Source organism: Comamonas jiangduensis (assembly GCF_030162955.1).
GTDB lineage: Bacteria > Pseudomonadota > Gammaproteobacteria > Burkholderiales > Burkholderiaceae_C > Comamonas > Comamonas jiangduensis.
The window spans coordinates 170561-228231 of the sequence record NZ_JARXOV010000002.1; the positions used below are offsets into that span (position 1 = coordinate 170561).

General features: G+C 60.4%; 46 protein-coding genes and 1 tRNA gene (1 of these 47 cut by a window edge). 34 read left to right on the top strand and 13 right to left on the bottom strand.

The window, feature by feature from the left end; genetic code table 11:
• Window positions 1-321: 321 nt before the first annotated feature.
• Together QEP12_RS02270 and QEP12_RS02275 are read left to right on the top strand one after the other, a co-directional pair.
• Complete coding sequence (locus QEP12_RS02270) at window positions 322-1518, top strand: aminotransferase-like domain-containing protein (RefSeq protein ID WP_174863424.1); 1197 nt, start codon at window positions 322-324, stop codon at window positions 1516-1518.
• Complete coding sequence (locus tag QEP12_RS02275; protein ID WP_219164322.1) at window positions 1515-1742, top strand: SlyX family protein; 228 nt, start codon at window positions 1515-1517, stop codon at window positions 1740-1742. Before QEP12_RS02270 ends, QEP12_RS02275 begins: the two co-directional genes overlap by 4 nt.
• 174 nt (window positions 1743-1916) lie before the next feature.
• On the opposite strand, the gene QEP12_RS02280 is transcribed toward QEP12_RS02275, so the two are convergent.
• Together QEP12_RS02280 and map are read right to left on the bottom strand one after the other, a co-directional pair.
• Window positions 1917-4508, bottom strand: coding sequence for a [protein-PII] uridylyltransferase (locus QEP12_RS02280; RefSeq protein WP_284213233.1), 2592 nt, complete (start codon window positions 4506-4508; stop codon window positions 1917-1919).
• Between the two features lie 215 nt (window positions 4509-4723).
• Complete coding sequence (gene map, locus QEP12_RS02285) at window positions 4724-5539, bottom strand: type I methionyl aminopeptidase (RefSeq protein WP_284213234.1); 816 nt, start codon at window positions 5537-5539, stop codon at window positions 4724-4726.
• Between the two features lie 242 nt (window positions 5540-5781).
• Here map and purL point away from each other — a divergent pair, with 242 nt between their 5' ends.
• The 4 genes from purL (at window position 5782) to QEP12_RS02305 (ending at window position 12981) form a co-directional block, all read left to right on the top strand.
• The gene (gene purL, locus QEP12_RS02290) at window positions 5782-9816 is read left to right on the top strand and encodes a phosphoribosylformylglycinamidine synthase (protein ID WP_284213235.1); all 4035 of its coding nucleotides are present in this window, start codon (window positions 5782-5784) and stop codon (window positions 9814-9816) included.
• A gap of 443 nt (window positions 9817-10259) precedes the next feature.
• A complete protein-coding gene (locus QEP12_RS02295) occupies window positions 10260-11129 on the top strand; it encodes a rhodanese-like domain-containing protein (protein WP_284213236.1) in 870 nt (289 codons plus the stop codon).
• A gap of 92 nt (window positions 11130-11221) precedes the next feature.
• On the top strand, window positions 11222-12235 hold the full coding sequence (locus QEP12_RS02300; protein ID WP_284213237.1) for a DUF808 domain-containing protein: 1014 nt from the start codon (window positions 11222-11224) through the stop codon (window positions 12233-12235).
• A 149-nt stretch (window positions 12236-12384) separates the two neighbouring features.
• The gene (locus tag QEP12_RS02305) at window positions 12385-12981 is read left to right on the top strand and encodes an OmpW/AlkL family protein (RefSeq protein WP_284213238.1); all 597 of its coding nucleotides are present in this window, start codon (window positions 12385-12387) and stop codon (window positions 12979-12981) included.
• Between the two features lie 137 nt (window positions 12982-13118).
• On the opposite strand, the gene QEP12_RS02310 is transcribed toward QEP12_RS02305, so the two are convergent.
• The 3 genes from QEP12_RS02310 to QEP12_RS02320 all read right to left on the bottom strand — a co-directional run bounded on the left by QEP12_RS02310 (window position 13119) and on the right by QEP12_RS02320 (window position 17587).
• The gene (locus QEP12_RS02310; protein WP_284213239.1) at window positions 13119-14396 is read right to left on the bottom strand and encodes an O-acetylhomoserine aminocarboxypropyltransferase/cysteine synthase family protein; all 1278 of its coding nucleotides are present in this window, start codon (window positions 14394-14396) and stop codon (window positions 13119-13121) included.
• A gap of 157 nt (window positions 14397-14553) precedes the next feature.
• On the bottom strand, window positions 14554-15270 hold the full coding sequence (locus QEP12_RS02315) for a 3'-5' exonuclease (protein ID WP_284213240.1): 717 nt from the start codon (window positions 15268-15270) through the stop codon (window positions 14554-14556).
• 313 nt (window positions 15271-15583) lie between these two features.
• Window positions 15584-17587, bottom strand: a complete 2004-nt coding sequence (locus QEP12_RS02320; protein WP_284213241.1) for a peptidase U32 family protein — start codon at window positions 17585-17587, stop codon at window positions 15584-15586.
• Window positions 17588-17774: 187 nt separating this feature from the next.
• Here QEP12_RS02320 and gltS point away from each other — a divergent pair, with 187 nt between their 5' ends.
• From gltS to QEP12_RS02340, 4 genes are all read left to right on the top strand, one after another.
• Window positions 17775-18995 (top strand): sodium/glutamate symporter, encoded by a 1221-nt coding sequence (gltS, locus tag QEP12_RS02325; RefSeq protein ID WP_284213242.1) that lies wholly within the window; start codon window positions 17775-17777, stop codon window positions 18993-18995.
• Between the two features lie 34 nt (window positions 18996-19029).
• Window positions 19030-20439 (top strand): tRNA adenosine(34) deaminase TadA, encoded by a 1410-nt coding sequence (tadA, locus tag QEP12_RS02330; RefSeq protein WP_284213243.1) that lies wholly within the window; start codon window positions 19030-19032, stop codon window positions 20437-20439.
• A gap of 23 nt (window positions 20440-20462) precedes the next feature.
• Window positions 20463-21602 carry an LD-carboxypeptidase gene (locus QEP12_RS02335; RefSeq protein ID WP_284213244.1) on the top strand — a complete coding sequence of 380 codons (1140 nt, stop codon included), beginning with the start codon at window positions 20463-20465 and terminating at the stop codon, window positions 21600-21602.
• Between the two features lie 86 nt (window positions 21603-21688).
• A complete protein-coding gene (locus QEP12_RS02340; RefSeq protein WP_284213245.1) occupies window positions 21689-22141 on the top strand; it encodes a hypothetical protein in 453 nt (150 codons plus the stop codon).
• Between the two features lie 186 nt (window positions 22142-22327).
• Here QEP12_RS02340 and QEP12_RS02345 read toward each other — a convergent pair whose 3' ends face one another.
• Window positions 22328-23779 (bottom strand): aminotransferase-like domain-containing protein, encoded by a 1452-nt coding sequence (locus tag QEP12_RS02345; RefSeq protein WP_219164334.1) that lies wholly within the window; start codon window positions 23777-23779, stop codon window positions 22328-22330.
• 88 nt (window positions 23780-23867) lie between these two features.
• Between QEP12_RS02345 and QEP12_RS02350 the strand changes: the two genes are divergently transcribed.
• Entirely contained in the window at window positions 23868-24500 is a 633-nt protein-coding gene (locus tag QEP12_RS02350) for a LysE family translocator (RefSeq protein ID WP_284213246.1), read from the top strand.
• A gap of 107 nt (window positions 24501-24607) precedes the next feature.
• Here QEP12_RS02350 and QEP12_RS02355 read toward each other — a convergent pair whose 3' ends face one another.
• The 3 genes from QEP12_RS02355 to QEP12_RS02365 all read right to left on the bottom strand — a co-directional run bounded on the left by QEP12_RS02355 (window position 24608) and on the right by QEP12_RS02365 (window position 29844).
• On the bottom strand, window positions 24608-28354 hold the full coding sequence (locus QEP12_RS02355; protein ID WP_284213247.1) for a hybrid sensor histidine kinase/response regulator: 3747 nt from the start codon (window positions 28352-28354) through the stop codon (window positions 24608-24610).
• Window positions 28355-28419: 65 nt separating this feature from the next.
• Complete coding sequence (locus QEP12_RS02360; RefSeq protein ID WP_174864221.1) at window positions 28420-28800, bottom strand: hypothetical protein; 381 nt, start codon at window positions 28798-28800, stop codon at window positions 28420-28422.
• 120 nt (window positions 28801-28920) lie between these two features.
• Entirely contained in the window at window positions 28921-29844 is a 924-nt protein-coding gene (locus QEP12_RS02365; protein ID WP_174864222.1) for an alpha/beta fold hydrolase, read from the bottom strand.
• Window positions 29845-29931: 87 nt separating this feature from the next.
• Here QEP12_RS02365 and QEP12_RS02370 point away from each other — a divergent pair, with 87 nt between their 5' ends.
• From QEP12_RS02370 to QEP12_RS02410, 9 genes are all read left to right on the top strand, one after another.
• The gene (locus tag QEP12_RS02370) at window positions 29932-30990 is read left to right on the top strand and encodes an aldo/keto reductase (protein ID WP_174864224.1); all 1059 of its coding nucleotides are present in this window, start codon (window positions 29932-29934) and stop codon (window positions 30988-30990) included.
• A 7-nt stretch (window positions 30991-30997) separates the two neighbouring features.
• Complete coding sequence (gene ybaK / locus QEP12_RS02375; protein WP_174864223.1) at window positions 30998-31495, top strand: Cys-tRNA(Pro) deacylase; 498 nt, start codon at window positions 30998-31000, stop codon at window positions 31493-31495.
• 89 nt (window positions 31496-31584) lie between these two features.
• A complete protein-coding gene (gene plsY, locus QEP12_RS02380) occupies window positions 31585-32262 on the top strand; it encodes a glycerol-3-phosphate 1-O-acyltransferase PlsY (RefSeq protein WP_284213248.1) in 678 nt (225 codons plus the stop codon).
• A 299-nt stretch (window positions 32263-32561) separates the two neighbouring features.
• The gene (locus QEP12_RS02385; protein ID WP_284213249.1) at window positions 32562-34607 is read left to right on the top strand and encodes an NADPH-dependent 2,4-dienoyl-CoA reductase; all 2046 of its coding nucleotides are present in this window, start codon (window positions 32562-32564) and stop codon (window positions 34605-34607) included.
• 37 nt (window positions 34608-34644) lie between these two features.
• Window positions 34645-35175 carry a GNAT family N-acetyltransferase gene (locus QEP12_RS02390; protein WP_284213250.1) on the top strand — a complete coding sequence of 177 codons (531 nt, stop codon included), beginning with the start codon at window positions 34645-34647 and terminating at the stop codon, window positions 35173-35175.
• Between the two features lie 157 nt (window positions 35176-35332).
• The gene (locus QEP12_RS02395; protein ID WP_284213251.1) at window positions 35333-36619 is read left to right on the top strand and encodes a hydantoinase/carbamoylase family amidase; all 1287 of its coding nucleotides are present in this window, start codon (window positions 35333-35335) and stop codon (window positions 36617-36619) included.
• 9 nt (window positions 36620-36628) lie between these two features.
• Window positions 36629-37534, top strand: coding sequence for a helix-turn-helix domain-containing protein (locus QEP12_RS02400; RefSeq protein ID WP_174863232.1), 906 nt, complete (start codon window positions 36629-36631; stop codon window positions 37532-37534).
• Window positions 37535-37566: 32 nt separating this feature from the next.
• A complete protein-coding gene (locus QEP12_RS02405; RefSeq protein WP_174863236.1) occupies window positions 37567-38208 on the top strand; it encodes an orotate phosphoribosyltransferase in 642 nt (213 codons plus the stop codon).
• Window positions 38209-38334: 126 nt separating this feature from the next.
• Window positions 38335-39102, top strand: coding sequence for a YdcF family protein (locus tag QEP12_RS02410; protein ID WP_174863233.1), 768 nt, complete (start codon window positions 38335-38337; stop codon window positions 39100-39102).
• A gap of 121 nt (window positions 39103-39223) precedes the next feature.
• Here QEP12_RS02410 and QEP12_RS02415 read toward each other — a convergent pair whose 3' ends face one another.
• Complete coding sequence (locus tag QEP12_RS02415; protein WP_174863234.1) at window positions 39224-39838, bottom strand: FMN-dependent NADH-azoreductase; 615 nt, start codon at window positions 39836-39838, stop codon at window positions 39224-39226.
• A gap of 144 nt (window positions 39839-39982) precedes the next feature.
• Here QEP12_RS02415 and QEP12_RS02420 point away from each other — a divergent pair, with 144 nt between their 5' ends.
• From QEP12_RS02420 to bla, 12 genes are all read left to right on the top strand, one after another.
• Window positions 39983-40897 carry a LysR family transcriptional regulator gene (locus tag QEP12_RS02420; RefSeq protein ID WP_284213252.1) on the top strand — a complete coding sequence of 305 codons (915 nt, stop codon included), beginning with the start codon at window positions 39983-39985 and terminating at the stop codon, window positions 40895-40897.
• Between the two features lie 394 nt (window positions 40898-41291).
• Complete coding sequence (locus QEP12_RS02425) at window positions 41292-42308, top strand: extracellular solute-binding protein (protein WP_284213253.1); 1017 nt, start codon at window positions 41292-41294, stop codon at window positions 42306-42308.
• A gap of 89 nt (window positions 42309-42397) precedes the next feature.
• Window positions 42398-43975 (top strand): ABC transporter permease, encoded by a 1578-nt coding sequence (locus tag QEP12_RS02430; protein ID WP_284213254.1) that lies wholly within the window; start codon window positions 42398-42400, stop codon window positions 43973-43975.
• A gap of 18 nt (window positions 43976-43993) precedes the next feature.
• Window positions 43994-45004, top strand: coding sequence for an ABC transporter ATP-binding protein (locus tag QEP12_RS02435; RefSeq protein WP_284213255.1), 1011 nt, complete (start codon window positions 43994-43996; stop codon window positions 45002-45004).
• 296 nt (window positions 45005-45300) lie between these two features.
• Window positions 45301-45870 (top strand): RBBP9/YdeN family alpha/beta hydrolase, encoded by a 570-nt coding sequence (locus tag QEP12_RS02440; RefSeq protein WP_284213256.1) that lies wholly within the window; start codon window positions 45301-45303, stop codon window positions 45868-45870.
• Between the two features lie 173 nt (window positions 45871-46043).
• Window positions 46044-47045 carry a sulfate ABC transporter substrate-binding protein gene (locus QEP12_RS02445; RefSeq protein WP_284213258.1) on the top strand — a complete coding sequence of 334 codons (1002 nt, stop codon included), beginning with the start codon at window positions 46044-46046 and terminating at the stop codon, window positions 47043-47045.
• 57 nt (window positions 47046-47102) lie between these two features.
• Window positions 47103-47990, top strand: a complete 888-nt coding sequence (cysT, locus tag QEP12_RS02450; RefSeq protein ID WP_284213259.1) for a sulfate ABC transporter permease subunit CysT — start codon at window positions 47103-47105, stop codon at window positions 47988-47990.
• Window positions 47987-48949, top strand: a complete 963-nt coding sequence (cysW, locus tag QEP12_RS02455; RefSeq protein WP_257469240.1) for a sulfate ABC transporter permease subunit CysW — start codon at window positions 47987-47989, stop codon at window positions 48947-48949. Before cysT ends, cysW begins: the two co-directional genes overlap by 4 nt.
• 28 nt (window positions 48950-48977) lie before the next feature.
• Window positions 48978-50105, top strand: a complete 1128-nt coding sequence (locus QEP12_RS02460; protein WP_284213260.1) for a sulfate/molybdate ABC transporter ATP-binding protein — start codon at window positions 48978-48980, stop codon at window positions 50103-50105.
• A gap of 60 nt (window positions 50106-50165) precedes the next feature.
• Complete coding sequence (locus QEP12_RS02465; protein WP_284213261.1) at window positions 50166-50675, top strand: disulfide bond formation protein B; 510 nt, start codon at window positions 50166-50168, stop codon at window positions 50673-50675.
• A 102-nt stretch (window positions 50676-50777) separates the two neighbouring features.
• Window positions 50778-51503 carry a pseudouridine synthase gene (locus tag QEP12_RS02470; protein ID WP_174863760.1) on the top strand — a complete coding sequence of 242 codons (726 nt, stop codon included), beginning with the start codon at window positions 50778-50780 and terminating at the stop codon, window positions 51501-51503.
• Window positions 51504-51673: 170 nt separating this feature from the next.
• Window positions 51674-52594 (top strand): class A beta-lactamase, encoded by a 921-nt coding sequence (gene bla, locus QEP12_RS02475; RefSeq protein WP_174863758.1) that lies wholly within the window; start codon window positions 51674-51676, stop codon window positions 52592-52594.
• A gap of 96 nt (window positions 52595-52690) precedes the next feature.
• Here the strand turns inward: bla and QEP12_RS02480 are convergent, their stop codons facing one another.
• Window positions 52691-53365, bottom strand: coding sequence for a glutathione S-transferase (locus tag QEP12_RS02480; protein WP_284213262.1), 675 nt, complete (start codon window positions 53363-53365; stop codon window positions 52691-52693).
• Between the two features lie 252 nt (window positions 53366-53617).
• On the opposite strand from QEP12_RS02480, the gene QEP12_RS02485 reads away from it, so the two are divergent.
• Window positions 53618-53708 (top strand) — tRNA-Ser (locus QEP12_RS02485).
• 325 nt (window positions 53709-54033) lie between these two features.
• Here QEP12_RS02485 and QEP12_RS02490 read toward each other — a convergent pair.
• Both QEP12_RS02490 and QEP12_RS02495 read right to left on the bottom strand, forming a co-directional pair.
• Window positions 54034-54951 (bottom strand): SPFH domain-containing protein, encoded by a 918-nt coding sequence (locus QEP12_RS02490; protein ID WP_174863756.1) that lies wholly within the window; start codon window positions 54949-54951, stop codon window positions 54034-54036.
• 61 nt (window positions 54952-55012) lie between these two features.
• On the bottom strand, window positions 55013-55435 hold the full coding sequence (locus QEP12_RS02495; RefSeq protein WP_284213263.1) for an NfeD family protein: 423 nt from the start codon (window positions 55433-55435) through the stop codon (window positions 55013-55015).
• Window positions 55436-55586: 151 nt separating this feature from the next.
• Here QEP12_RS02495 and QEP12_RS02500 point away from each other — a divergent pair, with 151 nt between their 5' ends.
• Window positions 55587-57671: the 5' portion of an arginine/lysine/ornithine decarboxylase gene (locus QEP12_RS02500; protein ID WP_284213264.1), read on the top strand. The gene runs 315 nt beyond the window's last position; only the first 2085 of its 2400 coding nucleotides appear in the window; it begins with the start codon at window positions 55587-55589; its stop codon lies beyond the right edge, outside the window.

The following is a 57671-nucleotide window of genomic DNA, read 5'->3' on the forward strand; positions in this document are numbered from 1 at the left end:
GTGAGAAGAGGGTGAGAAGAGGAAGTACGCATCGCTGGCGCTAGGGGGGGTAACCCAGCAAGTGAATGCCGCGAAGCATTGCACAGTGAGCCGATTAATATTTTTGAGAAATTTTTGATATTTGAATAAGCTGGATTTGAATATTTCAAAAATAAATATATTAAAAGGCGCTTATTGATGTGTTTTTGTTGCAGTGCAGCAAATTCTTCTCACTGATTTCGATGAAAGATAAAGATACGGAAAACAGCGCGTTTGCAAGCAAAGCTGTTGAATGGAAGAAATAGATAAGGCATTGAATTTTTAAATGAAAGGAAATTCTTAATGCAATTTGCGAAACGTTTAGATAATGTAGAAACCTCCGCCATACGCGAATTATTCAAGTTGCTGGGTAAACCGGGGATTATCAGTTTTGCAGGGGGTTTCCCAGACAGTGCCATGTTTGACGTGGCAGGTATTCAAGAAGCCGCCAACAAAGCACTCACTGAAAATGCAGGTTTGGCGTTGCAATATGGCGCGACAGAAGGTTTTGGCCCTTTGCGTGAGCAACTGGCGGCCTTCATGGCCACCAAAGGGGCTAAAGACGTCTATGCAGACAACCTGATCGTCACCACGGGCAGCCAGCAGGCGCTGGATTTGCTGGGCAAATGCATGATCAGCCCCGGCGACAAGGTGATTGTGGAAGGGCCCACCTTCCTGGCCACCATCCAGTGCTTTCGCCTGTATGGCGCAGAAGTGATCAGCGCCCCGGTGGATGCCAACGGCGTGATCGTGGAAGCGCTGGAGCAGCTGATTGCCGAGCACCAGCCCAAGCTGGTGTATCTGATTCCTACTTTTGGCAACCCCAGCGGTGCCACGCTGAGTCTGGAGCGGCGCAAGCGTGTGCTGGAATTGGCGGTGCAGTACAAGACCTTGGTGGTGGAAGACGACCCGTATGGCGATCTGTACTTCGACGCACCGCCGCCCGCGAGTTTGCTGGCGCTGTCAAACGAAGTTTTGGGCAGCCGCGAGTGGCTGGCGCACTGCGGCTCGCTGTCCAAAGTGCTCAGCCCTGGTTTGCGCATTGGCTGGCTGATCGCCAACGCGGAGCTGCTGGCCAAGGCGGTGATGTGCAAGCAATTCAGCGATGCGCACACCAGCACGTTTGCGCAGGCTACGGCAGCGCAGTACCTGCTGGCCGGGCATATGCCCGCGACGCTGGCCAAGATGCGCAAGGTGTATGCCGCGCGGGCCCACACCATGATGCATGCGCTGCGTGCCGAGCTGGGAGATGTGGTGTCGTTCACCGAGCCGCAAGGTGGCTTGTTCTTGTGGGTCAAGCTGACAGGCCAAGGCGGCAAGCTGGCCGACGCGAATGTGCTGGCCAAGAAAGCGATTGAGCAAGGCGTGGCCTTTGTGCCGGGTGCGCCGTTCTTCAGCCAGAACCCCGATGCGTCCACCCTGCGCCTGTCGTTTGCCACGGCCGACGAGGACAAAATCCGCGAAGGCGTGGCACGCTTGGCCAAGGCGATAGCCGCATGAGTGACGCCTTGAACGCCGAGCAGCTTGAGGCGCGCATCATGGAGCTGGAGGTCAAGGCCAGCTACACCGATGACTTGCTGGAAGAGCTGAACATGACCATCTACCGCCAGCAGCAGCAAATTGATGCGCTGCTGAATGAAGTGCGCCAACTGCGCCAGCAAGTGCCGGAAGGGGGCCAAGCGGCGCCGCGCAATTTGCGTGACGAATTGCCCCCGCACTACTGAGCTGGTTGAGATAAAAAAGTAGCGCCTGGTGCTGGTATTTAAAGCATTTCAGATGGTTTTATGTCTGAAATGCTTGTGTATCCAGCGCTAGGTGCTCTTTTTTTGTGCAAATGCTTTGCTAGGCAAGCGTTCCGGCTGCCGCGTTGCGAAGGTGGCTGCGTTCACTGCATGCGTTCACTCTTGCAGCATCTGCACCAGCTCGGTTTCAATTTGCAGTTGCTTGGCGTTGTTGGCCAGGCTGGAGCCTTGCACCAAAAAGCTGTCTTCTACGCGTTCGCCCAGCGTAGAGACTTTGGCCAGTTCCACGCTCAAGCCGTGCGCTGCCAAAATGCGCGCCACGGAATACAGCAAGCCGGCGCGGTCGCTGGCTGAGATGTTGAGCAGCCAGCTTTGCGCTTTTTCATCGGGCGTGAGGGTGACGCGCGGCACCATGGGAAAGCTGCGCACCCTCCGTGACAGTCGGCGTTTGATGGGCTCAGGCAGCGGTTCTTTGCTCTGAATGGCCTGGGGCAAACCGTTTTCAATCAAGGTGGTCAGCTCGCGGTAGTGCATATGCAGCTGCTCGGAAGCAATCTGGAACGTATCCAGCGCATAGCCATTGCGCGCCGTGTGGATGCGTGCATCCACCACCATCAGCCCGGCCTTGTCAAAGTAGCCGCAGATGCGGGCAAACAAGTCGGCCTGATCGGGGGCATACACCAGCACCTGCACGCCTTCGCCCGCCAGCGATTGGCGCGCCCGCACCACCGGCGTGGGGCTGCCCACGTGGCGCGAGAGGTGGCGCGTGTGCCAGGCAATGTCGGCAGGCTCGTGGCGCATGAAGTAGCTCACGTTCAAGGTGTCCCATAGCGCTTTGTGCGATTCATGGGGCTGCGCCGACAGCGCCAGCTGCACCAGCGCGTCGCGCTTGCGCGCTTCCACCATCGATTGCGCATCGGGCGCTCGCCCGCCCAGCACGCGCATGGTGTTGTGAAAAAGGTCTTCCAGGAGCTTGGCTTTCCAGCCATTCCACACCTTGGGGCTGGTGCCGCGGATGTCGGCCACGGTTAGCAAGTACAGCGCGGTCAGCTGGCGCTCATTGCCCACACGCTGGGCAAACGCGCAGATGACATCCGGGTCGGAAGTGTCTTGCTTTTGTGCAACCGTGCTCATTTGCAGGTGCTCGCGCACCAGGAATTCGACCAGCGCGGCATCGGCTGCTTCCATGTCGTGCTGGCGGGCAAAGCGCTTGACTTCGATGGCGCCAATTTCAGAGTGGTCGCCGCCGCGGCCCTTGCCGATGTCGTGGAACAAGCAGGCCAGATACAGCAGCCAGGGCTTGTCCCAGCCGCTGGCCAATTGCGAGCACAGGGGGTATTCGTGCGCGTGCTCGGCCATGAAAAAGCGCCGCATATTGCGCAGCACCATCAGGGTGTGCTGGTCCACGGTGTAGACGTGGAACAGGTCGTGCTGCATCTGCCCGACGATGCGGCGGAATGACCACAGGTAGCGTCCCAGCACCGAGGTGGCGTTCATCAGCCGGAAGGCGTGCGTCTGGCCGCGCGGCTCCTGCAGGATTTGCATGAAAGTGCGGCGGTTGACGGGGTCCTGGCGAAAGCTGCTGTCCATCAGGTCCCGGGCGCTGTACAGGGCGCGCAGCGTGCGGGCTGACAGATCGCGCAGGCCGGGAGATTTCTGGTAGGTCAAAAAGGTGGCCAAGATGGCCTGCGGGTCTTGGTGGTACAGCTCGTCGCTGGCCACTTCGATCAGTCCGTCCTTGTCCCAAAAGCGTTCATCGATGCGCTTGAGCGCCGCGTTGTTGGGGTAGAGGTGCTCCTGGATATTGAGCAGCAAAATCTGCTGCAGCTGCATCACGGCCTTGGCGGCCCAGTAATAGCGGCGCATCAGCACCTCACTGGCACGCACGGGCATGGTCTCGCCCACCGGGGTGTGGCTCTGAATGCCCAGGGACTGGGCCACCGCCGTTTGCAAATCAAAAATCAGGCGGTCTTCGTGGCGCCCCGAGATGGCATGCAGCTTGGCGCGGATCAGGCTGAGTGTGGCCTCGTTGCGCTCAAGCTGTGAGGCTTCAAACTCGGTAGCGATGCCGGATGCCGCCAGCTCGCGCCAGGTGCGCCCCAGGCCTGCGGCTTGCGACACCCACAAAATGGTGTGCAGATCGCGCAAGCCGCCGGGAGATTCTTTGCAGTTGGGCTCCAGCGCATAGGGCGTGTCTTCATGCTTGATGTGGCGCTGGCGCAACTCCAGCGTCTTGGCGGTAAAGAATGCCTTGGGGTTCAGGCCAGCGCGGTATTGCTGTTGAAAGTCGGCAAACAAAGCGGCATCACCATCTATCAAGCGTGCCTCCAGCATGGCAGTTTGCACGGTGACGTCTTGGGCGGCCTCGGCCACACATTCGCTGATGGTGCGCACGCTGGAGCCAATTTCCAGTCCCGCATCCCAGCACGCGCCAATAAAGCGCTCAAGGTGGGTTTTCAGGTGGGCATGCGCCTCGGTGTCTGTGCCGGGCAACAGCAACAACACATCGACGTCGGAGGCGGGAAACAGTTGCTCGCGCCCATAGCCGCCGACTGCCACCAAGGCCACCTCGGCAGGCAGGCCGGAGGCAGTGCGGACGGCACACAAGTGCTTGTCTGTCAAGCGCGAGAGCTTGTGCAGCACACTGCGAATGCTGCGTGTGCTGGCCGCAGGGGTACGCAGCCCCTCGCTGATGGCATTTTTTTCTTGGCGGTAAACGGTACGCAAGGTGCCGAGTTCAGTGTTCATGGCGCGATAACCTGTCGGAGAAAACTGGTCAAAACCTAAGCAAGAAATATGCGCAGTTGCTGGGCGGGGTGGCTGGTGCAAGGTGCGCCGGTATGTGTAGGGTGTGCACCGTGTGCCTTACGGCACGCGTAACGTCCGGAGGTATGCCGTAAAAAAAGGCAGCGTGCGTCGTGCAGGCTGCCTCGTGGGGTTTTACCAGTGGGTGGGCTGCGTCATCAGCAGCGGATGCTCTGGATAAAGTCGGGTGGCGTAGGCGAGCCGTCAGACCAAGTGAGGATATCGTAGCCCGTCTTGGTAACGGCCATCATCAACTCCCACTGTGCCGAGAGGCTGCGGTCTTTGGTGATGATGGTCCAGCCGTCTTGGCCCAGTTCCTTCACTTCGCGCTTGCCCAGATTCAGCATGGGCTCAATCGTGAAGACCATGCCTTCTTCCAGTACCACACCTTCGCCGGGGCGGCCATAGTGCAGCACCTGCGGCTCTTCATGGAATTTCTGGCCGATACCGTGGCCGCAATACTCGCGCACCACCGACAGGTTGTGCTTTTCGGCAAAAGTTTGGATGGCGTGACCAATGTCGCCCAAGGTGTTGCCCGGTTTGACCTGCTGGATGCCCAGCCACATGGCTTCAAACGTCAGCCTGTCCAGGCGCTTGCCCGCAATCGTGCCTTCGCCAATCTGGAACATGCGGCTGTTGTCGCCGTACCAGCCGTCTTCGGTGATGACGGTGACGTCCACGTTCACGATGTCGCCTTTTTTCAGTGGCTTGTCGTTAGGAATGCCGTGGCACACCACATGGTTGGGCGAGGTGCACAGGTGACCCGGGTAGGGCGGATAGCCGGGGGGCTGGTAGCCAATGGTGGCCGACTTGGTGCCTTGGCGGGCCATGCATTCTGCGCCCAAACGGTCGATTTCAGCAGTGGTGATGCCGGGCTTGATGTGGGGGGTGATGTAGTCCAGCACTTCCGAAGCCAAACGACCAGCCACGCGCATGCGTTCGATCTCTTCGGGCGATTTGATGGTGATGCTCATACGCCCGATTATTCCACTGGCGGCAATGGACTGGTGGGCAGGCGGCTCTTCTTGACATTGCTAGCAGGGTGTTGGGGTTTGTGTGCAAGCCCTGTGCCTATTCCCCCTACTCATATCGCTTTCCGTATAGACAGTATTCAGCCCGGTAAAATAAGTACTCTCTCGATTGAGCGCCCAGGCCCCGTTGCTTGCCAGCAGGGCTGAGGCGCTTTTCACCAGCCTTCACATAAACAGGCCGCCACGTGACCTTGCATTTGACACAGTTTGAGGGTGGAAACGCCCTGAGCTCGTTCCGCGCCCAGCAACTCTTGACCGATCTGGTCGCCATCCATCCCAAGATCACGGGTATCAGTGCCCGGTTCGTGCATCTTGTCGCCACCGAGGCGGCCCCGACAGCGGAGCAATCCCAGCGTCTGGCGGCCTTGCTGACGTATGGAGACCCTTACGTCGGTGCTGGCGAAGGCGTGGCTTTTGTGGTCACCCCCCGTCTGGGCACCATCTCGCCCTGGGCCTCCAAGGCGACCGATATTGCGCGCAACTGCGGCCTGCAGGTGTTCCGCGTGGAGCGCATGACCGAGTACCGCGTGGAAGTAAAGTCCGGTCTGCTGGGTGGCAAGCCCGAGCTGAGCGCCGAGCAAACCGCACAGATCGCGGCCTTGCTGCACGACCGCATGACCGAGTCGGTCTTTGCCACCCGTGCCGAAGCCGAGCAGCTGTTCTCCACCCTGCAGGCGCAGCCCATGGAGTTTGTGGATGTGCTGGGCGGCGGTCGCACCGCGCTGGAAGCGGCCAACAAGCAGTGGGGCCTGGCCCTGGCCGACGACGAGATCGACTACCTGGTCCACGCTTTCCACGACCTCAAGCGCAACCCCACGGACGTGGAGTTGATGATGTTTGCGCAGGCCAATTCCGAGCACTGCCGCCACAAGATTTTCAACGCCAAGTTCACCATTGACGGTGTGGAGCAAGACAAATCGCTGTTCGGCATGATCCGCAACACCGAAGCTGTCTCGCCGCAGCACACCGTGGTGGCATATGCCGACAACGCCTCCATCATGGAAGGCCATGCGGTGGAGCGCTTTGTTGCCAAGTTTGATGCCAAATCGGCCTCTGGCGCAGGCGCAGCAAGCGCTCCTAGCTATCAAAAGCAAGCCGCCGTCAACCACGTGTTGATGAAGGTGGAGACGCACAACCACCCCACGGCCATCTCGCCATTCCCCGGTGCCTCGACCGGCAACGGCGGTGAAATCCGCGACGAAGGCGCCACGGGCCGCGGCTCCAAGCCCAAGGCGGGCCTCACGGGCTTCACGGTCTCCAAGCTGTGGGGCAGCGAAGTGGGCAAGCCCGAGCACATTGCCAGCCCGCTGCAAATCATGATCGAAGGCCCGCTGGGCGGCGCGGCGTTCAACAACGAGTTTGGCCGCCCCAATCTGACGGGTTACTTCCGTGAGTACGAGCAGCAGGTTGGTGACATCACCCGTGGCTACCACAAGCCCATCATGATTGCTGGTGGCTTGGGTGTGATTGACGCCGAGCTGACCAAGAAGATCGAATTCCCCGCTGGCACGTTGCTGATCCAGCTGGGCGGCCCCGGCATGCGCATCGGCATGGGCGGTGGTGCAGCCAGCTCCATGGCTTCGGGCACGAATGCGGCAGAACTGGACTTTGATTCGGTGCAGCGCGGCAACCCCGAGATCGAGCGCCGTGCGCAGGAAGTTATCAACCACTGCTGGCAGCAGGGCGCCGAGAACCCCATTTTGGCCATCCACGACGTGGGCGCCGGTGGTATCTCCAACGCCTTCCCCGAGCTGACCAACGACGCCGGCCGTGGCGCGTGCTTTGACCTGCGCGCCGTCAAGCTGGAAGAGTCCGGTCTGTCGCCCAAGGAAATCTGGTCCAACGAATCGCAAGAGCGTTACGTGCTGGCCATTGCCCCTGAGTCGCTGGAGCAGTTCACGGCCTTCTGTGAGCGCGAGCGCTGCCCGTTTGCCGTGATCGGTGTCGCCACCGAAGAGCGTCAGCTGGTGCTGGAAGACACCGCCGTCGAATCGGGCGACCAGAAGTTCCCCGTGAACATGCCCATGAATGTGCTGCTGGGCAAACCACCCAAGGTACACAAGGATGTGACCACAGTGGAGCGCACACTGCCTGCGATGGACTTGACCGGTGTGGCACTGGAGCAGGCCGTGATCGAAGTGCTGGCCCACCCCACGGTGGCATCGAAGCGCTTTTTGATCACCATTGGCGACCGCGCCGTGGGTGGTTTGACGCACCGCGACCAGATGGTCGGCCCCTGGCAAGTGCCTGTGGCCGACGTGGCCGTGACGCTGGCCGACTACCAGGGCTTCAAGGGCGAAGCCATGGCCATGGGCGAGCGCACGCCGCTGGCGGCCATCAATGCCCCGGCTTCGGGCCGCATGGCCGTGGCCGAAGCCATCACCAACATGCTGGCTGCACCGATTGAGTTGCCCAAGGTGAAGATGTCGGCCAACTGGATGGCCGCCTGCGGTGAAGCCGGTGAAGACGCGGCGCTGTACGCCACCGTCAAGGCCGTGGGCATGGAGCTGTGCCCCGCGCTGAATATCTCGATTCCCGTGGGCAAGGACAGCCTGTCCATGCGCACGCAGTGGAATGAGAATGGCGTGACCAAGAAGGTGACCTCGCCCGTGAGCCTGATCATCACCGGCTTTGCCGCCATCGACGATGTGCGCACCACCTTCACGCCGCAGCTCAACGCCGAAGTGGCCGACAGCTCGCTGGTGCTGATTGACCTGGGCCGCGGCAAGATGCGCATGGGTGGCTCCATCATCGGTCAGGTGCTCAACCAGTCAGGCAACGAAGTGCCCGACCTGGACGACGCCAAGGATCTGATCGCCCTGGTCGATGCGGTGAACGAGTTGCGCGCCAAGGGCTTGGTGCTGGCCTACCACGACAAGGGCGACGGCGGCTTGCTGGCTACCGTGGCCGAGATGGCCTTTGCCGGCCATGTGGGCGTGGCGCTGAATGTGGATATGCTGATCACCGAAGGTGACGGCATCAGCGACAGCCGCATGGACAGCGGCGAAGGCAAGAACTGGGGCAAGCAAGTGGCGGGCCGCCGCGAAGAGCAAACCCTGCGCGCGCTGTTCAACGAAGAGCTGGGCGCGGTGTTGCAAATTCGCACGGAAGACCGCACGGCAGTGATGGATGTGCTGCGTGCGCATGGCCTCATCCAGTGCAGCCACATCATTGGCAAGACCCGCCCCGCATCGTCCCCCGTGGACGCTGGCAAGGGCGAGCTGCAAGTGTGGCGCGACGCGAACAAGGTGTTTGGCGCGACATTGAGCGACCTGCACCAGGTCTGGGATGCCGTGAGCTGGAAGATCTGCCAGCAGCGCGACAACCCCGTGTGCGCCGACAGCGAACACGCCGCCGCTGGTGAGCCGACCGACCCCGGCATGCACGTGCACCTGACGTTTGACCCCAAGGAGAACGTGGCGGCGCCGTTCATCAACGTGGCGGCCAAGCCCCGCGTGGCCGTGCTGCGCGAACAGGGTGTGAACTCACACGTGGAAATGGCCTATGCCTTTACCGAAGCGGGTTTTGACGCGGTGGACGTGCACATGAGCGACCTGCAAGCTGGCCGTGCACAGCTGCAGGACTTTGCCGGCGTGGTGGCCTGTGGCGGCTTCAGCTACGGCGACACTTTGGGCGCTGGCATTGGCTGGGCGCGTTCCATCACCTTCAACGACCGCCTGTCCGAGCAGTTCCAGCAGTTCTTTGGTCGCCAAGACACCTTCGGTCTGGGCGTGTGCAACGGCTGTCAGATGTTTGCCGAGCTGGCCGACATCATCCCCGGTGCGCAAGACTGGCCCCGCTTTACGCAAAACCAGAGCAACCGCTTTGAAGCACGTTTGAGCATGGTGGAAGTGCTGGAGTCCCCCTCCATCTTCCTGCAGGGCATGGCTGGCTCGCGCCTGCCGATCGCCGTGGCGCACGGCGAGGGCTACGCCAACTTCAAGTTCCGTGGGAATGCGGATCAGGTGATCCAGGCCATGCGTTACGTGGACAACCACGGCCAGCCGACCGAGCAGTACCCGTTCAACCCTAATGGCTCGGCCGGTGGCTTGACTGCCGTAACCACGGCCGACGGGCGCTTTACCGCCATGATGCCCCACCCCGAGCGCGTGTTCCGCAACATCCAGATGAGCTGGGTGGACTACGACAAGGCAGGCGGCAAGTCCGAGTTTAGCCCCTGGATGCGCGTGTGGCGCAACGCCCGCAAGTGGCTGGGTTAATCGCTCCAAGCCACCGCACGGTGGCTTGATGGGCATGCCACCCAAAGGCTCTGCAACGGCAGAGCCTTTTTTTTATGCGAGTGCGTACATGCGTGGTGCTGGTAGCGCCCACAGTCTTAGAAAAATATAGCTGCTTGCGCTGATTGCATAAGCATTTCAGATGGTTTTGTATCTGAAACGATGGATGGATAAGCGCCAGCAGCTCTGGTTTTTATCCAGGCGCCATCCACTCCAGCAACTGGGCCAGCCAGCGCAGCAGTGCGAGGATGGCTTCCAACAAGTTGGTGGGCGGGTGGTCATTCATGGTCATCAGGGTGGCTGTAGGGTACCGCGGCGCTTGCCGAAGGGTGTAAGCCAACGCCTATGATGTGCGCTTTCCCAAAAAGATTGGCGCGCATTCACACCTTGCGCCGCCAGTGTACGAATTGCTCACCACCTTATTTATGCCACGCAGCACATTGTTTGGGGCGCTTCAGCTCAGCGCGCTTTGCGCCATCGTTTTGACTTCCGGTTGCACCTACGTCAAAGGCCTGTATGGCGGAAAAACCGCGCCCGCCAAGGCCGCGCCAACTGCTACGGCCCCCGTCTTGTATGCGCCGGAGCGCCACTACACGGCCGACATCAGCGCAGCCCGCGCGTATGTCGGCACGCAATTGCCAGCCAGCCAGCGCATGGCCTTGATCGATGTGCGTGACGCCACAGAGTACCGCCTGGGCCACCCCGAGGGCGCGCGCCACCTGCCTTATCCGCGTATTTATCAGCAATGCCAGCCGCACCCCAGCGGCGCCCCGCAAGCGCAGATTCGCTCTGACGACGGCAGCCAGTGCCGCTACGGCGTGGTGCCGGGCAGCGAAGTGCGCCAAGACGCCGCCGCGTTTTGGCAAGCGGTGCAAGAAGCGCTGCCTTACAAAGATGCGCCGGTGGCGGTGCTGTGCCGCACCGGCGCATGTGCGGCCGATGTAGCCAATTTGCTGGCGCGCCCTGACTTGCTGGTGGACAAGGGCTTGGCAGGCAAGGGCTACCAAACCGTTTACGCCATCCGCGAGGGGTTTGTGGGGGAGCCGATGGTGGCCGTAGAGGCAGCGAGCGGCAAAGTCCTTAGCACCGATAAAAAAGGTGAAAAATTCACGTACCCTGCGGGCAAGCAGACCTTCTACAGCGCAACACCCGTGGCTTTGGATGTGAACCAAGACGGCAAACTCACCCAGGCAGACTGGAGTGGCTGGCGCAACTTTTTGGGTTTGCCGTATGTGCTCAGCATGCAGCCCAATTTGCTCAGCGAAGCAGCCCAGAACTATTACGACAAACCCTAAAAACCTTCTGCGCAGTTGCTTGCAGCCTTTTCCTACAAGAAGGGCGTGGCAGCGCGCTGGAAGATGGCGTTTTTTATCCCAAGGATGCAGATATGGCTGGTGCCGGACTTTTGATGCTGCTCGATGACATCGCAGCGTTGCTCGACGATGTGGCCCTGATGACCAAGGTCGCCGCCCGTAAATCGGCTGCAATGGCGGACGATGTCTCGGTCATGAGCAAGGTGGCCATGCAAAAAACGGCGGGTGTGCTGGGCGATGACTTGGCACTCAATGCCGAGCAGGTGGCCGGCGTCAGGGCCAGTCGCGAATTGCCGGTGGTGTGGGCGGTGGCCAAGGGCTCGTTGCTCAACAAGGTCATTTTGGTGCCGGCATTTTTGCTGATCAGCGTATTCATCCCGTGGCTGATTACCCCGCTGTTGATGGTGGGCGGCGCTTTTTTGTGCGTTGAAGGCGTTGAAAAAATTCTGCATTCCCTGCACCAGCGGCGCAATGGCCATGACGTGGTGCAAGAAGCCGCCCAAGCCCAGGCGCAAGGTGTGGCACCGTCGTCAGTGCGCCAAGCCAAAGCACTGCATTTGGAGCCCGCAGCCTATGAAAAGGAAAAAGTCAGCGGTGCCATTCGTACCGACTTTATTTTGTCGGCAGAGATTCTGGCGATTGCACTGAGCACCGTGGCTACGGAGCCTGTAACCAAGCAAGTTGCGGTACTGGTGGTGGTGGCGCTGGCAATCACGGTGTTTGTCTACGGCATCGTGGCTGGCATTGTGCGCATGGATGATGTGGGCCTGTGGCTGATGCGCAAGCCCAGCGAAGCCATGCAATCCCTTGGGCGCGGTCTGATCGCTTTTACGCCGTGGTTGATGAAGGGCTTGTCCATCGTCGGCACTGCGGCCATGTTTCTGGTGGGAGGGAGCTTGCTGGTGCATGGCATTGCCCCGATTCAAACCTGGGTGGATGCCGTGCTTGTGCCCCCAGGTGGTGTGGTGGCAGCCTTGGCACCGCTGCTGGTGCATGTGGGGGTGGGCGCCGTCATCGGCGGTGTAGTGGTGCTGGTGGTGGCCGCCTGGAAGCGATGGCGTCCCAACACTGCAGCCCAGTCTCATTAAAGTGGGGGGTGTTGTCAAATTCCAACATTTCAGAAAATCCTGAAATGGGCCTTCATGGTGCATTTGACCTAAGGCAAACCCTGTGCCGTGTCGCGGTGATGCAATGCATTTCACGGGGGCTGTCCCCGGATTTTTATTCATCACCCATTATGAAAAAGACTCTGCTGGCTGTGGCCGCTCTGTGTGCGTTGACTTCCGGTGCTGCGATGGCGCAGCAGCAAGATGGCAAGTGGCAAGTGCGCGTGCGCGCTGTGCATTTGGACAGCGCCAACAAAGACTCTACAGGTTTGGACTTGTCGGTGAATGACAAAGTGATCCCTGAGTTGGATATCAGCTACTACTTCACCCCTAACTTTGCCGCTGAACTGATCCTGACCTACCCCCAAAAGCACAATGTGCGCGCGGGCGACGTCAAGATCGGTAGCCTGAAGCATCTGCCACCCACTCTGCTGGCACAGTACCACTTCACCAACTTCGGCGCTTTCAAGCCTTACGTGGGTGCTGGTATCAATTACACACGTTTCTCCAATGTAGATATTTTGGGTGGCGCTGCTGACGTGAAGCGCAACAGCTGGGGTGGCGCTTTGCAAGTGGGCTTTGACTATGCGCTGGACAAGAACTGGTCGCTGAACTTTGACGTGAAGAAGGTTTACATCGACACCAACGTTTCCGCTGGCGGTGTCAATGTGGGCAAGTTCAAGGTCGATCCTCTGCTGGTTGGCGTGGGCGTTGGCTACCGCTTCTAATTCCAGCTTCTCTCCTCCAAGGGGTTTTAAACCGCTGCAGCCGCAGCGGTTTTTTTATGCCTGTTTGTGGGGCATATAAAAAAAGCCCGCCGAAACTGGCGGGCTGAGCAAAGAAACTTTTGGCGCAAAGGTGCCGGTTAAACCTGTGCCAGTGCTTGTTCCAAATCGGCCAGCAGGTCGTCGATGTGCTCGATACCCACGGACAGGCGCACCATGCCCTCGGTCACGCCGGCCTTGGCCAGTTCGGCCGCGTCCAGCTGGCGGTGGGTGGTGGAGGCGGGGTGCGTGGCCAGCGACTTGGCGTCGCCAATGTTCACCAGGCGCGTGAACAACTGCAGCGCATCGAGGAAACGCGCGCCAGCGGCGCGGCCGTCTTCGCCTTTCAGGCTGAACGACAGAATGCCGGAGGCGCGGCCACCCGACTGTTTTTGCACGATGGCGTGGTCGGGGTGGTCCTTCAGCCCGGCATAGCGCACCCATTCCACCTTGGGGTGGTTTTGCAGGGTTTCGGCGATCTTCTGCGTGTTTTCGCAGATGCGGTCCATGCGCAGCGCCAGGGTCTCAATGCCCTGCAGGATCTGGAAGGCATTTTGCGGCGAGATGGCCGCACCCATGTTGCGCAGCGGCACGACGCGTGCACGGCCAATGAAGGCGGCTTCGCCCAAGGCCTCGGTATAGACCACGCCGTGGTAGCTGACGTCGGGTTCGTTCAGGCGCTTGAAGCGGGCTTTGTGCTCGGCCCAGGGGAACTTGCCGCTGTCCACGATGGCGCCGCCCACGCTTGTGCCGTGGCCGCCCAGGTATTTGGTCAGCGAGTGCACGACGATGTCGGCGCCGAATTCAAATGGGCGCAGCAGGTAGGGGCTGGGCACGGTGTTGTCCACGATCAGTGGTACGCCATGCGCATGGGCCACATCGGCTAGCGCGCGGATGTCGGTGACGTTGCCCAGCGGGTTGCCAATCGATTCGATGAACACGGCCTTGGTTTTGCCATCGATCAGCTTGCCAAAGCTGGCCGGATCGCGTGGATCGGCAAAGCGCACTTCAATGCCTTGCTGTGGGAAGGTGTGCGCAAACAGGTTGTAGGTGCCGCCGTAGAGCGTGCTGGCCGAGACGATGTTGTCACCCGCTTCGGCCAGTGTTTGGATGGCCGCGGTGATGGCCGCCATGCCCGAGGCCAGGGCCAGTGCGGCAATGCCACCTTCCAGCGCCGCGACACGCTTTTCCAGTACGTCCGTGGTGGGGTTCATGATGCGGGTGTAGATATTGCCCGGCACTTTCAGGTCGAACAGGTCGGCGCCGTGCTGGGCGCTGTCAAACGCATACGCCACGGTCTGGTAAATAGGTACCGCGACGGCTTTGGTGGTGGGGTCGGGGCTGTAGCCGGCGTGCACGGCCAAAGTTTCGATGCGCATGTGGTGTCTCCAAGGCGGGTGTAAAGCTTGGATTGTGAAAAAGATCACCTGCGCTGCCAACTACGCAAACGCTATGTGCTTATGCCCTATCAAAATGGTATTCAAAATAGATAGCAATCACCGCTGATTATGCTTGCCTTAGCGGCATATTTGCGGCTTATTTTTCGCGCGGTGCAGGAGCGTTGAACAACGCGGCTTTGTGGCGCTGGTGCGCAGTGTTTGCTGTTTTGGGATGTGGCTGCGGTGCGGGGTGTGGAGGCGCAGGAGCGGGCTGTGTGGCCTCCCAGGCGGGCAGGGCCGCAAATACCATGGCAGGGCCGTGCGCGTCGTTGGCCGCGTAGCGAATTTGCGCTGGGCTCAGCTGTGGCAGCGCCCAGTTGCTGGTGGATTGCTTTTTGGATTTGTGAAAGTTTTGGCCCAAGACCAAAGCCACCGCCGCGCGCACCCCTGTCGATGCACCATAGCCGTGGCGTTTGAATACGCGGTCCAAGTCCACCACGTTGGCCAGCGCTACGCCCAATCGTTTGGGCAAGGTGCTTTTGTCGTTGTCCAGACCAAAGCCGACCTTGGCAATGTAGGGGCTGCTGATAATTTCGCGCGCCAAGTCCAGGGCTTGGGCATGGCACAGCTGCAAAATCCACGCCGCATCGGGCGTGGCCAGTTGCACCACGTGGGGGCCGGTGTCGACTTGGTGGGTGTGAAACAGGGGCTTGCTCTCGGTGTCAAAGCCCAGGGCGGTTTGCTGTAGCAGCGCGGTGCGTGCAGCCTCCAACTCCGCTGCGGTGTGCGGCACGTAAATGGCATCGTCTGGGAGGGCAGCGAAAGCGGGCAGCAGCTGGCTTTCTTCTTTGGTCGGTGGCTTAAGGCGCGGCATGGCGGGCAGTGTGCCTGTTTTGAAGAGGTTGGGGGGCAGTGTGTGGGGCAGGTGAGCCACCGCAATCACGGTAGCGAATACGGCAGCGCATGCATGCGGGTGGCAGGGTGACTGCTTAGCGGTGGGGAAGCTTCTAAAAGCATAGCTGGCAGTGTGCTATCAGCCTAGGATTTAGATAGCAATCCATCTGAAAGTGATTGAATGCAAGCGCTAGCAGCTATTTTTATCAAAGCAATCAAAGCAATCAAAGCAATCAAAGCGATCAAAGCAAAAGGCCCGCTGCAGGCGGGCCTTGATCGTTCAAGCCACGCCCTTAGGCCTTGGCTTGCGGGGCAGGGCGGGTGCGGTAGAACTGCATGGGGAACTCTTTCATCTCCTTGGCGTGCTGGTTCAGCACCGATTGCTTCATCTTGCCCACCACGTGCATCTCGCAGGGCTTGCAGTCAAAGCGCAGGGTCAGCTTTTCTTTGCCGTTGATCAGTTGCAGCGGCTCGGCCTTGATGGTGCCCTTCACGCCAATCACGCCCTTGGCTTGCTTGGGGCACAGGCTCATCGAAAAGCGCACACAGTGCTTGGTGATCATCAGGCTGACTTCGCCCAGCTCTTCTTTGCTCTCGTAGGCTGCATCAATCACCTTCACGCCGTGCTTGATGTAGAAATCGTGCGCCTTTTGGTTGTAGACGTTGGCCAGGTAGCTCAGCGTGTCTTCAGGGAAGGGCACAGGCGGCTCGACCGGCTTGGCGCGTGGCAGGCGCACAAAACCGGCGGCACGCGCGGCTTCCAGCGCTTGCAGCGCATCGCGGCGCAGCTGGTTCAGGGCCGATGCCGGCACAAACCAGGGCTGGCTAATGCTCAGGCTGATGTCATGGACCGCAAAGATCGACGCACCAAAGCGGCCCAGTTGCTCGCGCAGTGTGGCTTCGGCCTTGCTGGCGTCGGTGGCGGCTTGGTGTTCCTGCACGATGGCGGCCTTGCCTACAAAACCGTCTTCATCGGTCAGCGTCAGCGCAAAGCCATCGGTGGTTTCCTGAAACTCGGCCCACAGGCCAATGCGGCGGTCGCTGGATTTTTTGTCCAGCATGCGCACCCAGTTCATGTCGCGGTTGCGGTTGATTTCCAGGCCCTTGCGCAGGTCCTTAAACTCACTGATCTCGTTCTTGGGGAAAAAGCGCCAGATGCCTTTTTTGGCGTTGACGCACTCGGCACGGTTGATGTGCACGCCCACCAGTTCCTTTTGCAGGTCGTAGTAGCACAGGCCATCACCGTTGTTGAACACCGTGGTCTTGTCGCTGCTCTCCATCTCCAACCACTTGTCGCCCACTTGCGTGACCCAGCCCACGGCGCGCCCTGGGGTTTTGGGGGTGTCAAACGCGCCGATATCGTCTTTGCGGCCGTTGACAAAGTAGTCGGTGAACTCGCGGTTGAAGTTCTGGTCGGGGTCTGGCGTGAAGGTGAATGTGGTCGTGCCCGAGGAGGAGCGCGCCAGTGGCATGTCGGAGAACTCGCGCTCTTCAATGATCTCGTCCAAGATCTTGCGGTAGTGCGCCGTGATGTTTTTCACGTACGCCATGTCCTTGTAGCGGCCTTCAATCTTGAAGCTGCGCACGCCAGCATCCACCAGCGCACGCATATTGTCGGTCTGGTTGTTGTCCTTCATCGACAGCACGTGTTTTTCGTGCGCAATGATGCGGCCGTTGGCGTCTAGCACTTCGTAGGGCAGGCGGCAGGCCTGGTTGCAGTCGCCGCGGTTGGCGCTGCGGCCGGTGTGGGCGTGGCTGATAAAGCACTGACCGGAATACGCCACGCACAGCGCGCCGTGAATGAAGTATTCGATGGTGGTGTGTGGGTCGAGCACGTCGTGCACAGCCTTGATTTGCTTCAAGTCCAGCTCACGCGCCAGCACGATCTGGCTCAAGCCCGCGTCTTGCAGGAACTTGGCCTTCTCTGGTGTGCGAATGTCATTCTGGGTGGAGGCGTGCAGCTGGATGGGGGGCAGGTCCAGCTCCAGCAGGCCCATGTCCTGGATGATCAGCGCATCCGCGCCGATGTGGTACATGTCCCAGGCCATTTTGCGAGCGCCTTCGAGTTCATCGTCGCGCAAGATGGTGTTGAGCGTGATGAAGATGCGGCTGCCAAAGCGGTGGGCATGCTGGATCAAACGTTCCAGATCACGGATCTCATTGCCTGCCGTGGCGCGTGCGCCAAAGCCGGGGCCGCCGATGTAGACGGCGTCCGCACCGTGGTTCACGGCTTCAATGCCGATATCGGCATTGCGCGCCGGGGACAAAAGTTCGAGTTGGTGGGGCAGGAGAGACATAGGGGGCGGATTATCCCAGCGTGCCTGCAGTTTGTGGCGGGTGGGGGGTATTGCCAAGCTTGCGTGCTTGTGGCCGAACGCCGAACGCCGAGCGGCGGTGTAGCGCGGTCATCGCCCTTGTCCTATGGCGGTGTGGCGATAGTTTCAGGCAGGCTAGCGTTTATTTCGTAAAAGCTGGTCACGTTGTATGGATCTGCAACTCAATACCTACTACACCTTGATTTGTGCAGCACTGGTTTTGTTGCTGGGTAAATGGCTGGTGGGGCATCTCCGCTGGTTGGCTAACTTCAATATCCCAGAGCCGGTAGCAGGGGGCTTGGTTGCGGCCGCGCTGTGCTATGCGCTCAATGTCTTGCTGGGCTACCGCCTGGGTTTTGATGTGGACTTGCAAACAGCGTTCATGCTGGTGTTTTTTTCATCGATTGGATTGAGTGCGAATTTCACCAAGCTCAAACAGGGTGGACGTGCGCTGCTATTGTTTTTGCTGGTGATTGCGGTGTACATCGGCGTGCAAAACGGGGTAGGCGTCGCCTTGGCCTCCTTGCTGGGGCTAGATCCTCTGGTGGGGCTGATTGCGGGGTCGATGACGCTACTCGGCGGCCACGGCACGGCTGGGGCTTGGGGCAGTGTGCTGGAGCGCGACCATGGCATACAAGGCGCCATGACGCTGGGCATGGCCTGTGCAACATTTGGTTTGATTATTGGTGGCTTGGTGGGCGGGCCCCTGGCCAAATGGCTGATTCGCCGCCATCAGTTGCAAGGGCCGCAAGTCACGCCCGCTGACGCCGATAACTTGGTGGAAGCCGATGCGTACAACTTTGAGTCGCCCCGCAAAACACGGCTGATTACCACGGATGCCATCATCGAAACCTTGGCCTTGTTTGCGGGCTGCCTGGCGTTTGCGCAGTTGATGACCGCCCTTACCGCAGGTGCCAGCTTTCAGCTGCCCACCTTTGTCTGGGCACTGGCCGGTGGGGTGGTGATTCGCAACACGCTGGACCATGTGTTCCGCTTCAAAGTGTTTGATCGTGCCATTGATGTGTTTGGCAACGCGGCGCTGTCGATTTACCTGGCGATTGCCCTGCTGTCGCTCAAGCTGTGGGAGCTAGCGGATTTGGCGGGCCCCTTGGTCATCATCTTGGCGGCGCAGACAGTGGTCATGCTGGCCTATGTGGCCTTGGTGACTTTTCGCGTCATGGGGCGCGATTACGACGCTGCCGTGCTGTGCGCGGGCAATTGTGGCTTTGGCATGGGCGCGACCCCGACGGCCGTGGCCAATATGCAGGCCATCACCAACCAGTACGGGCCCTCGCACAAAGCGTTTTTGATTGTGCCCATGGTGGGGGCTTTCTTTATCGACTTGCTCAATGCCGTGTTCTTGCAAACCTTTATCAAGTTCTTGGGCTGATGAGTAGGCCTGTGCCGCTGGATAATGCGCGGCTATGCATGCCCACCCTTGCGCTCCCCTCGATCACGCCCACTGGATGCGCCACGCCCTGCGCCTGGCGCGGCAAGCGGCGGCTGCCGGCGAGGTGCCCGTGGGCGCGGTGGTGGTCAAAGATGGCCAGGTGGTGGGGGCGGGCAGCAACGCCCCGCTGGCGGGCCAAGACCCCACCGCCCATGCGGAGGTGCTTGCCCTGCGCGCTGCCGCGCAACGGCTGGGCAACTACCGGCTCGACGGCTGCACCCTGTACGTGACGCTGGAGCCGTGCACCATGTGCAGCGGTGCCATGCTGCATGCGCGGATCGATACGGTGGTCTATGGTGCGCCCGAGCCCAAAACGGGCGCGGCAGGCTCGGTGCTCAATGTGTTTGGCTATCCGCAAATCAACCACCACACCCAGGTGGTGCGCGGCGTGCTGGCCGATGAGTGTGCGGCGGTGCTGGCGCAGTTTTTTCAGCAGCGCCGTGCGGCCAACAAGGCCAAGACGCTGGCCAGCCACCCGCTTAAAGACACGGCGCTGCGTCATCCAAACAGTGTGTTTGCTGATGCCCCCGACTGGCCCTACCCACCGCAATGGCGCAGCGATTTGCCTGCGCTGGGTGGTTTGCGCATGGCCGTGGTGGATGAAGGCCCGCGCGATGCACCGCTGATCTGGCTGTGCCTGCACGCAGCCGCCAGTTGGGGCTGCAGCTTTGCCCATGCACTGCCGCACTGGTTGCAAGCCGGGCAGCGTGTGCTGGTGCCAGACTTGCCCGGCTTTGGCCGCAGCGATCAGCCCAAGCGCGACAAAGCACACACTGCCCAGTGGCATGTGCAGGTGCTGCGCGAACTGCTGGAGCAGCTGGATGTGCACCGTGTGGTCTTGGTAGGGCAGGGCGATGGTGCGCGTCTGGGGCTGGCGGTGGCGCAAGCCCTGCCGCAGCGCTTTGTGGGCGCTTGGCTGATGGATGCGTGGCCCACTGCCGATGTACCCCAGCCTTTGGCGCAGTGGTTGCAGGCGGCCGCCAACAAGCCCACGTGGGATGTGGCGCAGGGTTTGGTTCAAGCAGGTTTTGGGCCGCTAACGCATGAGCAGCAAGCGCTGGCAGCTATTCCTTTTGCACAAGCAGGTCACCGTGCAGCTCTCAAAGCGTGGCCCAAGGTGCAGGCGCAGCTGCCGGCCGTGCCCCAAGCGCTGCTGGCAGCGTGGCTGGCACAGGGGCGCTGCTTGATCAGCCACAGTGCCAGCAACCGCCTGATGCCATGGAATGCGTGGCACGCCGCGTGGCAAACCGCAGTGCCTGCCTTGCTGCAGCACCCGCAGGCGCTGCGCCAGACCCCCATGTCTCCTATGGTTCCTGATCTGGCAGCCACCAGCGTGCAGCAGGCTATGGAATACTTTGCCGCATCAGCGAAGACAGCCGTCTAGCAAACAGATGATTTATACGGAGCATGCCACCCGCAGTGGCGTGGAAGAATTTGGCGACATCCAGCAAGAAAAAAACACCCGCCACCCCTGTAACTGCCACGAAGCACGCACACGATCACCCAGCGCAAGCCCAGTCCCCTCACTGTGACCACGACCATGCCCATGGTGAACACTGCAGCCACGACCACCCTGCACACGCACACCACGACGGCTGCTGTGGCCATGACCACAGCGTGCGCCCCAAGCACATCTATGTGTATTCGCCCTCGGGTGCGGTGCGCGACAAGGCAGCGTTCAAGCGCGCCATCAAGCGTTTGGAAGGCATGGGCCACCAGGTGGAAGTGGATGCCGATGCGTTGAGCAGCCACCAGCGCTTTGCCGGTGACGATGCCACGCGCATTGCGTCCATCCACCGTGCGGCCGCCATCGGCGCCGATGTGGCACTGATCAGCCGTGGCGGCTATGGCCTGACGCGCATCTTGCCCGGTATTGATTACCAGGCCGTGGCCAAGGCCGTGGAGCAAGGCACGCATTTTGTGGGCTTGAGCGACTTCACCGCCTTTCAAAACGCGCTGCTGGCACAAACCGGCGCCATCAGCTGGGCGGGCCCGGCGCTGATTGCCGACTTTGGCCAGAAAGAGGGCGTGGACGACATCATGCTCGACTGCTTTGAAGACCTGATTTACGGCCATGGTGAAGGCACAGGCTGGCGCATGCCCAAGCAGCCTGTGGGCGCGGTGCCTGATGACTTCTATATTGAAGGCGGCGCTACGCTGTGGGGCAGCAACCTGGCGGTGCTGGTGTCGCTGCTGGGCACGCCGTACTTCCCGCAGGTGGAAGGCGGCATTTTGTTCATCGAAGATGTGGGGGAGCACCCCTACAAAATCGAGCGCATGCTCACCCAGTTGCTGCACGCCGGTGTGCTGGCCAAGCAAAAGGCCATCGTTTTTGGTCAGTTCACCGAGTTCAAGCTGACCAGCCACGACAAGGGCTACAAGCTGCAAAGCGTGATCGACTGGCTGCGTGCGCAACTGCGTATTCCGGTGCTGCAAGGCCTGCCTTACGGCCATGTGGAAACCAAGGTGCTGCTGCCTGTGGGTGCGCCCGTGTCGTTGTCGGTGGAAGGGCGCGATGCGCTGATCTACTGGGGCCATACACATTAAAAGAAAGATAGCTGTTAGCGCTTGCTGCATAAGCGCTAGAGGCCGTTTTGACTGTAATAACTGTGCATTCACCACCAAGGTAAGGTATGGGCAAAGCCGCATTGCAATGGACACCCGAGATGCTGGCGCTGCTGGGTACGGACAAAGATGCCGTGCTGGCACAGCGCTGGGGCACCACGGCCAAAACCGTGAACCTCAAGCGCAATGCGCTGGGTATTCCTGCGTTTGGCTGGGTGCAGTGGACACCCGCCATGCAGGCGGCCTTGGGCACGGACAGTGATGCGGAGTTGGCCAAGCGCTGGGGCATGAGCAAAGCCAGCGTGGTGGCCAAGCGCAAGGAGTTGGGCATTGCCTCACTGACTGAAAAGCAAGGCACGGGCTTTGTCTGGAACGACGCGGCCGTGGCTTTGCTGGGCACGGCTTCCGATGCCAAAGTGGCTGCGCAGTTGGGGGTGACGCGGCTGACCGTGTACAACGCCCGTGTCGCGCGCGGTATTGCTGCGGCGCCGCGTGGCGTTGCCAAGCCGGACGCTGACTGACGCTGCTTCGTAGGCTGCACAAACTAGCCTGTGCAAAGTTGCCTGCGCAAAGCGGGGCACTGTCAGAGCACAGCCGCTGCCTACCCATCGCTGCAAATCACCAGATAGCTTGCGTCATGGTGCGCAGCACCGATGGTGCATGCCATGGTGGCACAGCACCTGTGCAAGCCGCCTTCCAAGATCGCTTCAAAGCAGCGCCTGCAAGGTGCGCAGGCTGCTTGCATCGTCGGCCATGGCCACGGGTAAACGCAGCATGGTGGATGCCTGCTGGTGGGCAGAAAACAGCACTCCGGGCGCCAGCAGCACGCCTTGTGCAGCGGCCTTGCGGGCCAGTACTTCGGTGTCTTGGTGCAAGGTGTCTACCCAGGCAAACATGCCGGCCAGCGGTTCTTGGTGCACCACCAGGCCCATGTGCTCCACCAGCTTCAGGCAGCGGTGGCGGGTTTCATCGAGCCGCTCACGCAGGCGTTGTACGTGTTTGCGGTAGTGGCCGTCCGCCAGGATGCGGTGCACCACGCGCTCACCCAGTTCGGGGCTGGTCAGGCCGCTGAGCAGCTTGGCGTCCGTCAAAGATTGAATCCGCGCGGGCGATGCCGCGATATAGCCCACGCGCAGGCTGCCCGCCAAAGTTTTGGAAAAACCACCGATCAACAGCACACGGCGCAAGCGGTCCAAGGTGGCCAGCCGCGTGGGCTGAACCACAAAGTCGGCATAGGTGTCGTCTTCCAGGATCAGAAAATTGTGCTGCTCGGCCAAACGCAGCAGGTCATACGCCACAGGCAGCGACAAGCCAAACCCCGTGGGGTTGTGCACCACCGAGTTGGTAATAAACAGCTTGGGCTGGTGCGCCTGGGCCAGTTGCTCCAAGGCCTGAATATCGGGCCCGTCGCGCAGGCGCGGCACGGGCACCACCCGCACCCCCAAAGAGCGCAGCAGGCCAAATACCAAAAACCAGGCCGGGTCTTCCACCAGCACGGCATCGCCGGGGCGCAGCATGCTGCGCAGCACCAAATCCATGCCTTGCGTGACGCCGGTTACGGTCATCAACTCTTGCTCAGGGTCCACCGCCAAGCCCTGTGTCAGCAAATACGCGGACAACTGCTGGCGCAGTGGTGCGTAGCCTTGTGGGGCGCCGTAGCTGAGCAACTGCATGCCCGCGCTGCGCCCCACGGCGCGCACGGCGGCGTTCAGCATGTCGTGATCCATCCAGCTGGCAGGCAGCATGCCCGTGCTGCCATCGAAATGCACGCCATCATGCTGGCGAAAAATGCTGCGCAGCAAAAACGGCGTATCAAAAGCGGCGTCGGGTGCCAAGCTGGGGGCTTGCAGGTTTTTGGGGCTTGAGCCCTTATGGGGTATGCGCTGGGTGCTCACATAAAAGCCAGCACCGGGGCGTGAGTGAATACCGCCTTGGGCCACCAAGCGGTCATAGGCCTGCACCACCGTATCGCGGCTGACGCCAGCGCTATCAGCCAGTTGGCGCACCGAGGGCAAGCGCGTGCCTGCGCGCAGGCTGTGGCTTTGCAGCAATTGCTGGCAGTGGTGCACCAATTGATCCACCAGCGGCGGCATGCCGGGCGTGCGTTGGGGCTGCCAGCCCAGTGCATTGCTGGCAACTGTCTGGGTGTTTGGAGCCATACAGTAGGTAAAGTGATTTGGTGATGTGTACCGGTACTGTATGGGTGAATGCCCCTAGCATGCAAGCATTGCCTTCCCGGAGTCTTGTATGAATTTGCCGCTTGATGTGGCTGCGCTGACCAGCAGCCCTGCTTTGTTGCCCTTGGCGACGTTTATTTTTGTCAGCTCCATCACGCCGGGCCCCAACAATGTGATGCTGACGGCTTCGGGCGCCAATTTTGGCTACCAGCGCAGCATTCCCCATATGCTGGGGATTACGCTGGGCTGCGCATTGATGCTGCTGATGGTGGGCGCAGGGCTGGGTGCCGTGTTTGAACAGATGCCCCAGTTGTACACCGTGCTGCAGTATGTGGGTGCAGCCTATTTGGTCTGGCTGGCCTGGAAAATTGCCACCTCAGGGCGCGCGCAGTCCAGCGCTGCCAAGCCCCAGCCCTTGAGTGTGTGGCAGGCAGCGGCTTTCCAGTGGGTGAATCCCAAGGCGTGGCTGATGTCGGTGGGGGTGGTGGCGGCCTATACCTCACCGCATGCGTACTGGAGCAGTTTGTCGCTGGGCGCGGTGGTCATGCTGGTGGTGAACTACCCGTGCATCAGCGTCTGGACCCTGTTTGGCAGCGGCATTGGGCGCTGGCTGCAATCTGCGCGCGCGCTGCAGATTTTTAATGGGGTGATGGCATTTTTATTGCTGCTGTCGCTGTACCCGCTGCTAGCGGGCATGCACTGAGGCAGGGGCGTCGCAGGAGATTGGTCGGCATCGACATCGATATGCACAGCGACAGCTCAAGCTGCCTGCATGGCAACCCCGGCGATCACGGTGGCGCGTTGCGCCCTTCAGGCCACACTGGTCAGCGTGGCATAGCGGCGCACTTGGGCCAGCAGCTCGTTGGGTGAATAAGGCTTGGTCAAAAACGCTTGCGCACCCATGCTGATGGCTTTGTGGCTGACAGGGCCTGCGGCATGCGCGGTCAGCATCACCACCGGCAAATGCTGAAAGCGTGCATCGGCCCGCACGCGCCGCAGCAGCTCCATGCCGTCCATGTCGGGCATTTCCACGTCCACAATCAGCAGCGCTGGCAGATGGCCTTCTTCCAGCAACTGCAGGGCTTCGAGACCGTCGGCAGCGGTGGCGACACGGTAGCCACTGGCTTGCAGCAGGTGCTGCGCCAGGCGGCGCACACTCATGGAATCGTCGGCCAGCAAAACCAGGGGGCGCTCGGGTTCGTGGTGTGGCTCCGCCACAGGCGCCTGGGCATCATGCTGGTTCAGCAAGCGTATTTCATGCGCGCTCAGCACCGCCGTTGGCTCATAAACTTGCAGCACTTGGCCAGACGGCTGCGCCGCAGTGCCCAGCAGCCCGGGAATGGGCACTTCCAGATCGGCAGGCGCTTGCAGCGTCACTTCCTGGGTGCCCAGCACCTCATCCACGATAACGCCCCAGCGTGCCGTATCGCCGCGCACAATCAGCAAGCTGCGCTGGCCATCAAGCGGCGGCTCAAGGCTGCGGCTGGATTGCTGCCACACAGCCCCAGCCCAATAGATGGGCAGGGGTGCAGCGGCTTTGTCTTGCAGCACCCCTTGGGCCAGGGCCTGATCGGCCACGGCGGCGGGAATGCGGCGCACTGTCTCCAGGCTGCGCGCAGGAATGGCAACACGCCAGCTGCCCGCACGCAAGGCCAGCACTTGCTCCACCTGGGGGGGGGCAGGCAAGGTGATGTCAATGCGGCAGCCTTTGCCAGGGTTGCTGGACACATGCAGCTTGCCGTGCAGTTGATGGATAGTGTCAACGACGGCATCCATGCCAATGCCACGGCCCGCCAGTTCGGTGACGCTGCTGGCGGTGCTCAAGCCCGGGTGCAAGATCAGCGCTGCAGCGCGGGCGTGGTCTACCGGCTCCTCGGCGGCGATGAGGCCCAGCGCCACGGCTTTGCGGCGAATGGCTTCGGTGTTCAGGCCAGCGCCATCGTCAAAAATACTCAGCACCTGCTGGTGACCGGCGGTGTGCAAGCGGATCAGAATTTTTCCGGTGGCGGCTTTTTGGGCTGCTTTGCGCTGCGGCGCCGTCTCAATGCCGTGGGCCACGCTGTTGCGCAGCAGGTGCTCCAGCGCGGGCGTCAGCGCGGCTTGCACATTGCGCTCCATCACGGTTTCGGCACCTTGCCAGAACACATCCACGCTCTTGCCCGCGTCTTGCGCTGCCAGCTGCACGCAGGCCGTCAAACGCTCTTGGATGTGGGTCAGGGGCAGCAGCCGGGCATACAGCAAAGTGTGTTGCAGGGCGCGCAAGTGCCCTGCGTGGCTGGTGAAGGCTTGCTGCACGTCGGCCACGCCATGTTGCAGCTGCTGCTGGGCGGTGCCCAGATCGTCGGTGCAGTCATTGAGGGCGTGCACCAAATCGTGCAGCTCTTCGTGCCATTCGTAAGGCAGCTCGACATCGCCGTGCAGCATCAAGGTGTCGGCCCAGGCCGCGCAGTCTTGAATTTGGGTGCGCAGCTTTTGCAAGCTGCTGGCAATTTCTTGCAAAGACAGGGTGCTGGCGGTCAGCGCCTGCTGGCCCGTGTCTTGGCTGTGCCACAAGGCTTGTGCGTGGCGCGCTACCGCTTCCAGCGGGTTCAGGTTCAGGCGACCGGGTTGGCGCTCTGGGTGCCGGTCAGCCATTTCCTGTTGCAAGGCCACAAAGGCAACGCGCAAAGCCTCCAGGGGCTGCGGCAGCGCAGCGGGGCCACGTGGGCCTTCGATGGATGGCACCTCCAAAGCCAGTCCCTCCAAGGCATGCACCTGGCTGGCCCAAGGCATGGCCCCGGCCAAGCGCGCACTGCCTTTGAGGGTGTGCAGGCTGCGCAGCAAAATCTGCCGGGCGCTGCTGTCTTGCGGCACCTTGACCCACTGCTTGAGCGCGCTTTGCAGCTTGGGCCAGATGGAGAGCATTTCCTCTTCAAACACCGAGAAATGCATGGCATCCAGCACCGGTGCGGGGGATGCGGGGGCGGGCTCTGCAGTGGCTGCGATGGCGGCTTCGTCGTCCATATCGACGTCGGTGTCGAGGACGAAAACATCACCGTCACCGTCGCTGTGATTGCCGTCAGCGCTATGCGAAGGGGCTTCAGGCGCCTCAGGTGCCACCGGCATGGAAGCTGCTGCACAGGGCGCAGGCGCCGCTGCCGCGACGGGCTCGGGCAATTGCGCATACAGGCTGTGCAAGGCATCCATCACCTGCGGGTGCGCGCGGCGCATAAAACCGGCAGCAAACTGGTGCAGCAGGCGGCGAATTTCTTCGCTGGCATGCTGGCAGGTTAGGCGCTGGGGCGGCGCAGCATCGGCGGGCATGCGCAGCAAGCAGCGTTGCAGCAGGTGGGCCAGTGTGGCAATTTCAGTGCAGCCCGCAGCCCATGCCAGTCGAGAGAGTTCCCCGGTGTTTTCAGGTGTTTGCGGGCACAGCGTGGTCTGCGCATCGTTTTGCCAGGCCGCGATGCTGGATTCCAGTTGCTGGGACAGCGTTTCTGCGGTTTGCAGGAAATCGAGGTCAGGTTCAATCTGGGCCGATGACGCCAGCCCGTGCACCAAGGTTTCTGCCGGGTGAATTTCCGGTGCTGCCTGAAACGCAGGCAAGTGCACGGTCGGCGCTAGCGCTGGCTCCGCGCTGGAGCTTTCCGCCGTGATGCCTAGGGGCTGGGTGGCAGCTTCGGTAGCCGTGGCATCAGAGCCTGCGCCTGCGCCTGCGCCGGGCTGGCAATGCTGGTAGACCAGCGCCAGCGTATCGGGCAAGGGTCGCTTGCGCTGCTGCGCCGCCTCCACCGCCTGGGCACAGAAAAAAAGCAAATCGCGCACCAGGGCGGTCGAAGGGGTTTCGTCGCCCTTGGCAAAGCTGGCGTAATGCGCCAGCAGGCGCGAAGCCAGGCGCTTGGCGTAAATATCCAGCTCCAACAGGCCGTATTCCACCGCCTGCAGCCATGCTGCGGCCAATTGCCAGGTGGTGCCATCTTGCGCATGGGCTGCCAAGCCCAGGCTCAGTTGCTGCAGCGTGGTGCAAAAGCTGGGGTTGCTGGTTTGCAGCAGCGCCAGCACGTGCTGGTCAAACTGGGTGCGGATTTCTGCGCTGGGCGGGGTGGCGCTGGCACCGGCCGGAGCTGCGATGGTGGGGGTGGGCCACGGTGCATCCCACAAATCTGCCGGGTGGGCGCTGTCTTTGCCGCTGAGTTTGGTGATGGCGCGGTAGCTGGCAAACAGGTCTTGGGGGTGCGCTGCTGCACCGCTGTTCAAGGCCTGCAAGAAGGCTTGCATGTCGCGGGTGGCCAGTTGCAGCAGCTCGCCTGCTTTGTCGCTTGGTAGCTCGCCCGTGCTGGCATAGGCTTGCAGGGGCGCTTCCATGGACTGCATGAGCTTGCCCAGGCTGGCAAGCTCCACCACCTGCACGGCCTGGGCCATTTGCTGCAGCAACTGCCTGGCCTGCAGGGCGTGCACCACGCTGCTGGGGGGCAGCATCTGCGCCAAGTCGTGCACCATGGCCGTCAACGAGGGCAAAAGCAGCTGGCGGGGATGTAGCGGTGCAGTGTCTGCGGACGGCTGCGCAGTCTCAGTCATGGGTCAAAGCGGTGCAAGAAGGTGGTGGCGTGGACTATAGAGCGCAGCGCGGCTGCGTGTCGCCTTTATTCGACAAACTTGCCGTTTTCTTTGCGGCGCTGGCGTATGCCTTTGCGGATAAACATTTCGGTGCCGTCCAAGGCGATAAATGGCAGCGTCATATCAGACTGCACGTGCGCGCGCAGGCGTTGGGGCAGGTCTGCCAGCACGACTTGCACGGTGTGTACGGCCGGTGTGCTGCGGTCGTGCTGGGTGCTGAGAAAGTCTTCCAGGTAGCTGCGCACGCCGGCCTCCAGCTGCTCCAGGGTAGCGGGGGCGCCCACGTATTCGGGCTGGTTGCTGCCTGAAACTTCGGTGCCGTAGAAGTAGCAGCCGATGTAATCGCGGAAGGTTTCGCCCACGTCCGGGCCTTTGGTGAGTTTGCGCAGAAGATCTTTAAGCCACATGGCAGCAGGCTTTCATAGCGAGCATGCGCAAAAACAAGAGCGGCTTGCGCGTGCAGATAAAGGAATGCAGCATGAAATGTACCGCAAACCTTTGAAAATCCAGCGTAAGCCGCTTCTGATTTAGTGTTGGCAGAAGTCTTCCATCAGCTGTGCCACGATGGCCGGCTGGTCGTGGTGCAGCATATGCCCGGCATCGTCCACCTGGGCCACACGGCACTGGGCAATGGCTTGCAGGCGCTGGTGGTATTCGCTCAAGCGGTACTGCGCTTTCCACCACTGACCCAGGCTGTCCTCTGTGGCTTCCACCGCCAGTACGGGGGCGGTGATGGCGGCATAGTGCGCCAGGGCTTCGTCCACGCGGAACAACTGGGGGTTCACCACTTTGTGGGCCGCATCGCCCAAGATGGCCCAGCGGCCTTGTGCATTGGGGGCTGCCCATTCGTGGGCCAGCCACAGGGCTTTGTCTATGTCCAGGCGGCGGTTGGTTTTTTGCAGGCGTGTGGCCACCGCTTGCACGCTGTCATAGGTTTTGAGTTCCATCTCTTGGGCGTGCAGCGCTTTGAGCTCATCCAGCCACTTGGCGATGCGCTGTGGCGCTTGCGTGGGCTGCGTGGCAGGAAGGCCAAAACCTTCCAGATTGACCAGGCGCCGAATGCGCTGCGGGCGCGCGCCTGCGTACAGCATGGCCACGTTGCCGCCCATGCTGTGGCCGACCAAGTCCACGGGTTGATCGCCCGGCGCGTAATGGTCGAGCAGGGCGTCTAAATCACCCAGATAGTCGGCAAAGCTGTAGTGGTCGCAGGGTGCGGGCAGCATGCTGTGGCCAAAACCGCGCCAGTCGGGGGCAATGATGTGCCGCTGCTGGAAGAAGGCTTCACTTAAGGCGTCCACCACAAACTGCCAGGAGGCACCCACATCCATCCAGCCGTGCACCAGCACCAAGGGGGCCATGCCGGGCTGCGGCTGGCCCCAGGTGCGCACACGGTAAGTCATGTGGCGGATGGGCAAATCTTCAGTCTGAGAGGGGCGCTGCGGTGTGTACATGCGGCACATTATTTGCGCAGTCGGTACTGACCACAGTCAAGAGCGTGACGCAGCGCTCTACACTTGCTAGCCATGAATAGCCCAACAATGAACCCTGTGCGGCTGGGCCGCAGTGATGTGCTGGTCAGCCCTATTTGCTTGGGCACCATGACCTTTGGTGAGCAAGTGAGCGAGCGCGATGCCTTCGCCATCATGGACCGTGCGCTGGAGCGCGGTGTGAATTTCTGGGACACGGCCGAGATGTACGCCGTGCCCGCGCGCGCCGAAACCTATGGCGCCACGGAAACCATCATTGGCCGCTGGCTGGCGGCCCGCCCCGGTGCGCGTGCGCAGGTGGTGCTGGCCAGCAAGGTGGCCGGCCCCTCGCGTGGCATGCCCTGGATTCGCGAAGGCAAGGGCATGACGGCGGCAGACATCATCGCGTCGTGCGAAGGCAGCTTGCGCCGCTTGCAAACCGAGGTGATTGACCTCTACCAAATCCATTGGCCCGAGCGCCATGTGCCCGCTTTTGGCAATCTGTACTACGACCCGGCCAAGGAAGTGACGCAAACCAGCATCCACGAGCAGTTGCAGACGCTGGCCCAGCTGGTGCAGCAAGGCAAGGTGCGTGCGGTGGGCTTGTCCAACGAAACCCCGTATGGCGTGCATGAATTTGTGCGTTTGGCCGAGCAATACGGCCTGCCCCGTGTCGCCAGTGTGCAAAACCCGTACTGCCTGATCAACCGCAGCTGGGACAACGCCATGGACGAAACCTGCGACCGTCTGGGCGTGGGGCTGCTGGCGTATTCGCCTTTGGGCGTGGGGCTGCTGACGGGCAAGTACGACCAGTCGGGCTTGACGGGGCCTGCGGCTCCGCAAGGCACGCGCCTGTCCTACCCCTCTGTGCAAAAGCAGCGCTGGGGGCGCCCTGAAGCGCTAGAGGCCGCACGCCACTACAACGCTTTGGCGCGAGAGCATGGTTTAACGCCGACGCAGCTGGCGCTGGCATTTTGCTATCGCAGCTGGCGCGTGGCCAGCACCATCATTGGTGTGACCAGTGTGGCGCAGCTCGATGAGAATCTGGAGGCATGGGGCGTGCAGCTGTCCGAGGAGGTGCTGACGCAGATTGATGCTTTGCGCTGGAAATATCGCGACCCCGGACAGTAAAAAAACGATGGCCAAAAAAGACAAAACGCATGTGAGCGAGACGCCCGCCACCCAGTTGCTCAAGGCGCACCGGGTGGCGTTTACCGAGCACCCTTATGACTATGTAGAGCACGGGGGCACCGCTGAATCCGCCAAACAGCTGGGGCTGGATGAGCATGCGGTGGTCAAAACCTTGGTCATGCAAGACCAAGATGCCAAACCGCTCATCGTGCTGATGCACGGTGACTGCACCGTATCCACCAAAAACCTGGCGCGCCAGATTGGCGCCAAGAGTGTGGAGCCGTGCAAGCCCGAGGTGGCCCAGCGCCACAGCGGCTACCTGGTAGGCGGCACTTCGCCGTTTGGGGTGCGCAAGCAGATGCCGGTCTATATCGAGCAGACCATTCTGGATTTGCCACGCATTGCCATCAACGGCGGGCGGCGTGGTTTTTTGGTGCAGCTGCAGCCCCGGGTTTGTGTGGAGTTGCTGGGCGCCCAGCCGGTGCAGTGCGCGCTGGCACAATAGCGGCCTTGGTACTGGCGGCTTGGGCACAGGCGTAGCCAGCACGCTCTATATAACAAGAGCCAGCCTGATGGCTGGCAAGGATTGCAGTCTTGAATTCCACACTTCCTCTCGTCGCCACCGTGGTGGCGTATTTGATTGGTTCGCTGTCTTTTGCGGTGATCGTCAGCGCTGTCATGGGGCTCAATGACCCCCGTACCTACGGCAGCGGCAACCCCGGTGCCACCAATGTGCTGCGCTCAGGCAGCAAGGCGGCAGCGGCATTGACGCTGCTGCTGGATGCCGTCAAGGGGCTGGTTCCGGTGCTGCTGGTCAAATATGTCGGCCCCGACTACGGCTTGCATGATGGCACCTTGGCGCTGGTGGCCATTGGCGCGTTCCTGGGGCATCTGTTCCCGGTGTTCTTCAAGTTCAAGGGTGGCAAGGGCGTGGCGACGGCGCTGGGCGTGTTGCTGGGCATTAGCGGCTGGCTGGGGCTGTTGGTGCTGCTGACATGGCTGGCCGTGGCGTTGACCACGCGGTATTCATCGCTGTCGGCCTTGGTGGCCGCAGTGCTGGCGCCGGTGTACTACGTGCTGCTGGGAGGCAGCTTGTGGAACTATGACCAATCCGTGCTGCTGGCGGTGATTGCCATGTCGGCCTTGCTGCTGTGGCGCCATGCGGAAAACATCGGCCGTTTGCTCCGGGGCCAGGAAAGCAAAATCGGCAGCAAAAAAGACAAAACCGCTCCTGTCGCCAAGCCGGTCAGCCAGAAAAAGCGCCGCCGTTAAGCCCCGTACGGTGTTGCACCCCAGAAAAGCCCGCCATGTGCGGGCTTTTTTGTGCCCATCTGTGTGTTGCATAGCATGTGCCGCGTGCTTGCGCACATCAAGCGAAGCAATAAATCAATAGCTGCTAGCGCTTGTCATATAAGCATTTGAAGCACTTTTCATGCATATTTTTTTGAGCGCCCAGTAGGGCAGGCAATCACGACTGGCAGTCGACGTATCCAGACTTACGCGGATATGAAAAGCACGGTCGTGCGTTCCTAATGCAGATTTTGCATTGTTTGCTGTTTGGGACACCTCGGATGACTGCTGCTTACCCCCACCTGCTTGCCCCTTTGGATCTGGGATTTACCACCTTGCGCAACCGCGTGCTCATGGGCTCCATGCACACCGGGCTGGAAGACGACCGCAAAAATCTGCCGCGTTTGGCAGCCTACTTTGCCGAGCGTGCGCAAGGGGGCGTGGGCTTGATAGTCACCGGGGGCTTTGCGCCCAACCGTGCGGGCTGGGTCAAGCCGTTTGCGGGCACGATGAAAAGCAGCGCGGATGCCAAAGCCCATCGCCCGATCACCGAGGCCGTGCATGCCCACGGCGGCAAGATTGCGCTGCAAATCTTGCATGCGGGGCGCTATGGCTATCACCCAATCTCGGTGGCGCCTTCGCGCATCAAGTCGCCGATTACGCCATTCACGCCCTGGGCGTTGAGCACCTCCGGGGTGGAAGGGCAGATTCAAGATTTTGTGGATTGCGCCCGCCACGCCCAGGATGCAGGCTATGACGGCGTGGAAATCATGGGCAGTGAGGGCTATTTCATCAACGAATTTCTGGCCACGCACACCAACCGCCGCACCGACCGCTGGGGTGGAGACTATGCGCAGCGCATGCAACTGCCCGTGGAGATCGTGCGCCGCACGCGCGAGGCGGTGGGACCGAACTTTATTTTGATTTACCGCCTGTCGATGCTGGATTTGATTCCCGACGGCAGCGACTGGAGCGAAGTTGTGCAACTGGCCCGAGCGATCGAGGCGGCTGGTGCCACCATCATCAACACCGGTATTGGCTGGCACGAAGCGCGGGTGCCCACGATTGCCACCTCCGTGCCGCGCGGTGCATTTGCGTGGGTGACGCGCAAGCTCAAAGGGGCGGTGGGTATTCCGCTGGTGGCCACCAACCGCATCAACACGCCCGAGATGGCCGAGCACATTCTGGCCCAAGGCGATGCGGACATGGTTTCCATGGCGCGCCCGCTGTTGGCGGACAGCCACTTTGTGGCCAAGGCCGCGCGTGGCAATCCGCAAGACATCAACACCTGCATTGCTTGCAATCAGGCCTGCTTGGACCATGTGTTCCAGAACAAAACCGTCTCTTGTCTGGTCAACCCCCGTGCGTGCAGAGAAACGGAGCTGAACTATCTGCCCACCCAGCACCCCAAGCGCATTGCCGTGGTGGGGGCAGGGCCGGCCGGCTTGGCGGCGGCAACCACGCTGGCACAGCGCGGTCATCGGGTTGAGTTGTGGGATGCGGCGCCCGCCATTGGCGGGCAATTCAACATGGCCAAGCGCATTCCGGGCAAAGAAGAGTTCTCCGAAACCTTGCGTTATTTTGAGCAGCGCCTGCTGGCAACGGGCGTGCGCGTGCAACTGGGTCAGGCAGTCACTGCCGAGCAGTTGGTGGCAGCGCAGTACGACGAGGTGGTGCTGGCAACGGGCGTGGTGCCGCGCAATCCGCGCATTCCGGGCCAGGAAGAAGCGCAGGCTGCTGGCATGGTGCTCAGCTATATCGATGTGCTGGCGCAGCAAAAGCCGGTGGGCCAGCGTGTGGCGGTGATGGGGGCAGGGGGCATTGGCTTTGATGTGGCGTACTACCTGGCTAATGGCCCGCACTCGACGGCCACCGACTTGCCCGCCTGGCAAAGCGAGTGGGGCGTGGCAGACCCCGCCTTGCACCGCGGTGGCTTGCAGCCCGCGCAACCTTTGCCAGCGCTGCGTGAGGTGACGCTGCTGCAGCGCAAGCCCACACAGGTAGGCAAGGGCCTGGGTAAAACCACGGGCTGGATTCACCGCGCAGAGTTGCGCATGAAGCGCGTGAAGATGCTGGCGGGGGTGAATTACGAGCGCATCGATGCGCAGGGCTTGCACATCAGCTTTGGCAGCAAGCGCGAAAACCCCAGCTTGATTGCCGTGGACCACATCATTGTGTGTACCGGCCAGGAGCCGCAGCGCGCTTTGCAGCAAGCATTGCTCAACGCCGGTGTTTCCACGCATATTATTGGCGGGGCCGATGTGGCCGCAGAGCTGGATGCCAAGCGTGCGATTGCACAGGGCAGTGAATTGGGGGCGCGCCTTTAATTTTTGTGCAGCGGCGGCTCGGTGCCCGGAGAAACTGATGACACAGCACCATTTTGTGGCATGCACCCATGCCCGCCACGCCCAAGCGATTGTGGATATTTTCAATGAGGCCATCTTGACCTCTACGGCTTTGTACGACTACCAGCCCCGTACGCTGCAGAGTATGGCGCCGTGGTTTGCCACCAAGCAGCACAGCAACTTCCCGGTGATTGGCGTGGAAGACGAGGGCGGCACTTTGCTGGCGTTTGGCAGCTATGGCACGTTTAGGGCCTATCCCGCCTTCAAGTACACGGTAGAGCACTCGGTGTACGTGCACCAAGACCATCGAGGGCAAGGCTTGGGGCTGGCAGTCATGCAGGCCCTGATTGCGGTGGCCCGCAAGCAGCAGATGCATGCCATGGTTGGCGCGATTGACGCGGCCAATGCCAGCAGCATTGCGCTGCATACCCGCTTGGGCTTTGCACAGGTGGGCACCATGCCGCAAGTGGGCTTCAAGTTTGGCCGCTGGCTGGACTTGGCGCTGTACCAACTGCTGCTAGCAACCCCGGACCACCCCGTGGATGGCTGAGGTAGCGGGGCACACCGTGCGCCGGGGTATTCCAGCAGCGATACACATCATGCGCATTTAGCGGCAGCGCTGCGGCAAACGCGTATCTTTTTTGAGATTAGTATGCATCCTTAGCAACCTTGAAGCCTGCGCACACCCTGCGAACAGGCATGTTGATATGGAACTGCAGTCTCTACAGCCCTTGGCTCAGCAATTGTTTGCGGACATTCGTGGGCTGACTTTTGATGGCGTTGGCGTCACCCGTGCCAGCTATGGCGAAGGTGAAAACGCGTGCGCCGCGTACTTGGAGAAGTTTGCGCGCAGCGAGGGCCTGGACGTGGTGACGGACCGCGCAGGCAACTTTGTGTATTTTGATCCGGCAGACACGCGCAGCGGCGCGGCGATCTGGACGGGCTCACACCTGGACTCCGTGCCGCAAGGCGGCAACTACGATGGCTTGGCCGGTGTGGTGGCGGGTCTGCTGGTGCTGATTGCCGCCCGGCGCGAGGGTGTTACCTTGCCCGCACCGCTGAAGGTGATTGGCTTTCGCGGTGAAGAAAGCGCATGGTTTGGCAAGGCCTACATGGGCTCGGGTGCGTTGTGGGGCAAGCTCAGCAGCGCCGATCTGGCCTTGCAGCGCCGGGGCGACGGCATCAGCTTGTACGATGCGCTGAGCGCATGCGGTGCCGATATGGCTGCCATCAGCCGCCAAGAAAAACTCATCAACCCTGCCGAGATTGCCGCCTATATCGAGCTGCACATTGAACAAGGCCCGGTGATGGTGGCGCGCGAGATTCCGGTTGGCGTGGTCAGCGGCATTCGCGGCAATGTGCGCCACAACAAGATTGAGTGTTGGGGCGATGCCCAGCACTCGGGCGTGGTGCCGCGCTGGCTGCGTAAAGACGCGGTGTTTGCCGTGTCAGATTTGATTGTGCGGCTGGACAACCACTGGCGTGCCCTGCTGGAGCGCGGTACGGACTTGGTGGTGACCTGCGGCGTGGTGCAGACCAACCCTGCAGAGCATTCCATCTCGCGCGTACCTGGTTATGCACACTTCAGTTTTGAAGCGCGCAGCAAAAGTAGTGACACGCTGGAGGCCTTCTACCAGTTGGTGCAGGCAGAAATGCATTCGATTGAGCGCGAGCGCGGCGTGAAGTTTGTGCTGGACCGCCGCCTGATGAGCGAGCCCGCCGTGTGCGATGCCCAACTGTGCGACTTGATGGCCCAGGCTTGCCGCACCCGGGGCATTGCGCATGAGCGCATTCCCAGTGGCGCAGGCCACGATGCCGCCTTGTTTGCCAACGGCGGCGTGCCGTCGGCGATGGTGTTTGTGCGCAACCAAAATGGCTCGCACAACCCGCATGAAGCGATGGAGCTGGCAGACTTTATGCTGGGCACGCAGGTGATGGCAGACACCATTGCCGCCATCCCCGCAGCGCAGCCACGAGTCGGCGCTTCGCTATAGTCGCTCGCCATGACAGTGCCTGCGTTTACCTCCCACCTTGATTACAGCGCCATGGGGGATCGCCTGCGCGCTTATCGCATGGGGGCAGGGCTGCAGGCCGATGAAGTGGCCGAGCAACTGGGGGTGTCGCGCGCGGTGGTCTACCGCATGGAAAAGGGGGAGATCGTCAAGATTGAAACCCTGGAGCGCCTGGCACAGCTGCTGGGTACCAGCTTGGCATCGCTGCTGGGGGTGGAGGCGGAGTATTACGCCTCGGCTCTGGCGCTGTTTGAGCGCATGCGCCAAATTGAGCAAAGCACGGATCGCATTTTGGCGCACTTTGAGCCGATTTCCGTCTTGCTGCTGTCTGAGAACTACCTCAACTATTTGGCGCTGATGCTGCAAGAAGCCTTGCCCCAGGGCGCAGACGCCCAGGTGCAAGCACGGCAGACGCTACAGATGGTGGAGATTTTGCGTGCACGCCAACGCAATTTTGAGCAGCGCAAGCCCCACATCGTGAGCCTGATGGGGCTGCGTGATTTAGAGCGCTTTGTGCAAACCGGCTTGGTCGGGCGCATGGATGTACCCGCTGCCGTGCGGCGCGAGCGCATTCAGGCGGCCCACATCGAGGTGGCGCGCATTGCCGAGCTGATGGAGCATGCGCCGTGGTTTGCCCAGATTGGGCTGGTGGATGACGCCATGCCCTCGGCCACCTACCAGGTGCTCACGGGCGCGCACCACCGTGTGCTCATGCAAAGCCCGTTTCGCCTGGGGGAGCTGCCGAATGTACGCAACGGTATTGCCACCGTGACCGCATCGCCCGAGGCCGTGGCACTGCACGAACAGATGACGACACAGCTGTGGGCCCACGCCAGCAAAGGCTCCGAAGGCGCGCAGCGCCTGCGCGCCATGTTGCAGCGGGTTCGCAGCGATTGAACAGTAAGAAAGCATTTGAGATGACAAATCCTATGAGCCAGCAAGCTGCGGCTTGGTTGTTGGAAGCCGGCTGTGTGGAAGTGCGCACCGATGCGCCGTTTGTGCTGCCCTCGGGCTGGGCCAGCCCGGTGTACATGGATGCCACGCGGCTGATTTCCCTGCCCACCATCCGCCGTGAGTTGATGAAGCAAGGCGTGCAGCGCCTGCTGGATGCCGGTGCCCTGCAAGGGCTGAGCGCGGTGGCCGGGGGCGAGTCCAGCGGCATTGCCTTTGCGGCGTGGTTTGCCGAAAAGCTGGATATGCCCCTGCAGTACGTGCGCAAGCGCGCCGTGGGCAGCCGCCAGATTGAAGGCGTGGTGGCGCAAGGCGGCAAGGTGCTGCTGGTGGACGATATGGTGTCTGCCGGGCAGTACAAACTGAATTTTATTGATGCGCTGCGCAGCGAAGGCGCGCGCGTGGAAGATCTGTTTGTGGTGTTTGATTACGCGTGCTTTGGCTCGGACGCGGTCTTGGCACAGCACGGCGTGCGCGTGCATGCGCTGTGCAACTGGCAGGACGTGCTGGCCATGGCGTTCCAGCGCGGCGGTTTCTCGGTCGAGCAACTGGCCGTATGGCAGGCGTTTTTGCAAGACCCGGCCAAATGGTCGCTGGCCCATGGTGGCATCGGGAAGTAATCGAAATTTTAAAAATATGAGCTGATGGCGCTTATCTAAATTAGCTTTCAATCACTTTTATAGTTGAAATATAAGTAATACAGGCGCTGGCAGCTCACTTATTCATGAGCAATCAGAAGGGCGACCGTGTTTGTTGTATCGAAATTGCTCTCGGCCATCACGCAGCCGCTGTTTTGGCTGGCGCTGTGGTGGCTGCTGGCCTTGCTGCTGTTGGGGAAAAAGCCGCGGGCAGCAAAGCGCATGCTGTGGTCAGGCTTGGTGCTGCTGGGGGTGCTGGGCTTTCAGGCGCTGCCTGATGCATTGCTGCGTGCGCTGGAGCGCCGCTATCCCGCTCAGCCGATGGCCGCAGCGCTGGAGCAGCACGCCGGCATGCTGGTGCTGGGTGGCGCAGTGGAGCACCCAGCCAGTTGGCAAGCCCACGGGCAAGTGCCGCTGGGGCAGTCGGCAGAGCGCATGACGGTGCCGGTGGGCTTGATGCGGCAGCACCCGCAGTGGCAGCTGATATTCAGCGGGGGCGAAGGGCGATTGCTGGCCACGGGTATTACCGAAGGGCAACTGGCCCAGCAGTTCTATGCCGAGCAAGGCGTGGACATGGCGCGCGTGCAGATCGAGCAAGGCGCACGCACCACCCGAGAGAACGCGCTGCGCGTGGCCCAAACGCTGGGTGAGCGCTGCAGCCAGCAGCCTTGGCTGCTGGTGACATCGGCATGGCACATGCCGCGCTCCGTGGCGGAGTTTGAAGCGGTGGGCTGCAAGGTGACCCCTTATCCGGTGGACTTTCGCACCGGCACGCACACCGCTTGGTACCGCTACCACATGGCAGACAGTTTGCTGCGCTGGCAAGTGGCACTGCATGAGTGGCTGGGGCAGTTGGCTTACGCGCTCACGCGGTAATGCGTTGTGCGCTTTAAGCCGTAGCAAGCCCTTGCGTATGAATGGCTGACGCAGTCGCAAAAAACGCCTGCTGAAATCAATCAGCAGGCGTTTTTTGTATGGAAAGGGCTGGTGCCCGCGCTTATGCGGCGGTGACGGCCTTCACGTCATTCGCAGCGCTGGCAAACGCAGCGGCCACTGCGTCGGGGCCCATGCCCAAGCCTTCAGCGCGCACGATGCGCACGTCGGTGACGCCAAAGAAGCCCAGCACCACTTTCAGGTAGCTTTCTTGGTGCTCCAAGGCCTGCATGGCTTCGGTGGTGGAGTACACACCGCCACGCGACGAAGCCACGATCACGGTCTTGCCCTTGGCCAAACCTTCAGGGCCCGCTGCGGTGTAGCGGAAGGTGCGGCCAGGCTGTGCCAGGCGGTCGATCCAGGCTTTGAGCTGCGTAGGAATGCTGAAATTGTAGAAAGGCGCGCCAATCACAACCACATCGGCAGCCAAGAACTGGCTCACCAGTTTTTCAGACACGGCGTTTTCAGCCACTTGCTCGGCACTCAGGCCATCGGTTTGGCCGGTGCGGGGTGCCATGGCGGCGGTGGTGAAGTGGTTGGGAGCCTCGGCCACCAGGTCCAGGTATTCCACTTGGGTGTCGGGGTGCTTGGCGGTCCACTCCGCCACGATTTGTTGGGTCAGCTTGCGCGAAGCCGAGTTTTCACCAGAGATAGAAGAGTCAACGTGCAACAGTTTCAAGGGGTGCTCCTAAGCAATGTTCGAATCAATGGCAGTGATTGTGGATTACACGCGAATATTTGATAAGTCACTAAAAACACGATAGATTGTTCTGAATTTGGGACAATTGGTGTTGAGTGATTGGAAACAGAACAGGGAGTGCTGATGCAGGACTTGAATGACATGCTGTACTTTGCCGAGGTGGTGGAGCGCGGCGGCTTTGCGGCAGCGGGTCGCGCACTGGGCATTCCGAAATCGCGCCTGTCGCGCCGGGTGGCGGAGCTTGAGGCACGGCTGGGGGTGCGCTTGCTGCAGCGCACCACACGCAAGCTGTCCTTAACGGAGGTGGGCTCTGCCTACTTGCGCCATTGCCAAGCCATTCGCGATGCGGCGATGGCCGCCCAAGATACGGTGGAGCAAGTGCAAAGTGAACCTCGAGGTACGGTGCGAGTGAGCTGCCCCGTCACCTTGTCGCAAACCGTACTGGCCCCGCTGATGCCGCGTTTTTTGGCCCGTTACCCCGAGGTGCGCGTGGAAATGCTGGTGGTGAACCGGCCGGTGAATGTGGTGGAAGAGGGCTTGGACGTGGCGCTGCGGGTGCGGGCCTCGCTGGAAGACAGTGCCAGCATGGTGGTCAAGCGCCTGGATGTGGCACAGCAAATTTTGCTGGCCAGCCCGCAGTATCTGGCGCGCAAGGGCGTGCCACAGTCGCCGCAGGATTTGCTGCAGCACGATGTGTTGTCCATGTCTGCCTTTGAAGGCGTGGCGCACTGGCGGCTGCGCAGTGATACCGGGGCGGAGATGCAAATCCAGCCCCAAACCCGTTATGTGGCTGATGACTTGATGACGCTGAAGCTGGCCGTGATGGGGGGCGCGGGCGTGTGCTATTTGCCTGACTACATGTGCCAGCCCGAGATAGAGCGTGGCGAGTTGGTGCATGTGCTGCCCCAGTGGCGCTTTCCGCCCGGCATTGTGCATGCGGTATTTAGCTCTCGCCGGGGGTTGACGCCCGCAGTGCGAAGTTTTCTGGATTTTCTGGGGGAGTACCTTCCGGGCGCGAGTGGCATTGGCGCAGCGTAAGGGTGACAGCGGTTGTCCGAAGGCGGGTGTCTGTGTACGGCAGCCTGCTGTTGGCGGCCCAGTTTGCTGCGTTGCACACATGACCAGCAAGGCCGGTTGAAGGCAGACACAAACTAGCCCAATGCGGGTGCGGGGGGGATCCGTGCGATGGACGCCCTACCAGTGCGGCAGCTGACCGTCTGCCATGCCGAGTGCTGGTTGGCTGCGCAGTAAAAAAAGACTGTGTGCACACTGCGACAGTGGATAAAAAGCGCTGAAAAGTTGGATTAGAATAAACGAATAGGAATTATTCTTATTAATTGTTTGGTTCTGCCTGACATCCTCATACCCCTTGGTGGGGTCGCGGTAGCGCTATCGAAAGTGGCGCTTTTTCTCTGACTGAAAGCTTTTCAAAATGAAACTTTGGAAGACAGCTCTGTGCATGGGTCTGGTTGGTGTTGCTACTTTGGCCCAAGCGGCCCAGCCCCAAGCGGTGACGGTGTACTCCTCACGCATCGAGGCTTTGCTCAAGCCTACGTTGGATGAATACACCAAGCAAACCGGTGTCAAGATCAATCTGTTGACGGATCGTGGCGGCTCTTTGTCGGAGCGCTTGGCTGCCGAAGGAGCAAGTTCGCCAGCAGACGTGTTGATTACCGTGGATGTGGGTAATTTGTGGAGTGCCGCCGAGCGTGGTTTGCTGCAAAAAATTGACTCTCCCACATTGAATGCCAATGTGCCAGCCAACTTCCGCGACGCTGGCAGCCGCTGGTGGGGTTTGTCGCAGCGTGAACGTACGATTTTCTACGCAGCGGACCGCGTCAAGCCAGAGCAACTGAGCACCTATGAAGACTTGGCAGACCCCAAGTGGAAGGGCAAGCTGTGCCTGCGTACTTCCAAGCAGGCATATACACAGTCTCTGGTAGCGATGTTGCTTGCAAAGCATGGCGTGGAAAAGACTGAAGCCATTACCAAGGGCTGGGTGGCCAACTTGGCGGGCGATGTTTTCACCAATGACAACAGCTTGCTCAAGGCGATTGCTGCTGGTCAATGTGACGTGGGTATTGCGAACACTTACTACTATGGTCGTATCTTGGCCAAGGAACCTGACTTCAACAAGCAAGTCAAACTGTTCTGGGCAAACCAAGGTAAAGACGAGGGTGGCACCCATGTGAACCTGTCTGGTGCTGGCGTGGTCAAGCACGCCAAGAACCCAGAAGGCGCCCGCAAGCTGCTGGAGTGGCTGTCTTCCGCCAAAGTGCAGACTGCTTACACCCATGGCACTTACGAAAGCCCCATCAACAAGCAAGCTGAAGCCGATCCGATTGTGAAAGCTTGGGGTAAATTTACGCCTAGCTCACTCAATGCTGGCGACATTGGCTCGCACCAAGCTGAAGCCATCAAGTTGCTGGATCGTGTAGGCTATCGTTAATCGCTTTTCTTCATTAGGTTAGCTATTTGTCTGCTGTAGACCGTACCGCGCCAGCTCACCGCTGGCGCGGTTTTGCTTTTGCGCTTCCCGTGGCGTTGCTCACCTTGGTGCCTTTGCTGGCCGTGGTGTGGATGGCGGTGACGCCGCAACCTGAAATTTGGCAGCATTTGTGGAACTATGTATTGCCCCGCGTGCTGGGCAATACCTTGTTGCTCATGCTGCTGGTGGGCGTTGTCGTCTCTGTGGTGGGGGTTCCGCTGGCGTGGCTGACGGCCATGTGTGACTTCCCTGGCCGTAAGTTTTTCTCATGGGCATTGGTGCTGCCGTTGGCAATTCCAGCCTATGTCCTGGCTTTTGTGCAGATGGGGATCTTTGAGTACGCGGGCCCGGTGCAAAGCTTTGTGCGCGACGTGTGGGGCAACAGTCGCTGGTTTCCTGACATCCGTGGCAGCCTGTGGGGCTTGGTCATGGTGCTGGTCATGGCTTTCTACCCCTATGTGTATCTGATGGCGCGCAGTGCCTTTCTTACGCAGGGGCATCGCAGCATCGAAGCTGCGCAGGCCCTTGGATATAGCCCTGTGCAGGCGTTCTTTAAGGTTTCATTGCCCCTGGCGCGCCCCTGGATTGGTGCAGGTTTAGCGCTGGTGCTGATGGAGGTGCTGGCCGACTTTGGCGCCATCGCTGTTTTTAACTTTGATACGTTCACCACGGCGCTGTACAAGTCGTGGTTTGACTTGTTCAACATGACAGCGGCTGCACAGCTGGCATCCATCCTGGTGCTGGTGGTGCTGCTGTTGCTGGCCGCAGAGCAGCGATCCCGCAGCGCACAGCGCTTTCATGTGAGCAATCCACAGCGGCACCGCGTTGTGCTCAAAGGCGCCCGTCGGTGGCTGGCTCTTGTGGCATGTGCCTCGGTTTTTGCCGCGTCTTTTGCAATTCCGATGGTGCAAATGCTGGTGTGGGTCGGGCAGATATGGCGCGAGAACCTGCACAGTGACTACTGGGGTTATGTGTGGAATACGCTTTGTCTGGCGTTGATTACCGCCGCAGTGGCCACTGTGCTGGCGCTGTTGCTGTCTTGGACGCGTCGCCGTCACCCGGATGGCCTAACAGCTTGGACGGTGCGTTTGGCCGTCTTGGGCTATGCCATGCCCGGTGTGGTGCTGGCAGTGGGGGTGTTTGTGCCCATCGCTTGGCTGGATGAGCGCCTCCTGGCTTTGCTGGCACCGCTGGGTATTGAAAGCCTGGGCATTCTCAAGGGCAGCCTGGCCGGAATGTTGCTGGCGCTGGCCGCACGCTTTTTGGCGGTGGCCTACAACGCCACGGATGCCGCAATGCAGCGCATCACGCGCAGCCAAGAAGAGGCTTGTGCCTCTTTGGGGCTGGGGCCATGGCAAACCTTGCGTCGTTTACATTTGCCGCTGCTGCGCACGGGCTTGCTTTCCGCGTTTTTGATGGTTGTCGTGGATGTGATGAAAGAGATGCCCATCACATTGATGATGCGCCAATTTGGGTGGGACACCTTGGCGGTGCGCGTATTCCAGCTCACCTCCGAATCGATGTGGCAAGAGGCCGCCTTGCCTGCGCTGGCCATTGTGCTGGTGGGCTTGCTACCTGTGATTTTGCTGGTGCTGCAAACAGAAAAAACACCGACTTCGGCCGGTTAAGAAATGCCGGATTGAGTAATGCTTGAAGTTAAAAACGTTTCCTTGGGATATGGCAACCACATCGTGGTGCAAAACGTGAGCATGCGTCTGGACCAAGGGGAGATTGGCTGCTTGCTTGGCCCCTCTGGCTGTGGCAAGACCACTCTGCTGCGTGCAATTGCAGGTTTTGAGCCTGTGCGCGCTGGACAGATTGACCTGCAAGGCAAAACAGTGGCCAGCCTTGCTCAGCATGTGCCGCCTCAGGCGCGTGACATCGGAATGGTGTTTCAAGACCATGCCTTGTTTCCGCACCTGAGCGTGGGTGACAACATTGGTTTTGGTCTGCACCGCATGGCCAAACCATTGCGTGCTGCGCGTGTCCAGGAAATGCTGGAGCTGGTGGGGCTGGAAGGCATGGGCCAACGATGGCCCCATGAGCTGTCGGGCGGGCAGCAGCAACGTGTGGCGCTGGCGCGGGCCTTGGCCCCCAGGCCGAGCTTGCTGTTGATGGACGAGCCATTTTCCAGCCTGGATACCAGCATGCGCGAGAGTATTGCGCGCGAAGTGCGAGCGATCCTGAAGCAGGCCAAAGCCACAGCGTTGATGGTGACCCACGATCAAAACGAGGCCTTCGCCATGGCTGATAACGTGGGTGTCATGGCACGCGGCCAGCTCATGCAATGGGGCAACGCGGTGCAGGTGTACTGTGCACCCGCTACGCAAGATGTGGCGCAGTTTGTGGGCGATGGTGCGTTGGTGCCTGCGCAGGCCACCGCTGGCGGCCAATGGCAAACCGCACTGGGGCTGCTGCCTGCGGGACACCCGCATTACCAGACGGCCCAAGGGGTGCAGGTGTTGCTGCGGCCAGAGCATGTGACCGTGGTGGAAAAAGGTGTCCGTGCGCAAGTGCGCGAGCGCACCTTCCGCGGCAGCCACTTTGTGTTTGAGCTGGAGTTGCCCGATGGCCAAGCCGTGATGGCGAAGGTTTCACTCAATGCTTTGTATGGGGCCTGTGAAAGCGTGCAGATTGCTTTGTCGCCGGAGCTTTGAGGCGCTCTGCATGGCACTGTAGCAAGTCCATCCCCTGCCGAATGCGCTCCTTGCCCTAAGGAGCGCATTTTTTATGGATTGGCGGGGGAGGGTGTAGCAGCTGGATCAAGTGGATCAACTGGCGCATGCCGCAGTGCGACGGCTGCAGCGAAATCCGCAAACAGTCGGTGGGCGACGGATGGCCGGTGTGCAAACGCGCGGATGCAGATGCTTATGTGCATAAGAAAACAACCAATCATTCGTTGGAGTTTGGGCACGCGGCTTGGACAATTTGCGCCTCCAAAGGAGAGTTCTGCATGTCCCATCCCACGCCGCGCATCATCATCGTCCCAGGCTGGCGCAATTCAGGCGCAGAGCACTGGCAAAGCCTGTGGGCGCAGGCGCTGCCCCACGCGGAACGTGTAGAGCAAGACGACTGGCTCACGCCCAAGCGCGAAAATTGGGTGCGCACCCTGGAGCAGCTGCTGTTATCGCAGCCAGAGCCTGCCATCGTGGTGGCGCACAGCCTGGGTTGCATCACCACCGCGCATGTGTCGCCACAGGCTGCAGCGCGTATTCAAAGTGCGTTGCTGGTGGCGCCTGCTGACCCGGAGCGCCGCGCCCATTTAGCGGACTTTGCCCCGGTTCCCAGCCAACCCTTGCCTTACCGCAGTGTGCTGGTGGCCAGCACCAGTGACCCGTACTGCCCGATTCGTTTGGCTGGGGCCTACGCGCGGGCGTGGGGCAGTGAGTTTGTTCGTCTGCCCAATGCGGGCCATATCAATGTGGAATCAGGCCACGGGCATTGGCCTTTGGGCTGGGCGCTGTTGCAGTCTTTGGTGCAAGACATGGCTTGGGGTGGGGCCAAACGGGTGGCAGTCGCTTAAATTTTGCATGAAATAGCCCAATAGCGCTTATGGATAGAGCGTTGATAGCTCACAATTTCTTTATTCCGAATTCTGATAAATTTAAAAAAATATATTCTTTTGAGTTTTAAGAAGTTCTCTTCACAATGCGCTGCATCTCTTAAAAACACGCATTTGTGCAAGGCGGCAACACCATGACATCTTTGAAGCTCAAGACCCTGTTGGCAACGATTGCGCTGGCTGCCGGTGGCATGGCCAGTGCCCAAGACCAGTTGCTCAATGTCTCGTATGACGTAGCGCGTGAGTTCTACAAAGACTACAACCAAGCTTTTGTAGCCCACTATAAAAAGACCACGGGCAAAGACATCAAGATTGACCAAGCGCACGGCGGCTCCAGCGCCCAGGCACGTGCCGTCAATGACGGTCTGCCCGCCGATGTGGTGACTTTCAACACCACCACCGACATCGAATTTCTGGCCAACAACGGCGTCGTGGCCAAGGACTGGGCCAAGCAGTTTCCGTACGATGCATCGCCCACCACCTCGACCATGCTGTTCCTGGTGCGCCACGGCAACCCCAAGAACATCAAGGACTGGAAGGATTTGACCCGCCCCGACGTGAAGGTGGTGGTGGTCAACCCCAAGACCGGTGGCAACGGCCGTTACGCCTACCTGGCAGCCTGGGGTTCGGTGCGTGAAGCCGGTGGTACCGACGCGCAAGCCCAGGAATTTGTCAAGCAGCTGTACAAGAACGTGCCCGTGCTGGGCAAGGGCGGGCGTGATGCCACGGCCATCTTCTTGCAGCGCAATATTGGCGATGTGCTGATTACGTTTGAGTCCGAAGTGATTTCGGTGGACCGCGAGTTTGGCAAGGGCAAGGTCGAAGCCGTGTACCCGTCCAGCTCCATCGTGGCAGAGAACCCCGTGGCAGTGGTGCAGCGCACCGCGCAGAAAAAAGGCTCTGGCGCATTGGCCAAGGCATATTTGGACTACTTGTACACCGATGAAGCCCAAGAAATTGCAGCCAGCCACGCGTTGCGCCCCCGTTCGGAAGCTGTGCTGAAAAAGCACGCCGACATCTTCAAGCCTTTGAAGCAGTTCACCGTGGCCAAGTACTTTGGTTCGTTGAGCGAAGCGCAGAAGGTGCATTTCAACGACGGCGGCAAGTTCGACGAGATCTACACCCCCGGCAAGTAATTGCTGCGCGGACTCAGGCAACTTTCATCACAACAATCACAGGCTGTCAGGGACATCATGGCTTTTGCATCCCCCGTCAGCCCAAGTCTTGGCGCTACTGCCCCGGCCCGCCGTGGGCGTGGCGCCAAGCGCGTTCTGCCCGGTTTCGGGCTGACCTTGGGCTACACACTGTTTTATCTCAGCATCATCGTGCTGATACCGCTGTCGGCGCTGATCTTTAAAACGTTTGAACTCACCTGGGAGCAGTTCTGGGAGGCGGTGAGCGCCCCGCGTGTAGTGGCTTCCTACAAGCTGACGTTTGGCGCCTCGTTCCTGGCGGCCGTGGTGAACCTGGTGTTCGGTTTGCTGATTGCCTGGGTGCTGGTGCGCTACAAGTTCCCGGGCAAAAAAATTGTCGACGCGCTGGTGGACTTGCCGTTTGCACTGCCCACAGCGGTTGCGGGCATCTCGCTGACAGCCTTGCTGGCCGGCAACGGTTGGGTAGGCCAGTACCTGGAGCCGCTGGGCATTCAATTGGCTTTCAACCCCAACGGTATCGTGATTGCGCTGATTTTTATTGGGCTGCCTTTTGTGGTGCGCACGGTGCAGCCGGTGCTGGAAGACTCTGAAAAAGAGCTGGAAGAAGCCGCCACCAGTTTGGGGGCCAGCCGCTGGCAAATTTTCTACAAAGTGATTTTGCCCAGCATCTTGCCCGCCCTGATGACGGGCTTTGCCATGGCATTTGCACGTGCCGTGGGGGAGTACGGCTCGGTCATTTTCATCGCGGGCAACATGCCCATGATTTCAGAGATCACGCCGCTGATCATCATCGGCAAGCTGGAGCAGTACGACTATGCCGGCGCAACGGCAGTCGCCGTGGTCATGCTGCTGATTTCGTTTGTATTGCTGCTGGTGATTAACGCCCTGCAAGCCTGGCAACGCCGTCACGCAGGAGCACCCGTATGAACGAACAACACTACTTTTTGCTCAAGGTGCTGCTGGCGGTGCTGGTACTGCTGGTGATCGCCTACCAGCTGACTGCGCCCAAAAAAGGCAGCAAACCCGAAAAGCTGTCGGTGACCGAGCCGCGCTGGGTACGTTGGGTGCTGATCGGTGTGGCGATGAGCTTCATCTTGTTGTTTTTGGTGCTGCCACTGGCGGCGGTGTTTACCGAAGCGTTGCGCAAAGGCTTGGAGGCGTACTGGCAGGGGCTGCATGAGCCCGATGCGTGGGCTGCCATCAAGCTCACCTTGCTGACCGCCGTGATTGCCGTGCCCTTGAATTTGGTGTTTGGCGTGGCAGCAGCCTGGTGCATTGCCAAGTACGAGTTCAAAGGCAAGGCATTTTTGACCACGCTGATTGATTTGCCCTTCTCAATCTCCCCCGTGGTGGCCGGTTTGATGTACGTGCTGGTGTTTGGTGCCAACGGCTGGATGGGCGCTTGGCTGGCTGAGCATGACATCAAGATCATCTTTGCGGTGCCGGGCATTGTGCTGGCTACCGTGTTTGTCACCTTCCCGTTCATTGCCCGCGAGCTGATTCCGCTGATGCAGGCCCAAGGCAATGACGAAGAACAGGCGGCCATCGTGCTGGGCGCCAGCGGCTGGCAAACCTTCTGGTACGTGACGCTGCCCAACATCAAATGGGGCCTGCTGTACGGCGTCATTCTGTGCAACGCCCGGGCCATGGGTGAGTTTGGTGCGGTGTCGGTGGTCTCGGGCCACATCCGTGGGCAGACCAACACCATTCCGCTGCACGTGGAAATTCTCTACAACGAATACCAATCGGTCGCGGCATTTGCGGCGGCATCTTTGCTGGCCTTGCTGGCGCTGGTGACGCTGGTCATCAAGACCTACGCCGAATGGAAGCATGAACAACAAGTGCAGGCGGCAGCCAATATGCCGCCTGAGCGCCCCAGCCACTAAAGCGCGGTGCAACTGAAAGAGACAGATCATGAGCATTGAAATTCGCAATGTCAGCAAGCAGTTTGGCGACTTCCAGGCCCTGCGCGATGTGAGTTTGGACATCCAGTCCGGAGAGTTGATTGCGCTGCTCGGCCCCTCGGGCTGCGGCAAGACCACGCTGCTGCGCATCATCGCCGGGCTAGAGACGCCCGATGTGGGCAGCATCCACTTCAGCGGCGAAGACACCACCGACGTGCACGTGCGCGAGCGCAACGTGGGCTTTGTGTTTCAGCACTACGCACTGTTTCGTCATATGACAGTGTTTGAGAACGTGGCCTTTGGCTTGCGGGTGAAGCCGCGCAAAGAGCGCCCCAGCGAAGCACAGATCAAAGAAAAGGTCATGAACCTGCTCAAGCTGGTGCAGCTGGACTGGGTGGCAGAGCGCTTTCCATCGCAACTGTCGGGGGGGCAGCGCCAGCGTATCGCCCTGGCCCGCGCCTTGGCAGTAGAGCCCAAGGTGTTGCTGCTGGATGAGCCCTTTGGCGCGCTGGATGCCAAGGTGCGCAAGGAGCTGCGCCGCTGGTTGCGCCGCCTGCACGATGAGCTGCATGTGACCTCGATTTTTGTGACGCACGACCAAGAAGAAGCCCTGGAAGTGGCCGACCGCGTGGTGGTAATCAACAAGGGCAAGATCGAGCAAGAAGGCACACCGCAAGAGGTTTGGGAAAACCCCGCCAGCCCCTTTGTCTATGGCTTCTTGGGGGACGTGAACCTGTTCAAAGGCCGCGCCCAAGATGGACAGGTGTATCTGCAAGAAGGCATGCAGCTGGAGAGCAGCGAAGCCAAGGGCGCGGTCGACAAAAATGCCTTTGCCTATGTGCGCCCGCACGAGCTGGACGTGGCGCGCTACTCGCCCGGCCAAAACACCGACGGCAATGGCCGCACCACGGGGCTGGTGGTGCAGCTCAGCCGTGCGATTGTGGTGGGGCCGATTGCCCGTTTGGAACTAATTGCCGCAGAAGATACCCAAGCCGGAGACAATGCACAGTCCGAGCATTTGATTGAGGCGCAAATACCCGCCGAGCAGTTCCGTGAAATGGGCCTGCGCGAAGGAGAGACACTGGTGGTCACGCCACGTCGCGCCAAGGTATTCTTGGACGAAGCAGCAGGCATTTAACGCAGCCATCTGCACCAGGCAGGGGCGGCAGATGCCGCCCTTTATTTTTCAGAGAACAACATGCAGGTTTTGAACTGGATTACCACCGCCCCGCGCCGCACTTTGGCGCTGATTGCCGCAGCCTGTGTGGCGCTGCTGGCTTTTGGCATGTATTTGCAGCACGTGCAAGGTCTGGAGCCTTGTCCCATGTGCATTGTGCAGCGCTATGCTTTGGTTTTGGTAGCTGTCAGCGCAGGACTGGCAAGCCTTAGGGGCTCAAAAGGCTGGTGGATGTCTTTCGGCGTTCTGGCACTGGCCGCTTCGGGTTTCGGTGCATTTGTGGCGGCGCGCCAAACCTGGCTGCAGTGGTACCCCCCGGAGTTCGCCAGCTGCGGGCGCGACTTCTACGGCATGATTGAAAACTACCCCGTCAGCCGCGCCATTCCCATGATTTTCCGTGGCTCGGGCGACTGCGCTGCCGTGGATTGGACGTTCTTGGGCGGCTCCATCGCCAACTGGTCGTTCGTATGCTTTGTGGGTTTTGCGGCGGTGTTGCTGGTGCTGCTCCTCAAGGGCGGTAAACGCGCTTAACACTACCCACTCGTTCATTGCCCCAAGCCCCGGTATGTACTGCATGCCGGGGCTTTTGCTTGTGGCCCACAATCGCATGTTTTGCAAGTTGGTTTTTTGGGTATGCCTCAGTACATCCTCTTTCACAAGCCGTATGGCGTTCTGTCGCAGTTCACGCCAGAGGATGGCGCACGTTCGCTGGCGGAGTTTGATCTGCCCAAAGGGGTGTATCCGGCCGGGCGGCTGGACAAAGATTCTGAAGGCTTGCTGCTGCTGACCGATGACGGGCCGTTGATTGAGCAATTGCTCAATCCGCGCAACCAAAAGCCCAAAACCTACTGGGCGCTGGTAGAGCGGGTACCCGATGAAGCTGCGCTGCAGCGCATGCGCGATGGGCTGCGCATTGAGGACTACACCACGCTGCCCTGCGAAGTGCAGATGCTGGACCCGCAGCCTGACGTAGCGCCCCGCGATCCGCCTGTGCGTGTGCGCAAAAGCGTGCAAGACGTGTGGCTGGCCATCACCGTGGTGGAGGGTAAAAACCGCCAGGTGCGCAAAATGACAGCGGCCATAGGCCATCCCACGCTGCGCTTGGTTCGCCGCAGCATTGCCAATCTGGAACTCGGTGATTTGCCGCTGGGCCAGTGGCGCGCCATTGCCCGTGAAGAGATCCGGTGGGGCACCACCACAACCAATCCCGATGGCGATGCTGCCGAGGCAACGACTGCCAGTGGTGTACCCGTGCGCTATGTGCGTGAAGCGCGCAGCCCAGCAACGCAGCCACGCAAGTGGGGCCAGCCAACCGCGGCACCGCGCCGCCCTGGCGCGTGGTTCAACAAGAAAAAATAAAAATAGAAGCGGCTAGCGCAGGTAATGCAAAGGTTTCAAAGAGTTTTTGCATTGAAATGAAGCTTTGGTGAACGCTAGGCGCTCTCTTTTTCTTTCACCGTAGACGGACGATGGGTTTTTCTGCGCGCTATGGTCGCCATGGTCTTTGGATATTCACGAAAGGATGTGACATGGATCGCAGAAACTGCTTGCAAATGGCCTGGCTTTTGGGGCTAGGTGGCATCGCTGGCTGCACTGTGCCAGCGCCACCCCACGGCACCAGCGCAGCCAGCCGCTGGCAGCAGGCATTGGCGCAACTGGAGTCACAAAGCGGCGGACGACTGGGGCTGTATGCCCAGCAGTGGGGCAGCAAACCATGCCTGGCGTACCGCAGCGCTGAGCGCTTTCCCATGTGCAGCACTTTCAAAAGCCTGCTGGTCGCGCAGGTGCTGGATTTGGCGGGGCGAGGTGTTTTGGATTTGGCGCACACCGTGCGCTACAGCCGGCAAGCGCTGGTGCCTTATTCGCCGCTGACACAGCCGCATGCCGATGGCGCGGGCATGACCGTACAGGCGCTGTGCGCCGCCGCCGTCACGGTCAGTGACAACACCGCCGCCAACTTGCTGCTGCAACTGCAAGGCGGCCCTGCCGGCTTGACGCAGTGGTTGCGCGCGGTGGGCGACGATGACACGCGCCTGGATCGTTATGAGCCTGATCTCAACACCGCGCTGCCCGGTGATGTGCGTGATACCACGACGCCCCAGGCCATGGCAGGCAGCATGCTGGGCTTGATGCAGCCGGGGCCAAACGCATGGCTTAAACCTAAACAGCAGGCGCTGCTGCAGCAATGGCTCCTGGCCAGTCCCACGGGCAACAAGCGTTTGCGCGCAGGCATGCCTCAAGATTGGAAAGTGGGTGGCAAAACCGGTACTGGAGTGAACGGCACTGCCAATGACGTGGTGCTGGTCTGGCCCAAGCCAGCGGCTGCACCTTTGGTGGTGGCGGCGTACTTGACTGGTGCGCAGTCAGTAGATGACGCCGCACGAGACGCAATCTTGGCCCAGGCAGGTGCCCTGGTGGCGCAGTGGTGGAAGCACCAGCAGCAGGCATAAATCGTCAGGCCATCCCAAAAGGCACTTCGAAGGTGGTTCAAGTGCCTAGGGTGCAGTCCTTTCACCGCTGCCGCTGCACAGGTGCGCGTGGATGTCTTAATCCGACTCCACGCTGTCGGTGCTGAAGGCAGGGCCTGTGGTGCCGGGTAACCAGCCCGGATAGGTTTCCATGATTTCGGCAAACAAGGCCGAATCAATCCAGCGCTGCAACCAGTCTTGCAGATGCGGCCAAGGCTGCTCGGCCCACTGCGCCTCATCAATGCGCGCAAACTGGCGCACAAAGGGGCGCAGCGCCATATCGGCCAAGCTGGGGTTCATACCAAACAGGTAGCCGCTCTCGGCCAGTTGCGCATCCAGATCAGCCAACCAAGTCAGCGCATCGGTTTGCGCTTGGTTGACCGCTTCGGCAGTGTAGCGCTCAGGGTATTTGCAGCGGTCCAGTGCTTGCTTGAAAAAACTGTCGTTGCGGCCAATCAGGGCCAGCATGTCCTCCAGCGTACCTTGGGTAGGGGCCAGCCAGCCATCGGGATCTTTGGATTGCAGCGCATGCAACATGATCTCCAGGCTTTGCTCAATCACGCGCCCATCTTGCAGCACCAGCACGGGCACCGTGCCTTTGGGTGATGCCTCCAGCAACGCTTGTGGCTTGTTGCGCAGATTGATCTCGCGCAACTCACATGCCAGCCCCGCATGGGCAAGCGCCAAACGCGCACGCATGGCATAGGGGCAGCGACGGAAAGAGTACAAGATGGGCAAAGCTGGAACAGTCATTCAATCGATGTGCAAGTGAAGAGGGTGGCAGTTGGGGCATGGGCAGGCCATTTCGCCCGCCCAAAGTGGGGCACTGTACCTGTTTGTCGCAAAACGTGCGCGGTTGTGGCCCTGGGCAATCTGCCTTTGCACACTCGTAGCCGTCAAGAAACTGTGCACGTAGCTGTAGAAGATGAAAAAACGCCTGTTTCTTCAAAAAAGTGCGCGCTTTGTGGATGAGCGCGTCAAAAGCACGTTAGAATTTCAGCTTCCGGAGAGGTGGATGAGCGGTTTAAGTCGCACGCCTGGAAAGCGTGTGTGGGTTAATAGCCCACCGCGGGTTCGAATCCCGCCCTCTCCGCCAGATACATCTTTTGATGCTGAAGTCTTCCAAGCTTCAACACAGCATCACTAGCAAAATCAAGACGTTAAGCCTCAGTACAGCAATGCACTGGGGCTTTTTTGTTTCTAACGGCGGCGCTTAAGTCATCGCTTTGGTAACACCGGCTATGTGCAAGCCGGTGCACCCCGCATGGACAACGATGCGTTTGATGTATGGCCTAGGCGACGGGCGCAGTAATTAAAACGGGCCCCTGTGGGCCCGTTGGTGGATTAGCAGTCTGCGTGGTCAGTACTCAGACTGTGTGCCCTGGTTCTAACGCTAGCAGCCACCTGCATGCTGCCTCGAATCAGCTGGACTTTCCGCCCTGCTGCACCACCCGCATCGCGGAGGCAATCAGGCCAGAAACTTCAGAAATATTGCTGGGCACGATCAGTGTGGTGTTGGCGTCTTGTGCCACTTTGCTATAGGCCTTGACCGCACTTTCAGCGACTTTCAACTGCACGGCTTGTTCGCCGCCAGGGTGCTGGATGGCGGCGGCTACGCGTTCCAATGCTTGGGCGGTAGCTTCTGCCACGGTAGTGATGGCCGTGGCATCACCTTGCGCTTTGTTGATGGCGGCCTGCTTTTCACCTTCGGAGCGTGCAATGAAGGCTTCGCGCTCACCAGTGGCGATGTTGATTTGTTCCTGGCGGCGGCCTTCGGAGGCGGCAATCAGCGCGCGCTTTTCGCGCTCGGCGGTGATCTGGGCCTGCATGGCGCGCAGAATTTCGTTGGGGGGGGTCAAGTCCTTGATTTCATAACGCAGCACTTTCACGCCCCAGTTCAGCGCGGCTTCGTCAATCGCATTGACGACCTGGGCATTGATCATGTCGCGCTCTTCAAAGGTTTTGTCCAGCTCCAGCTTACCGATCACGCTGCGCAGCGAGGTTTGCGCCAGTTGCGTGACTGCCATGATGTAGTTGGACGAGCCGTAGCTGGCACGCATGGGGTCGGTGACCTGAAAGTACAGGATGCCGTCCACCTGAAGCTGGGTGTTGTCGCGCGTAATGCAGACCTGACTGGGCACATCCAGCGGGATTTCCTTGAGGCTGTGCTTGTAGGCGACTTTTTCCACAAACGGAATGATGATGCGCAGACCGGGGCCCAATGTGCCTGCGTATTTGCCCAATCGCTCTTTGACCCACGCATGTTGCTGGGGAACGATTTTGACGGCCATCGATACGAAAACGATAGCGATCACAAAAAGAATAATGGCGATTTCCATAGACCAGACCTTGGTTGGATAGACAACAGTGAAAAAGAAGAAAGGACAAGCGTAAGCGGGTCTACGCTTTGTCCACGATCAGACGACTGCCTTGCACCTCAATCACGCGGTATAAACCTGGTGCAGGCAGGCTGCCGGCGCGCAGCACGACCGTCCATTGGCTGCCGCGGTAGGGGATGCGGGCCGTGCCGTCGCTGTTCCACTCGGGGACATGCAGGGTTTCACCAATGTCGAGGTTGATGTCAGGATTGGCCGTGGTGGGCAGCTCGGGTTTGTGGCGGCGAATGCGTTTAAACACCAGCACGCACAGCACGCCAACGGCTGCGGCGGCACAAATTTGCAGGGGCATGCTCAGGCCCAGGTGTGCTGCGATGGCGCCCGCCGCCATTCCCGTTGCGACCAGCAACAGATAAATGGTGCCGGTGAGTAGCTCTGCGACGATGACGCAGCCGGTCAGTACCCACCACCAAGTGCTTGGCTCCATGGCCTGCCTCCCTTTGTTTCAATGTGTGGGGCAGTTGTGATACTGCCTCTAGATGTAGGAAATGAACCAGTATTTTCTGGCCCCGCACTAGATATTACTTACACTGCGCGCCTATCTGATTTTTATTGTTCCCGATTGCAAAGGGTTGCGCATGAAATTCCGTTTTCCCATCGTCATCATCGACGAGGATTACCGCTCCGACAACACGTCTGGTCTGGGCATCCGCGCCCTGGCGCAGGCCATTGAGGATGAGGGCTTTGAAGTCCTTGGGGTGACCAGTTATGGTGACCTGAGCCAGTTTGCGCAACAGCAAAGTCGCGCCAGCGCGTTCATCTTGTCGATAGACGACGAAGAGCTGACCGGGGACAACGACGACCCCATCATTCACAGCCTGCGCAGCTTCATTGGCGAAGTGCGCCGCAAAAATGAAGAGGTGCCGATCTACATCTACGGCGAGACCAAGACCAGCCGCCACCTGCCCAACGACATCCTGCGCGAGTTGCATGGCTTCATCCACATGTTCGAGGACACGCCCGAGTTCGTGGCCAAGCACATCATCCGAGAAGCCAAGGCCTACCTGGAAAGCGTGCAGCCGCCGTTCTTCAAAGCCTTGCTGGACTATGCCGAAGACGGCTCGTACAGCTGGCACTGCCCCGGTCACTCCGGGGGCGTGGCCTTCCTGAAGACGCCCGTGGGCCAGATGTACCACCAGTTCTACGGCGAGAACATGCTGCGCGCTGACGTGTGCAATGCCGTGGAAGAGCTGGGCCAGCTGTTGGACCACAACGGCGCGATTGGTGAATCTGAGCGCAATGCCGCACGCATCTTCAATGCCGACCACTGCTACTTTGTGACCAACGGCACCTCCACCTCCAACAAGATCGTCTGGCACCACACCGTGGCCCCTGGCGACGTGGTGGTGGTGGACCGCAACTGCCACAAGTCCATCCTGCACTCCATCATCATGACGGGTGCGATTCCGGTGTTCTTGAAGCCCACGCGCAACCACTTCGGCATCATCGGCCCGATCCCGCAAAGCGAATTCAGCGTGGAATCCATCCAGGCCAAGATTGCCGCCAACCCCTTGCTCAAGGGTGTGGACGCCAATGCTGTCAAGCCGCGCGTGCTGACGCTGACACAGTCGACCTACGACGGCGTGCTCTACAACACCGAGACCATCAAGAACATGCTGGACGGCTACGTAGCCAACCTGCACTTCGACGAGGCGTGGCTGCCGCACGCGGCCTTCCACCCCTTCTATGGCACCTACCACGCCATGGGCAAGAAGCGCCAGCGCCCGAAAGAGTCGGTGGTGTACGCCACGCAGTCCATCCACAAGCTGCTGGCCGGTATCAGCCAGGCCTCGCACGTGCTGGTGCAGGATTCTCAGAACGAGAAGCTGGACCACCACCTGTTCAACGAGGCGTACCTGATGCACACCTCGACCAGCCCACAGTACAGCATCATTGCCAGCTGCGACGTGGCCGCCGCCATGATGGAGCCGCCCGGCGGCACAGCGCTGGTGGAAGAGTCCATCCTGGAAGCGCTGAACTTCCGCCGCGCCATGCGCAAGGTGGACGATGAGTTTGGCGACGACGACTGGTGGTTCCAGGTCTGGGGCCCGGAAAAGCTGGCCGAAGAGGGCGTTGGCCGTGCGGACGACTGGATCATCCGCGGCAAGGATGCTGCGCCCAAGACCAAGTCCAAGAAAAAGAACGGCAAGGAATTCGACAACTGGCACGGTTTTGGCGACTTGGCCGACGGCTTCAACATGCTGGACCCTATCAAGTCCACCATCGTCACGCCTGGCCTGGACCTGGACGGCGACTTTGCCGACACCGGCATTCCCGCCTCCATCGTCACCAAGTACCTGGCCGAGCACGGCGTGGTGGTCGAGAAGACCGGCCTGTACTCGTTCTTCATCATGTTTACCATCGGCATCACCAAGGGTCGCTGGAACACCATGCTGACGGCGCTGCAGCAGTTCAAGGACGACTACGACCGCAACCAGCCGCTGGTGCGCATCCTGCCCGAGTTCGTGCAGCAGCACCGCCGCTACCAGCGCATGGGCCTCAAGGACCTGTGCCAGCATGTGCACGAGCTGTACGCCAAGTACGACATCGCCCGCCTGACGACGGAGATGTACCTGTCGGATTTGCAGCCTGCGATGAAGCCATCGGACGCCTACGCCCACATTGCGCAGCGCAAGACCGAGCGCGTGGAGATCGACCACTTG

Excerpts from the sequence above, each read along its gene's own strand:
- QEP12_RS02395 (WP_284213251.1), top strand. The coding sequence starts at position 35,333 with ATGGAACTGCAGTCTCTACAGCCCTTGGCTCAGCAATTGTTTGCGGAC.
- QEP12_RS02440 (WP_284213256.1), top strand. The coding sequence starts at position 45,301 with ATGTCCCATCCCACGCCGCGCATCATCATCGTCCCAGGCTGGCGCAAT.
- QEP12_RS02495 (WP_284213263.1), bottom strand. The coding sequence starts at position 55,435 with ATGGAGCCAAGCACTTGGTGGTGGGTACTGACCGGCTGCGTCATCGTC.
- QEP12_RS02470 (WP_174863760.1), top strand. The coding sequence starts at position 50,778 with ATGCCTCAGTACATCCTCTTTCACAAGCCGTATGGCGTTCTGTCGCAG.
- QEP12_RS02420 (WP_284213252.1), top strand. The coding sequence starts at position 39,983 with ATGCAGGACTTGAATGACATGCTGTACTTTGCCGAGGTGGTGGAGCGC.
- QEP12_RS02340 (WP_284213245.1), top strand. The coding sequence starts at position 21,689 with ATGGGCAAAGCCGCATTGCAATGGACACCCGAGATGCTGGCGCTGCTG.
- QEP12_RS02345 (WP_219164334.1), bottom strand. The coding sequence starts at position 23,779 with ATGGCTCCAAACACCCAGACAGTTGCCAGCAATGCACTGGGCTGGCAG.
- QEP12_RS02460 (WP_284213260.1), top strand. The coding sequence starts at position 48,978 with ATGAGCATTGAAATTCGCAATGTCAGCAAGCAGTTTGGCGACTTCCAG.
- QEP12_RS02405 (WP_174863236.1), top strand. The coding sequence starts at position 37,567 with ATGAGCCAGCAAGCTGCGGCTTGGTTGTTGGAAGCCGGCTGTGTGGAA.
- QEP12_RS02350 (WP_284213246.1), top strand. The coding sequence starts at position 23,868 with ATGAATTTGCCGCTTGATGTGGCTGCGCTGACCAGCAGCCCTGCTTTG.
- QEP12_RS02335 (WP_284213244.1), top strand. The coding sequence starts at position 20,463 with ATGCCACCCGCAGTGGCGTGGAAGAATTTGGCGACATCCAGCAAGAAA.
- QEP12_RS02385 (WP_284213249.1), top strand. The coding sequence starts at position 32,562 with ATGACTGCTGCTTACCCCCACCTGCTTGCCCCTTTGGATCTGGGATTT.
- tadA (WP_284213243.1), top strand. The coding sequence starts at position 19,030 with ATGCATGCCCACCCTTGCGCTCCCCTCGATCACGCCCACTGGATGCGC.
- QEP12_RS02435 (WP_284213255.1), top strand. The coding sequence starts at position 43,994 with ATGCTTGAAGTTAAAAACGTTTCCTTGGGATATGGCAACCACATCGTG.
- QEP12_RS02270 (WP_174863424.1), top strand. The coding sequence starts at position 322 with ATGCAATTTGCGAAACGTTTAGATAATGTAGAAACCTCCGCCATACGC.
- QEP12_RS02465 (WP_284213261.1), top strand. The coding sequence starts at position 50,166 with ATGCAGGTTTTGAACTGGATTACCACCGCCCCGCGCCGCACTTTGGCG.
- bla (WP_174863758.1), top strand. The coding sequence starts at position 51,674 with ATGGATCGCAGAAACTGCTTGCAAATGGCCTGGCTTTTGGGGCTAGGT.
- QEP12_RS02480 (WP_284213262.1), bottom strand. The coding sequence starts at position 53,365 with ATGACTGTTCCAGCTTTGCCCATCTTGTACTCTTTCCGTCGCTGCCCC.
- QEP12_RS02425 (WP_284213253.1), top strand. The coding sequence starts at position 41,292 with ATGAAACTTTGGAAGACAGCTCTGTGCATGGGTCTGGTTGGTGTTGCT.
- QEP12_RS02320 (WP_284213241.1), bottom strand. The coding sequence starts at position 17,587 with ATGTCTCTCCTGCCCCACCAACTCGAACTTTTGTCCCCGGCGCGCAAT.
- QEP12_RS02370 (WP_174864224.1), top strand. The coding sequence starts at position 29,932 with ATGAACCCTGTGCGGCTGGGCCGCAGTGATGTGCTGGTCAGCCCTATT.
- QEP12_RS02295 (WP_284213236.1), top strand. The coding sequence starts at position 10,260 with ATGCCACGCAGCACATTGTTTGGGGCGCTTCAGCTCAGCGCGCTTTGC.
- map (WP_284213234.1), bottom strand. The coding sequence starts at position 5,539 with ATGAGCATCACCATCAAATCGCCCGAAGAGATCGAACGCATGCGCGTG.
- QEP12_RS02360 (WP_174864221.1), bottom strand. The coding sequence starts at position 28,800 with ATGTGGCTTAAAGATCTTCTGCGCAAACTCACCAAAGGCCCGGACGTG.
- QEP12_RS02400 (WP_174863232.1), top strand. The coding sequence starts at position 36,629 with ATGACAGTGCCTGCGTTTACCTCCCACCTTGATTACAGCGCCATGGGG.
- ybaK (WP_174864223.1), top strand. The coding sequence starts at position 30,998 with ATGGCCAAAAAAGACAAAACGCATGTGAGCGAGACGCCCGCCACCCAG.
- QEP12_RS02315 (WP_284213240.1), bottom strand. The coding sequence starts at position 15,270 with ATGCCGCGCCTTAAGCCACCGACCAAAGAAGAAAGCCAGCTGCTGCCC.
- QEP12_RS02305 (WP_284213238.1), top strand. The coding sequence starts at position 12,385 with ATGAAAAAGACTCTGCTGGCTGTGGCCGCTCTGTGTGCGTTGACTTCC.
- cysW (WP_257469240.1), top strand. The coding sequence starts at position 47,987 with ATGAACGAACAACACTACTTTTTGCTCAAGGTGCTGCTGGCGGTGCTG.
- cysT (WP_284213259.1), top strand. The coding sequence starts at position 47,103 with ATGGCTTTTGCATCCCCCGTCAGCCCAAGTCTTGGCGCTACTGCCCCG.
- QEP12_RS02490 (WP_174863756.1), bottom strand. The coding sequence starts at position 54,951 with ATGGAAATCGCCATTATTCTTTTTGTGATCGCTATCGTTTTCGTATCG.
- QEP12_RS02310 (WP_284213239.1), bottom strand. The coding sequence starts at position 14,396 with ATGCGCATCGAAACTTTGGCCGTGCACGCCGGCTACAGCCCCGACCCC.
- QEP12_RS02280 (WP_284213233.1), bottom strand. The coding sequence starts at position 4,508 with ATGAACACTGAACTCGGCACCTTGCGTACCGTTTACCGCCAAGAAAAA.
- gltS (WP_284213242.1), top strand. The coding sequence starts at position 17,775 with ATGGATCTGCAACTCAATACCTACTACACCTTGATTTGTGCAGCACTG.
- QEP12_RS02390 (WP_284213250.1), top strand. The coding sequence starts at position 34,645 with ATGACACAGCACCATTTTGTGGCATGCACCCATGCCCGCCACGCCCAA.
- QEP12_RS02365 (WP_174864222.1), bottom strand. The coding sequence starts at position 29,844 with ATGTACACACCGCAGCGCCCCTCTCAGACTGAAGATTTGCCCATCCGC.
- QEP12_RS02275 (WP_219164322.1), top strand. The coding sequence starts at position 1,515 with ATGAGTGACGCCTTGAACGCCGAGCAGCTTGAGGCGCGCATCATGGAG.
- QEP12_RS02355 (WP_284213247.1), bottom strand. The coding sequence starts at position 28,354 with ATGACTGAGACTGCGCAGCCGTCCGCAGACACTGCACCGCTACATCCC.
- QEP12_RS02445 (WP_284213258.1), top strand. The coding sequence starts at position 46,044 with ATGACATCTTTGAAGCTCAAGACCCTGTTGGCAACGATTGCGCTGGCT.
- QEP12_RS02300 (WP_284213237.1), top strand. The coding sequence starts at position 11,222 with ATGGCTGGTGCCGGACTTTTGATGCTGCTCGATGACATCGCAGCGTTG.